Genomic DNA, 43,165 nt, shown 5'->3' with positions numbered 1-43,165 from the left:
GGCGGGAGCAGTGGTGGTGGCGGGGTTGGGCGGGGCGGGCTTGGCGGTAGGCCTGGGGTGGCTGGGGTTGTTCTGGCGGAGGTTCGCGGGGGTGGATGGAGGTTCCGCGGGTGGTCTAGTGAGTGCGGCCGAAAGGGGCACTGGCGGGGAGGGCCGGGGCTGGAGTCGCGGCGAGGTCCGAGCCGGTTGGCTGCGGGGATGGGGCGGCGGCTGTGGGTGTGGTGTCGGGGTGCCCGGGCGCGGGTTGGCTGCGGGGACGGGTCAGTGGCTGCGGGTGTGGCGTCACGGTGCGCGGGCGCGGGTTGGCTGAGGGGCGGGGCGCCGGCTGCGGGAGTGGCGTCGGGGTGGCCGGGCGCGGGTTGGCCCATGGAACGAGGCGGCGGCTGCGGGATTTGCGTGGAGATGGTGAAAGGGACGGCGGAAGTGCGGCGAGGCGGCCGCGAGCCGATGGCGAGGCGGTGAGCGGGTTGGCGAGGAGGGCAGCGTCGGGTGCTGTCCGGCGAGGAGGGAGCAGCGCCAACCGGCTCACCAGCGGCACAGCTGCACAGGAGGACGGCGGAGGCGTCGCGCGGGGCCCGCGGCGATGTGATGAGCGGGTTGATGAGCGGGACAGCGAAAAACCTGTGAGTCGCCCTCGTTGAGCGTCGGCTGCCTGCCCGGATAAGCCTGCCCGGACAACCCTGGGCCGCGGCTTGAGCTTGGGAGCCGATTCACCCGGGTAGCGAAGGGGTGAACCCGCGACAATCCGGTTCAGTCGTTCTCCAGGTCGCCTTCCAAAGTCAAATACACCTCACGCATCTGCGCCAGCAAGTCCGGATCCGGTTCTTCCCACAGGCCCCGGTCGGCGGCTTCCGTCAGGCGTTCGATGATTCCTCGCAGCGCCCACGGGTTGGCGTTCCGCAGGAACTGCTGGTTCTCCTCGTCCAGGACATACGACTGCGACAATTTTTCGTACATCCAGTCGCCCACGACGCCGGCGGTGGCGTCGAAGCCGAAGAGGTAATCGACCGTCGCCGCGAGTTCGAAGGCTCCCTTGTAGCCGTGGCGGCGCATGGCGGACAGCCAGCGCGGGTTCACGACTCGGGCGCGGAAGACGCGGGCCGTTTCTTCGCCCAGGGTGCGGGTGCGGACCGCGTCGGGAGTGGTGGAGTCGCCGACGTAGGACGCGGGGGCGGAGCCGGTCAGGGCGCGGACGGTGGCGATCATTCCGCCGTGGTACTGGAAATAGTCGTCGGAGTCGGCGATGTCGTGTTCGCGGGTGTCGGTGTTCTTCGCGGCTACGACAATGCGTTTGTACGACGATTCCATGTCCTCGCGCGCGGGACGGCCGTCCAGGTCTCGGCCGTACGCGAAGCCTCCCCAGACCGCGTAGACCTCGGCGAGATCCTTGTCGTCGCGCCAGTTCCCGGAGTCCATCAGGGGGAGCAGGCCGGCCCCGTAGGCACCGGGTTTCGAGCCGAAGATGCGGGTGGTGGCCCGGCGGTTGTCGCCGTGGGCGGCCAGGTCCGCGTTGACGTGGGCGCGGACGTAGTTGTCCGATTCCGGTTCGTCCAGGGACGCGGCCAGCCGCACGGCGTCGTCCAGCAGGGTGATGACGTGCGGGAAGGCGTCGCGGAAGAAGCCGCTGATGCGGATTGTGACGTCGATCCTCGGGCGGCCCAGTTCGGACAGCGGGATGGGTTCGATGCCGGTCACGCGCCGGGAGGCCTCGTCCCAGATCGGCTGGATTCCCAGCAGGGCAAGGACTTCCGCGGCGTCGTCGCCGGAGGTGCGCATCGCGGAGGTGCCCCACACCGAGAGGCCGACGGACCGCGGCCAGTCGCCGGTGTCTTCGCGGTAGCGGCGGAGCAGGGAGTCCGCCAGGGCCTGGCCGGTTTCCCACGCCAGGCGGCTCGGGATCGCCTTGGGATCCACCGTGTAGAAGTTGCGGCCGGTCGGCAGGACGTTGACCAAGCCGCGCAACGGAGAACCGCTGGGGCCTGCCGGAATGTAGCCGCCGTCCAGGGCGTGCAGTACCGCGTCTGCTTCGGACGAAGTGCCGGCCAGGCGGGGGACGATTTCGGTGGCGGCGAAGGTCAGGACGCGGGCGACTTCGGCATCGAAAGCCCCCAAGACCTCAGTGACGACGGAGGAAACCGATGAAGGCGACCACGAGTGGTTCTCCATGGCTGAAACCAGCGTGTGCGCGGTGGTCTCGATGGCGTCCACTTCGGACAGCGGCGCGTCCGAGTTTTCCTTCAGGCCCAGGGCGGAACGCAGACCCGGAACGGCGCCTTGCTTGCCGCCCCACATTTGCTGGGCCCGGAGCATCGCGAGGACCAGGTTGACGCGGGCCTCGCCGGCCGGGGCCTCGCCCAGGATGTGCAGGCCGTCGCGGATCTGGGCGTCCTTGACCTCGCACAGCCAGCCGTCGATGTGCAGCAGGAAGTCGTCGAACTCGGCGTCGTGCGGCCGTTCTTCCACGCCCAGGTCGTGGTCGAGCTTCGCGGCCTGGATGAGCGTCCAGATCTGGGCGCGGATCGCCGGGAGTTTCGCCGGGTCCATCGCGGCGATGTTGGCGTGTTCGTCCAGCAACTGCTCCAGCCGGGCCAGGTCGCCATACGATTCCGCGCGCGCCATGGGCGGGACCAGGTGGTCCACGATGGTCGCGTGCGCACGGCGTTTCGCTTGCGCGCCTTCGCCCGGGTCGTTGATCAGGAACGGGTACACCAGCGGCAGGTTGCCCAGCACGGCATCGGGGGCGCAGGCAGCGGACAGACCGGCGGTCTTGCCGGGCAGCCATTCCAGCGAACCGTGCTTTCCGAGGTGGACGACGGCGTGCGCGCCGAATTCCTCTTCCAGCCAGCGGTAGGCGGCGAGGTAGTGGTGGCTCGGCGGGAGGTCCGGGTTGTGGTAGATCGCGACCGGGTTCTCGCCGAATCCGCGCGGCGGCTGGATCATCAGGACGACGTTGCCGGACTGCAGCGACGCCAGGACGATGTCGCCCTCGGGGTTTGCCGACGTGTCGACATACAGCGAACCCGGTGCGGGGCCCCAGTGTTCTTCCATCGCTTCTCGCAATTCGACCGGCAGGGCGGCGAACCATTCGAGGTAGCGGGCGGCGGGGACGCGGATCGGATTGCCGGAGAGCTGTTCTTCGGTCAGCCATTCGGGATCCTGGCCGCCCGCGGCGATCAGCGCGTGGATCAACGCGTCGCCGTCCGGCTGGTCGGTTCCGGTCGGGTCGACGCCGGGGAAGGCGTCCGGGCCGAGGTCGTAGCCGCGTTCGCGCATCAGGCGCAGGAGTTTGATCGCCGAAGCGGGGGTGTCGAGGCCGACCGCGTTGCCGACGCGCGAGTGTTTCGTCGGGTACGCGGACAGCATCACCGCGATCCGGCGCGAAGCCGGCGGAGTGTGGCGCAGGCGCGCGTGCGCGAGCGCGATGCGGGCGACACGCGAGGCACGTTCCGGGTCGGCGACGTAGCGGGGAAGACCGTCGTCGTCGAATTCCTTGAAGGAGAACGGGACGGTGATGATCCGGCCGTCGAATTCCGGGACCGCCATCTGGTTGCCCGCGTCGAGCGGGGACAGGCCGTCGTCGCTCGCGGACCAGGTTTCGCGGTCGCTGGTCAGGCACAACGCCTGCAGCACCGGCACGTCCAGCGCGGCCATTTCCGCGACGTCCCAGGACTCGTCGTCCCCGCCGGCCCCGGCTTCCGACGGACGCGTGCCGCCCGCCGCCAGCACAGTGACGAGCAGCGTGTCGACCTTGGCCAGCTCGGCCATCATCTCCGGCGCGCGCGTGCGCAGGGACGCGGTGTGGATCGGCAACGCGCGGCCGCCCGCGGCCTCCACCGCGTCCGCCAACGCGTGCACGAAAGCGGTGTTCCCGGACAGGTGGTGCGCGCGGTAGTAGAGGATCCCGATGACCGGTCCGTCCCCCGCCGGAGCCGGCCGGGAAAGCACGCCCCACGAAGGCAGTTCGGCGGGCGGTTCGAAGCCTTCGCCGGTGAGCAGCAGGGTGTCGGACAGGAAGCGGTGCAGCTGCGTGAGGTTCTCCGGACCGCCCTGGGCGAGGTACAGATGCGCTTGCGCGGCGATTCCGGCGGGCGTGGTGGAGAGCTTCATCAGCTCCGCGTCCGGCGTCTGCTCGCCGCCCAGCACGACCACGTGCGCGCCGGACGCGCGCAGCGTGTCCAGGCCGTCCTGCCAGGTCCGCGGCGTGCCGAGAATCCGGACGACGACGATGGACGCGCCCTCCAGCAGGCCGGGCAGGTCCTCGAGGGGAAGCCGGGACGGGTTGCCGAGCCGGTAGTCCGCGCCGCTGGCCCGGGCGCTGAGCAGGTCGGTGTCCGAAGTGGACAGCAGCAGGATCACGGCGTTCCTCACTCGGGGTGTCCGCGCCCCGGGTCGTCGGGCACGCCGGCGGGAGTTCCTGGCTGCCGGCGGCCGCGGGGCCGCCGGTCACAGTGGCGGGACCGCCCCGGATTTCCACCGGGTTCCTCCGCGTGCCGACGCGTGTGCGCTCTTACTCTCGCCGGGCGCGCGGGCGCCGTCAAGGTGAGCAGACCCTCACGCGGGCTTGCTTTCGTCCCCGATCCGCGGGAAGGGCGCGGTGGAGAACAGCACCTCCACCGCGACCTCGAAGAACTCCGCGATCCGCAACGCCAGGTACAGGCTCGGGCTGTACTCGCCGCGCTCCAGGTACCCGATCGTCTGGTAGTGCACGCCGAGCGCGTCCGCGAGCTGCCGCCGCGAGATGCCGCGTTCGGCGCGCAGCACCGCGATGCGGTTGTAGACGTTCTCGCTCACCGCGCCTCACACACGCTGAAGTGCCCTTTCCCGTCGTGCCGCCACCGACGACCCCGATTCGCGCCGGGCCATCCGCTTCAGCAGGACCGGGGCCAGCGCCAATCCGATCACGGCCCACGCGAGCAGCACCCCCAGGGTCGCCCACGGCCGCCAGGACTGCCCGATTTCGACGACGACCGCCTGGTCGGGCAGCAGTGCCGAGCGCATGCCGAGACCGAGCCAGTACATCGGGAACACCTGCGCGACGTCCCGCAGCCACACCGGCAGCGCGGTGATCGGGTAGAAGATCCCGGAGATCGCGCCGAGCCCGAACGTCGGCAGCATGACCAGGGCCAGCATCCGGGAGTCCTGGATCAGCGAGCCGATCGCGGCGCCGATCGGCAGGGTCGCGGCCAGCCCGGCGACGAGCACCCACAGCAGGTTCAGGACCGAGAAGAACCCGTCCGGGGCCAGCCCGTCGAACAGGAACAGCGCCGGCGCCAGCAGCACGACGATGCCCGCGACCTGCACCAGCGAGAACGTCGTGACCTTGCCGACGAGATAGCCGAACATCCCGTTCGGCGTCGCCTTCGCGCGCAGCAGCGTGCCGTCCTCGCGGTCGATGACGAGCGATCCGGCGACGCTGGTCAGGCCGTTGAACACGATGCCCGCGCCGAGCACGCTCGGCACCGTCGCGGTGCCGAGCGAGAACGAAGTGCCCGGCAGGTGCGCGCCGCGCATGAAGAAGAGCGTGCCGAAGATCATCGCCAGCCACACGAGCTGGCCGATCAGATCGTCCCGGTTCGTCCATTGCTGGCGGAATTCGATGAACCCGCGGCGGAGTCCTGCCCGCGCCGCGGTCCCCTGCGCCGTCACCGCGCACCTGCCGAGGTCAGCCCGGACTCCGCGCGCTGCACGAGGGTCAGGTAGGTCTCCTCCAGCGACGCGCGCCGGACCTCCAGATCGGCGACCGCTTCGCCGTGCTGCTTGAACAGCTCGTACACGTACTTCGTCGCCTCGGTGGTCGAGTGCACGAACCGCTGCCCGTCGACGGTCCAGCGCACCTCGGCCTCGCCGGCGATTTGCCTGCTCAGCTGGTCCGGGGACCCGTTGGCGACGATGCGGCCGCCGCTCAGGGTCAGGATCCGGTCGGCGAGCTTTTCCGCCTCGTCGAGGTCGTGCGTGGTGAGCAGGATCGTGGTCTCGTCGTCGGCGAGCCGGTGCACGAGCTCGTGGAAATCGCGCCGCGCCCGCGGATCGAACCCGGCGGTCGGCTCGTCGAGGAACAGCAGCTCGGGACGGCCGACGATGCCGATCGCCACGTCCAGCCTGCGCCGCTGCCCGCCGGACAGCATCCGGATCTTCTTGCCCGCGTGCTCGGCGAGCCCGACCGCCTCGATCAGCTCGTCGGTGTCCCACGGGCGGCGGATCCGGTCGCTGGAGTACGGCGCGTAGTACGACCCGAGCAGGTCGAGCAGCTCGCGCACGCGCCATTTGCCGTGGTCGCGCCAGGACTGCAGGACGACCCCCAGCCGCGCCCGCCAGTCCTCGTCGCCGCGCGCCGGGTCGGTGCCCAGCACGGACACCTCGCCCGCGGACCGCATGCGGAACCCCTCGAGGATTTCGATCGTCGTGGTCTTGCCCGCCCCGTTCGGGCCGAGCAGGCACAGCACCTCGCCGCGGTGCGCGGTGAACGAGGTGCCGTGCAGCACGTCGTTCGCGCCGTAGCGCATGCGTAAGCCTTCGACGCGGAGCACGGTGTCCGCTTGATCTCTCATTGGATGACCCCCATCCTGCCTGTGCGATGGAATGTAGCAGAAGTACTACATATGATCGCAAGCCTGTTAAATCGGCCGCGGGTTACAGTGAGCGCCATGTCCAGCCCTGCCCGCGTGCGTGCCGACGCGTGTCCCGGAGTCTTCGCGACGCACGACGCGGCGGACGGGCCGCTCGCCCGGGTGCGGCTTCCTGGCGGCGGGGTGACCGCGGATCGCTTGCGGGCCTTGGCTTCCTGCGCGGAAGATCTCGGTGACGGAGACGTCCACCTGACCTCGCGGGCGAACCTCCAGCTGCGCGGCGTGCGCCGTCCGGGGCTGGCGGCGCGGCTGACCGAAGCCGGGTTGCTGCCGTCGCCCAGCCATGAACGCGTGCGGAACGTGCTGGCCTCGCCGTTGAGCGGGGTGCGCGGCGGGCTCGCGGACGTCCGGGGGCTTTCCGCGGAGCTGGATCGTGCGTTGTGCGCGCGGCCGGAACTCGCCGAGTTGCCGGGGCGGTTCCTGTTCGGCTTCGACGACGGACGCGGGGACGTCGCGGGCACGGACGTCTGCTGGCGCGCGATCGGTCCGACGACCGGAGTGGTGCTGCTGGCGGGAGCGGATTCCGGCTGGCTGGTCTCGCGAGACGAGGCGGTGTCCGCGCTGCTCACGGTGGCGGAAGCGTTTGCGCATACGCGCGGTTCGGCGTGGCGGATCGGGGAGCTGGCCGATGCCTCGACCCTGCTGCCGGACGGCCCGCGGGAAGCGCCGCAAACCCGCCCGAGCCGAATCGATCCGACGGTGGGGAGGATCCGGCGCGATGACGGCGGCGAAGCGGTCGGGGTCGCGCCTCGATTCGGCCAGTTGAGTGCCGCCCAGCTGCGCACGCTGGCCGACTTCGGCGACGTCGTGGTCACGCCGTGGCGTTCGATCCTGCTGCCGGGCGGCGCCGACGTCGAACGCCTGCACGCGGCGGGGCTTTCGACGGATCCGGCGACGGCGCAGCTTAGCGCCTGCATCGGCGCGCCGGGGTGTGCGAAGTCTCTCGCCGACGTCCGCGCCGACGCGGCGACACTGGTCCCGGACGGGGAGCGGGTGCACGTCTCGGGCTGTGCCCGGCGGTGCGGACGGCCGTCCGGCGCCCACCGCGACGTGGTCGCCGAACCCGGCGGCTACCGTGTCGACGGACGCTGGACGTCCGAGTTGGCGGATGCGTTGGCGAGAAAGGGACCTTCGTGATCGACTACCTGCGGGACGGGGCCGAGATCTACCGGCACTCGTTCGCCACGATCCGCGAAGAGGCGGACCTGGCGATCCTGCCCGACGACGTCGCGGGCGTCGCGGTCCGGATGATCCACTCCTGCGGCATGGTCGACCTGGTCGACGACCTGCGCTACTCGCTCGACGTGGTCGAGGCGGGCCGCGCCGCCCTGGAGGCGGGCGCGCCGATCCTGTGCGACGCGAAGATGATCGCCAGCGGCATCACGCGCAAACGCTTGCCCGCGGCCAACGACGTCGTGTGCACCCTGGACGACCCGAGCGTGCCCGGGCTGGCCGAACGGCTCGGCACCACGCGGTCGGCCGCCGCGCTGGAACTGTGGCGCGACCGGCTCCCCGGTTCGGTGGTGGCGATCGGCAACGCGCCGACCGCGTTGTTCCGGTTGCTGGAGCTGCTGGACGAGGGCGTCGGCGCACCGGCCGCGATCATCGGCGTGCCCGTCGGGTTCGTCGGCGCGGCGGAGTCCAAAGTGGAATTGGCGAAGCGCGCGCCCGCGCCGTACCTGGTCGTGCACGGGCGCCGGGGCGGCAGCGCGATGGCGGTCGGCGCAGTGAACGCGATCGCGAGCGCGGTCGAATGACGGGGCGGCTGTACGGCGTCGGGCTGGGTCCCGGCGATCCGGAACTGATGACGGTCAAGGCGGCGCGGCTGATCGGCGAGGCGGACGTGATCGCCTACCACAGCGCGCGGCACGGGCGGAGCATCGCGCGGTCGGTGGCCGAGCCGTACCTGCGCGAGGGGCAGCTGGAAGAACGCCTGGTCTATCCGGTCACCACCGAGACCACTGACCATCCCGGCGGATACGAAGGCGCGATTGCCGATTTCTACGAGCTGAGCGCGAAAAAGCTCGCCGAGCACCTCGACGCCGGGCGTGACGTGGTGCTGTTGTGCGAAGGGGATCCGTTCTTCTACGGGTCCTACATGTACATGCACGAACGGCTCGCCGGGCGGTTCGAGGCCGAGGTCGTGCCTGGGGTGACGTCGGTGAGCGCGGCGGCGTCGGTGCTCGGCCGGCCGTTGGTGCAGCGCGACGAAGTGCTGACGGTGTTGCCGGGAACGTTGCCAGCGCCCGAATTGGCGCGGCGGCTGGCGGACACCGAAGCGGCGGCGGTGCTGAAATTGGGCCGTACCTTCGGTTCCGTGCGGGAAGCGCTCGCGGAGTCGGGCAAGCTGGACGATGCCTGGTACGTCGAGCGCGCGACCTGGGGACAGCAGCGGGTGGAGCCGTTCGCGGACGTCGATCCGGAGTCGGTGCCGTATTTCTCCTTGGCCTTGCTGCCCAGTCCGGCATACAAGTCGCGAGTGGACGGTGAGCCCGCTCCTTCGGTTTCGGTGCAAGCGGAAGGCGGCGAGGTCGTGGTCGTCGGGCTCGGCCCGGCCGGGCCGGAGTGGCTGACGCCGGAAGCTTCGGCGGAGCTGGCGGCCGCGGACCACATCGTCGGCTACGGGCCGTATGTCGCGCGGGTGCCGCAGCGGGCGGGACAGCAGCGGCACGCGTCGGGGAACCGGGTCGAGGCGGACCGGGCGGTCGAGGCGCTGCAACTGGCCGCGACCGGCGCGCGGGTGGCCGTGGTGTCGTCCGGGGACCCGGGCGTGTTCGCGATGGCTTCCGCGGTGCTGGAACAGGTCTCGGCCGGGCACGGAGCCGGCGCGCGGGTGCGGATCGTGCCCGGGGTGACGGCGGCGCAGGCGGCCGCGTCGCGGGTCGGCGCGCCGTTGGGGCACGACTATTGCGTGCTGTCCCTTTCGGACCGGTTGAAGCCATGGGAGATCATCGAACGCCGCCTGGACGCGGCTGGTGCGGCGGATTTGGTGCTGGCGCTGTACAACCCGGCTTCGCGGACCCGGGTGACCCAACTGGCGAACGCGCGGGAAGTCCTGCTGCGGCACCGGGAGCCGGGGACGCCCGTGGTGGTGGCCCGGGACGTCGGCGGGGCGGAGGAAGACATCCGCATCACCACGCTGGGCGAGCTTGATCCGTCCACAGTGGACATGCGCTGCGTGCTCATTGTGGGCTCGTCGCGCACGGTGGTGGAGGAAGGGCCGGACGGGCGGTCGATCGTGTGGACCCCGCGCAGTTATTCCTGACCTTCTCGTAGCAGCCGTTCCGCCTCGGCGGGGTGGTGGGAGCCCGTCGTGAGCGGCGGCGCCGGTTAGAACCGGCGCCGCCGCTCACGAGGCCGCTAGCGTGTCGGGTCCTTGCCGTTCGGCTGCGACGGGCCTGGCCCAGGCGACCACCAGCCCCACACTGTTTTCTCGCCGTGCCGCACCGTCGGGGCCACGCCGGTCGTGTACGGCTCGATCTGCAGCAGCTGTCCCCACGACTGGTACGGCTGCCCGCTCAGATAGCTCGGCACCTCGGGCTCGTCTGCGATTTCCTCGAGCCAGCCGTTCGGGCCGCCGTTGGTGCTGGACGCCCATTTCGCCTCGTCGGCGAGCTGGCCGGGGGTGATCCGGTAGTCCGGCATCGCGGAGATGCCGTCGTGCGAGGTCACCGGGTTCGCGCACGGGTACACGAACGACGCGGGCCAGTCGATGTACACCGATTTGCCGGCGAGCTTGTCGGTGAGCGTGGTGAAGGTCGGCACGCGCGGCGCGGACGCGGCGATCCAGCCGTCCTCGGTGAGGTCGTTGTCGACCATCACGACCCGCACCGACGTGGTTTCCGGCGGCAGGTCGCGCAGGTTGATCCGGGTGTCGTTCCAGCCTCCGGTGCCCGCGCCCGGCGGGAGCGCGAACTGGCCGCGCAGCACGCGCACGCCCTCGGGAGTGGTGACGCCGTACTCCAGGCTCACCGACGTGGGACGGCGGGGCTGGCTCGCGGTGGCGACCACGATCTGGCCGTTCTCGGTCCGGTCGGTGAGCGCGTACCAGTCGCTGCGCAGCCGTCCGGCGCGGGTCTGGGTGTCGAGGTAGCTGCTCCACATCGGCACCTGGCCCTGCTTGAACCCGTGCGGCGGTTCGGCCAGCGGGTCCTTGTCGTCGACCGGGCTGGTGTGGAAGCCGGTCTGGACGCGGCCGTTGTCCTGGTCCGGGGTCGGCAGCGGGTTCGGCGGGTTCTGCGTCACCGGCTTCTCCGGCACGGTCCGCTGCTCGGCCTGCGGGTGCAGGATGCTCTTCGCCGCGTCGCGCTCGACCATCACGTGGTCGGACAGGTTGCAGCTCTTCCCGAACAGGTGGCCGATGTTGGCCGCGCCGAGGCTGTAGCTGTCGCGCTGGAAGTAGATCGCCGCGCCCATCGTGTAGACCTCGCCCGCCGCGACGAGGCCGCACACCACGACCAGCGACAGCGAACCGAGCCGCAGCGACCGGCTCTGGCCTTCCTGCGGGGGCGGCACCGGCCCCGGCCGGTGTGCCCGGATGTTCTCCACGAAGGCGTAGATCCCGGCGATCGCGGCGGCCCCGAGCAGGATCGTCGACAGCGGGATGCCGCCGACCGACGGCGCGCCGGTGGTCCACGGCACCCCGATCTTCGAGACGAACCAGTACGCGTTCGGCCCGGTCGCGGCGAGCGCGCCGACCACCAGCAGCACCGCGAGGAACGCCGCCCGGTTGCGGTTGGAACGGAGCACGGTCGAGCTGGTCGCCAGGGCGGTGAGCGCCGCCATCGACGCGCCGACCGCGGCGAACGCGCCGAAGTGGTGGGTCCATTTCGTCGGGGTCAGCGCGAGCAGCAGGAAGAACAACGCGGTGGTGCCGATCAGCCGCCGGCTCGGCCCGAGCGCCGCGCCGGGGATCCGGCCGCGGCGCAGCAGCACGACCAGGCAGGTGACCGTGCAGAGCAGCACGAGCAGCACCGGGAACCGGCGTGGCGCGGAGCCGTCCGGCAGGTTCTCGAACAGCAATTGGTACCGCGCGAGTTCCTGGAACCACGACAGGTTCGGGCCGACCGCGGTGCGGATGCGGGTGGCCTCCTGGACGGTCGCGAACGTCTGGTCGGCGAACATCACCACGAGCACCAGGAAGCCGGACGCGAGGATCGGCGCGAGCATCGGCAGCCATCCGCTCGCCGACCGCTGCCGGACCAGCTTGAACAGCGGTTTCCCGGCGACCAGGAACGGGGCGACCGCGATCAGCCCGGTCGGCGTCGCGGCGAGGGTGAACGCGGCCGCGGTCAGGCCGAGGCACAGCGGCAGCAGCCGGCGGGTGACCAGCGCGCGTTCGACGGCGCAGATCGCCAGCAGCGACCCGAGCGCGGCGACCGGTTCCGGCCGGACGCCGTTGTTGTAGGGCATCCACCACACCAGGAACACCGCCGCGGCGGCCCAGCCCGCGGCGCGGCTGCGGCGCACCTGGGTGCCCAGCCGCGGCATCACCTCGCGGCTGATCAGCAGCCAGCTGATCACGCCGAGCAGGTACGAGGGCAGCCGGATCCACGGCGGCACCGTGCTGACGTGCGTCATCAGCTCGTACAGGTGGTAGAACCAGCCGAACGGGGCCTCCGCGACGCCGAACCAGCGGTGGTAGTTCGTGAGGTACCCGGTCGCCTCGGTGACCCGGGCCATGGTGAGGATGTAGCCGTCGTCCGAGGTCACCGGCCCGATGAAGACCCACGCGCCGAGCACGCCGAACACCGTCGCGTCGCGGCCGGTCAGCCGCCACCAGCCGACCGGGGCCCAGCGCGGCGCGCGGCGGGCGAAGCCGGAGTCCATCCGCCACACCGCGATCAGGCAGCCGAGGAACGACAGCGCGGCGAGGATGCCGACGACGACCTTGAACGTGGTGGGCGAGGTCTGGTAGCGGGTGTCCGGGACGACCGAAACGTGCAGTCCCGCGATCGGGTCGCGCGCCGAGGTGATCGACGAGTAGATGCCGAGCACCCGCGGCCGGACGTCGCCGGTGGTGTGGAAGATCGGGGTCTTGCCGACCGCAAGCGTCATCTGGGTGGCGTCGGAGTCGAGCGTGACCGAGCAGCCGGTCTGCGGGAGCGGCTGCTGCGCGATCTGCTGGCCCTGGCTGGAAGCGAGCAGCACGCCGTTGTCGACGCGCAGCTGCATGCCGACGCCGTTGGCCGCGTGCTTGCCGGTGCGCCCGTCCGGGACGGTGGAGAACAGCAGCGCGGGGCCGTTCGTGCGCGCGTCGAGCGAGCGGATCGTCTCGCAAGGCAGTTCGGCCTTGAGATCCTGTGCCCAGTACCCGGTCAAGGGCGCGTTGACGGAACGCGTGTCGGAGGCGACGGGCCAGACGACTTCCGCGGTGTCCTGCACTACCGGCAGGAAGGGATAGGCCAGGGCGCACAGCGCCGAAAGCAACCCCAGCACTACGGCAATCGGACGCATTAGAAGGAATCTATTGGGTCACCCTGACCGGTTTACGCGGACCCCTCGTCGCGCGGGGTGAACCGCTCGTGGTGTACCGCGCTGGCCAGCGGCGCGCGGCTGCGCCAGCCGTGCCGTTCCAGGTCGGGGACCTCGGCCAGATTCGTTACCGGTCCTACACAAAGCCAGGCCACCGGACGGATCCCGGCGGGGATGCCGAGCAGTTCCGCGAGCACGGGTTCGCGGTAGAAACTCACCCATCCGACGCCGAGGCCTTCCGCGGTCGCGGCGAGCCACAGGTTCTGGATGGCCAGGCACACCGAGTACAGCCCGGCGTCGGCGATCGCGTGCCGCCCGAGCACCGCCGGGGCGCCGCGCTGCTCGTCGTAGGTGACGACGATGCCGAGGCTCGATTCGCGGATGCCCTCGACCTTGATCTTGGCGAACGTCTCCGCCCGCTCGCCGTCCAGCGACGCGGCGAAGACTTCGCGTTCCTCGTGCACGTGGCGGGCGAATTCCTCGCGCGTGCCGGGGTCGCGGACCAGCACGAAGTCCCACGGCTGGCTCATCCCGACGCTCGGCGCGGCGTGCGCGGCCTCGAGCACCCGGGCGAGGACCGCGTCGTCGATCGGCTCGCCGGTGAACTCGGCGCGCACGTCGCGGCGGCGGTGCAGGACTTCGTAGAACGACTCGTTCATTGCTTCAGTACCCATTCGACGGCGGCGGCGACGTCCGCGGTTTCCGTAGTGGACGGTCGGGGCGGGCGGCGCACGACGACCACCGGCAGCCCGAGTTCCCGCGCGGCGGTCAGCTTCGCGGCGGTCATCGCGCCGCCGCTGTCCTTGGTGACCAGGACGTCGATGTCGTGCTCGGTCATCAGCGCGCGCTCGCCGTCGAGCCGGAACGGGCCGCGGTCGAGCACCACCTCGTGCGCGCGGGGCAGCGGCTGGCCGGGCGGGTCGACGCAGCGGATCAGGAACCACAACGGGTCGAGGTCGGCGAACGCGGCCAGGCCCTGGCGGCCGCTGGTGAGGAAGACGCGGGTGCCGAGGCCGGGCAGGAGCGCGGCGGCTTCATCGAGGTCGTCGGCCCAGTGCCAGCGATCGTCGCCGGTCGGCTGCCAGCCGGGGCGGGCGAGCCGCAGCAGGGGTACGCTCGCCGCACGCGTGGCGTGGAAAGCGTTGGTGCCGATGCGTTCCGCGAACGGATGCGTGGCGTCGACGACTGCCCGGACACCGTTTTCGCGCAGCCAGGCGGTAAGGCCTTCGACGCCGCCGAATCCGCCGATCCGCACTTCGCCGACCGGCAGTCGCGGTCGCGTCACCCGCCCGGCCAGCGACGAGACCACCGGGACGGCGCGTTCGTGCAGCTGGGCGGCGAGGGCGCGGGCTTCGGCGGTGCCGCCCAGGATCAGGACGGTCATCGGCCGTACCCGACGGCCGCGCGCCACCGGTCGAGGGTGCGCATGTTGGCGAGGGTTTCGGCCCAGGTGAGCTCCGGGCCTTGCCGGTCCTCGACATGTGCGGCGACGTAGTCCGCTTCCCGGGCGTAAACCCCTTGCGTGGCTTCGATTTCGATGACCTCCGGCTCGCCGGTCGACGGAGTCAGCACGATCGTCGACACGCCCGGCGCGCGCAACTCGTGGATCCACGCGGGCTTCGGCACATACAGCTGGCCGCCGGTCCCGTAGATCCGGATGTGGTCGTCTTGGGTGAGCAGGTAGCCGCAGGACAGCTGGGCGATGATGTCGCCGGGCAGCCGCAGCAGGCCCATCGCGAACTCGTCGACGCCGCGTTCGGTGAGCCGCGCCATGCCGGCGACGCGCGTCGGCTCCACCGCTGGAATTCCGGTCGCGGCCTGGGAAACGAGCCGGGCCAGCGAGGTGCAGTAGCAGCCGACGTCGAGGATTCCGCCGCCGCCGAGCGCGGGGTCGCCGAGGCGGGCCGCGTCGTTTGCGTCGGAGTCGAAGCTGAACGTGACGTCCACGGCGCGGACCTCGCCGATCGCGCCGGATTCGATCAGCTCGACCAGCCGTCGCGTCTGCGGATGCATTCGGTACATGAACGCTTCCATCAGGAAAACGTCGTTGCGCCGCGCGGTATCGATGACCTTCTCCGCGTCGGCCGCGGTGAGCGTGAGCGGTTTCTCGCACAGCACGTGCTTGCCCGCTTCGGCGGCCCGGATCGCCCATTCCTCGTGCTGCGCGTGCGGAGTGGCGACGTAGACCGCGTCGACGTCCGGGTCGGCGAGGAGGGCTTCGTAGCTGCCGTACGCCTTCGGGATTTCGTACCTGGTCGCGAACTCCCGCGCCCGCTCGGCGGTGCGCGAGCCCACCGCGGCGAGCACGCCGTGGCGGCTTTGCTCGACGCCCGCGGCGAATTCGGCGGCGATGCTCCCGGTGGCCAGCAGGCCCCAGCGCAGATCGGTCACAACGACTCCGGTTGGCTCGCGCGGTCGCGGGTGCTCGAATACAGGAAACTGTCCGGGAATCCGCCCGCGGCGAGGACCCGGCCGACGAAAATCGTGGCCGCGCGGGTCATTCCGGCGGCCCGTGCTTGTCCGGCGATGTCGGCGAGCGTGCCGCGGACCACCGTTTCGCCGGGCTGGCTGGCCAGCGCGACGACGGCGGCCGGACAGTCGTCGCCGTAGTGCCCGGCGAGTTCTTCGGTGACGCGCTCGACGTGATTGATCGCCAGGTGCAGCGCGAGAGTCGTGCCGGTGCGGGCGAAATTCTCCAGCGTTTCGGCGTCCGGCATCGCGGTGGACCTCGCCTGCGCGCGGGTGATCACGAGGCTCTGGCCGATGCCCGGGACGGTCAGTTCGCGGCCGAGCACGGCGGCGGAGGCGGCGAACGCCGGTACCCCGGGCACCATCTCGTACGGCACGCCTTCCGGTTCCAGCCGCCGGACCTGCTCGGCGACCGCGCTGTACAGCGACGGATCTCCCGAACACAGCCGTGCGACGTCGTGCCCGGCTCGATGCGCTTCGACCAGTTTCGCGGTGATCTGGTCGAGACTGAGGTTCGCGGTGTCGACGCGTTCGGTGTCCGGCGCGCAGTAGGCGAGCAGGTCGGTCGGCGTCATGCTGCCCGGGTACAGGCACACCGGGCAGCGGGCGAGCAGGTCGCGGCCGCGCACGGTGATCAGGTCGGCCGCGCCCGGTCCGGCGCCGATGAAGTAAACGGTCATTTCCAGCTCCACTGCGTGACTGCCCGGGACGGCGTCCATCCGGTGAACCCGCCGAGCGGTTTCGCGTGCTCCACGGAGATGCGTTGCAGTTCCCCGCCGTGCCGGGCGTAGGCGGCGGCCAGGATCTGCTCGGCTTCGAGGGTGACACCGTGCGCGACGATCCGGGCGTCGGTTTCGACACACCGGTCGAGGACGCCGGGCGCGGTCAGGCCGCCGCCGACGAAAATCGCGTCCGGACGGGGGAGCCCCGCCAGCGCCTCGGGCGCCGGACCGGTGACCACCTGTAATTCCGGCACGCCAAGGGTATCGGCGTTGCGCTGGATGCGTTCGGCGCGCGCCGGGTCGCGTTCGATCGCGATGGCGCGGTTCAGCGGGTGCACGCGGGACCACTCGATGCCGATGCTGCCGGCGCCCGCGCCGACGTCCCACAGGAGTTCGCCCGGGGCTGGCGCGAGGCGGGCGAGGGCGGACGCGCGGAGGTCGCGTTTGGTGAGCTGGCCGTCGTGTTCGAAGGCGTCGTCGGGGAGTCCGGTGAGCGGGAGACCGGGGCCTTGGCAGCGCACGGCGAAGACGGTGAGCGGACCGGGGTCGCGGGTCCAGCCGTCGGTGATCCGTTCGTCGTCCGCGCCGAGGTTTTCCAAAGCGGTCAGGGCGGAATCGCCGTATCCGCGGGCTTTGAGCAGCTCGCGCAGTTCCGCCGCGGAGCCGCCCAGGACCAGCAGTTTCCGGTCGGGGGCCAGCGCTCGCGCGACGCGGTGGACGGCGCGGCCGACGACCGTCACCACCTCGGTTTCCTCGAACGACCAGCCGAGCCGCGCGCGGGCCAGCGTCGCCGAGGAGACCGCTGGGTGGACGTCGAGCGGATAGCCGCGGTCACGCAGGGTGGTGGCGATGCCGGACAGGTACGGATCGCCGCTGGCCAGCACGCACACGCGGCCGCTCTGCTCGGCCAGGAACTCGTCGAGCGCGGGCAGCAGCGGGCTCGGCCAGGGGCGGGTGCGGAGGTCTTCCGGCAGGGACTTCAGCTGCCGCTCCGAGCCGAGCACGACGTCCGCCCGCCGCACGGCGGCACGGGCCGCCGGGGTGAGCCCGGCCCACCCGTCGGCCCCGATCCCGACCACCGTCAGGCGTGATTCTTCGCGCACGATTTCCCACCCTAAGCGAAGGCTTCGCTGTGCGATGATCGGCCGGACGCCGACCCACGAGGGAGTGCTCTTGAAGCCCTATCCGTTCACCGCTGTCGTCGGGATGCCGGACCTGCGTCTGGCGCTCGTCCTGTCCTCGATCTCGCCCGCGGTCGGCGGGGTGCTGGTGCGGGGCGAGAAGGGCACCGCGAAGTCGACCATGGTGCGTGCGCTCGCCGGGTTGCTGCCGAGTGTGGACGTGGTGGACGGCTGCCGGTTCTCCTGCGACCCGGTGTCGCCGGACCCGGCGTGTCCGGACGGCCCGCACGCGGCGGGCGCTCCCGCGCACTGGCGGCCGGCGCGGCTGGTGGAACTGCCGGTCGGCGCGGCCGAGGACCGCGTCGTCGGCTCGCTGAACCTGGAGAAGGCGCTGTCCGAGGGCGTCACCGACTACCAGCCCGGCCTGCTGGCCGCCGCGCATCGCGGGCTGCTGTACGTCGACGAGGTCAACCTGCTGCACGACCACCTGGTGGACACGTTGCTCGACGCGGCGGCGATGGGCCGGGCGACGGTCGAGCGCGAGGGTGTTTCGGTTTCGCACGCGGCGCGGTTCGTGCTGATCGGGACGATGAACCCGGAGGAGGGCGAGCTGCGGCCGCAGCTGCTCGACCGGTTCGGGCTGACCGTCGAGGTGGCGTCGAGCCGGGATCCGGAGCAGCGCGTCGAGGTCGTCCGGCGGCGGCTGGCTTACGAGGCGGATCCGGACGGTTTCGCCGAGGGCTACGCCTCGTCGGACGCGGCGCTGGCGGCGGAGATCGAGGCGGCGCAACGGCTTTTGCCCTCGGTGAAGCTGCCGGACGAGGCGCTGCGGCAGATCGCCGAGGTGTGCGCGTCGTTCGAGGTCGACGGGATGCGCGCGGACATCGTGACGGCGCGGACGGCAGTCGCGCACGCGGCGTGGGCCGGGCGGAGCGAGGTCACCACCGAGGACATCCGGGTCGCGGCCCGGCTCGCGCTGCCGCACCGGCGGCGGCGGAATCCGTTCGACGCGCCGGGGATTTCCGAGGAGCAGCTGGAACAGGCGCTGGAGGACGCGCAGCCGCCGCCGGAGGGGCCGGACGACGACGGTCCCTCCGGCGGCGGTCCGGGCCCGGACGACAGCGGTCCTCCGCCGGAGGGCGGCCCGTCCGGTTCCGATGGCGCTTCGCCGCCTGGCGACAAGGGCGAAACCTCTTCGGGGAACGGGTCCTCGCCGCAGAAGACGGTGGGTGCCGGGGATACCTTTCGGGCGCGGGTCTTTCGGGTGAAGGGCACCGGCGAGGGCGAACGCGGTCGCCGGTCGCGTGCGATCACCGACACCGGCCGGACGATCGGCGTGCAACCGCCCAGCGTGCGCGACGGGCGGCCGCATCTGGTCGCCACGATTCGTGCTGCCGCACCGCATCAGCAGGCGCGGGGCCGGTCTGGGGCGGGCCTGGAAGTGCGGCCGGCGGATCTGCGGTTCGCGCTGCGCGAGGGGCGCGAAGGCAACCTCGTGTTGTTCTGTGTGGACGCTTCGGGCTCGATGGGCGCGCGGGCCCGGATGCGGGAAGTGAAGACCGCGGTGCTTTCCCTGCTGTTGGACGCTTACCAACGGCGGGACAAGGTCGGTCTGGTCACGTTCCGTGGCGCAGACGCCGAGCTGGCGCTTCCGCCGACAATCAGTGTCGAAGCCGCCGCGGCCCGGCTGGAAGGCTTGCCGACCGGCGGGCGCACGCCGCTCGCCGAGGGATTGCTGGAAGCCGCGCGGGTGCTGCGGGTCGAGGCGATCCGGGATCCGCGCCGCCGTCCGCTGCTGGTGCTGGTCACCGACGGCCGCGCCACGAGCGGTCCGGACGCGGTGGCCCGGGCCCGAGCCGCCGCGGGGTTGCTCGCCGGCGTGACGACGATCGTGATGGACTGCGAGACCGGCCGGATGCGGCTCGGCCTGGCCGCGGAATTGGCCGGGCACCTGGGAGCCGAGCACGTGCCACTGTCCACTGTGGCCGCTGAAGCGCTGGCTTCGGCGGTGCGCGAACGGACCGGGAGGGCTGCCTGATGCCGCAGGGAAAACCGGCTGTCGTGCCGAAGGACGGGCTCACCACGCGCCAGCGCCGCAACCGGCCGCTGCTCGCCGTGCACACCGGCGAGATGAAAGGGAAATCCACCGCGGCGTTCGGAATGGCGTTGCGCGCGTGGAACCAGGGCTGGTCGATCGGCGTGTTCCAGTTCGTGAAGTCGGCGAAATGGCGCGTCGGCGAGGAAGCCGCGTTCAAGGCGCTCGGGAAGCTGCACGACGACACCGGGCAGGGCGGTCCGGTCGAGTGGCACAAAATGGGCGAGGGCTGGAGCTGGTCGCGCAAGCCGGGGTCCGAAGAGGACCACGCGGCCAACGCGCGCGAAGGCTGGGCGGAAATCAAACGCCGGCTCGCCGCCGAAACGCACGATTTCTACGTGCTGGACGAATTCAGCTACCTGCTCAAGTGGGGCTGGCTGGAGGTGGACGACGTGGTGTCCGCGTTGACCTCCCGGCCCGGGCACCAGCACGTCGTGATCACCGGCCGCTACGCGCCGCCGGAATTGATCGAGGCCGCAGACCTGGTCGCGGAAATGACGAAGGTGAAGCACCCGATGGACGCCGGGCAGAAGGGCCAGCGGGGGATCGAGTGGTAGCGCGGGTCGTCATCGCCGCGCCCGGCTCCGGACACGGCAAAACCACCATCGCGGCCGGGCTGATGGCCGCGTTGCGCGCCGCCGGGCACGCCGTGTCCGGGCACAAGGTCGGCCCGGACTTCATCGACCCCGGCTACCATTCGCTCGCCACCGGCCGCCCGGCGCGGAACCTCGACCCCTTCCTGCAGGGCGAGGACACGCTGGTTCCGTTGCTGCGGCACGGTTCCGCGGGTGCGGACATCGCGGTCATCGAAGGCGTGATGGGCCTTTTCGACGGCGCGTTGGGGACCGAAGGCTACGCATCGACCGCCCATGTCGCGCGGCTGCTGGACGCACCGGTCGTGCTGGTGGTCGACGCGTCGGCGGCTTCGCGCAGCGTCGCGGCGACCGTGCTGGGGTTCGCACAGTACGACACCCGCGTCCGGCTTGCCGGCGTGATCCTGAACAAGCTGGGTTCGCAACGGCACGAGGACGAGATCGTCACCGCGCTGGAAGCGACCGGCGTCCCGTTGCTGGGTGCGTTGCGGCGCAACGAAAACGTGCACGCGCCGAGTCGGCACCTCGGCCTGGTCCCGGCGGCCGAGCGGGCCGCGGAGTCACAGCGGTTGCTGCCGGAGCTGGCGGACTGGGTTTCCGCGGGGGTCGATCTCGGAGCCGTCGTACGGGTGGCTCGGAGTGCCCCCGCGTTGACTGGTCCGGTGTGGAACGCCGGACCGGAGTGGGACGGTCCACGTGCGACGCTCGCTGCCGCCGGCGGTCCCGCGTTCACCTTCCGCTACGCCGAGAACATCGAACTTCTGACGGCTCGCGGGATCGATGTCGTGGACCTCGACCCCTTGCGGGACAAGGAGTTGCCACCGGGCTGTGCCGGGCTGTACTTCGGCGGCGGGTTCCCCGAAGTGCATGCCGCTGAGCTGTCGTCCAATGTGGAACTCCGAACCGCCGTCGGCGCGGCGATCGACGCCGGGATGCCGGTGAGTGCGGAATGCGCGGGCTTGCTGTACCTGTGCCGTTCCCTGGACGGATTGCCGATGGTTGGCGCCGTCGCCGCGGACGCGACCATGACCGCGCGGGGAAAGCTCGGCTACCGTCGGGCGGTCTCGGTCGCGGACAACGTGCTCGCCGCGGCCGGGCAACGGGTGACCGGGCACGAATTCCACCGCACCGAAATCGCTCCTGCCCACGGCGAAACCGCCGCGTGGGGCTGGGATCGCGGTCTGGACGGCTTCGCCTCGGCGTCGCTGCACGCGTCCTACCTGCATGTGCACTGGGCCGGGCATCCGGAACTGGCGGACCGGTTCGCCGCCCGGGTGCGTGCGCACTCCCTGGCGGCGGTCCATGGCTGATTACGACCTCCACCACCACGGCGATCGCGAAGTCGGCGACGGACTCGTCGATCTGGCCGTGAACGTCCGGCTCCCGGCTCCGCCGGCATGGCTGCGCGCGGAACTCGCGGCCGCCCTGGACGATCTCGCCGCGTACCCGGACCCGACTCGCGCCGCGGAAGCCGTCGCCGCCCGGCACGGCCGGGACTTCGACGACGTCCTGGTGACCGCCGGTGCCGCGGAAGCGTTCACGCTGCTGGCTTCGCTTCCGGCGAAGCACGCGGTGGTGGTCCACCCGCAATTCACCGAACCGGAAGCCGCTCTGCGCGCCGCCGGACGCTCGGTCGACCGGGTCATCCTGTCTGAAGCGGACGGTTACCGGCTGGATCCGGCGTTGGTCCCGGATTCGGCCGACCTGGTCTTCGTCGGCAACCCGACCAACCCGACGTCGGTCCTGCACTCAGCCGCGGCGCTGCGGTCGCTGGCGCGCCCCGGCCGGGTTCTGGTGGTGGACGAAGCGTTCCTGGACGCCGTACCCGGAGAGGTCGAAAGCCTTGCCGGAGAACGAATCCCGGGCGTCGTGGTGCTGCGGAGTCTCACCAAGACCTGGGGCTTGGCCGGCCTGCGAGCCGGGTACGTCCTCGGTGAACCGTCGCTGATCGCTCGCTTGCGCGCGGTGCAGCCGCCCTGGTCAGTGTCCACTTTGGCCGCCGTCGCCACGGTCGCCTGCTGTCGTCCGTCGGCTCTGGAAGAAGCCGAAAAACTGGCCGCCGCCGCGGAAGCCGATCGCGACTACCTGGAATCCGGCTTGGCCGCCCTGGGAATCCCGGTGCTCGGCACCCCGCGCGGCCCGTTCGTGCTGATCCGAGTCGCCGGCGGAGCGGACGTCCGCTCGCGACTGCGCGAAGCAGGCTATGCCGTTCGCCGCGGCGACACTTTCCCTGGCCTGGGACCAGATCACCTGCGCATCGCTGTCCGGGACCGCGCGACAACAGACGCCTTCTTGACCGCGTTGGCTAACGGTTCTGGAGCGCGGTGAATTCGTCCAGCCAGGCGTAATTCGGCGCTGCTGTTCCGTCGGGATTCCTCTGGACGGTCGCCCGCGCGAACACGCTGTTGAGCAGCCAGGGCGGGGTATCCGGCCCGAAGTCCGCACCCTTGAGCGCGGCGATGCCCTGGTCGATGCCGTAGGCGGCGACGGCGAGCTTGCCGGTCGTGCGGAACTTCGTCACCTGGTCGGTGAGGAAGTTCTTGTTGTTCTCGAACCACGGGCTGGTGCGGAGGAAATCGTCCCATCGCGGTTGGGGGAACGGCTGGCGCAGCGCGTTCCGGATGACTTGCCAGACCTTGGTTTCTTGCGGCACGTGGTATTTGCTCGCGTACTCGGCCGAGATCCGGTCGGAGAGATGCTTCTTCCACAGCTGGACCAGGGAGAACTCGGTGACGAGGAATCTCTTGCCGCCCAGCCTGGGCAGGACGTAATCCAGAAACGTCTGCACCTCGTCCACTGCCCCGACGTGCGGGTGGATGTCGGTGCCCTCGATTTCCGGGGTGTCGCGGACGTATTTCATCCAGCGTTCGGTGCCCGCGCCCGTCCACTTCGGATCGTCGAGATTGTTGAGCGCGCCCAGGTAGAGGGCGGTCTTTCCCCTGCGCTGTTTGATCACGTGGGTGGCGATGTTCTCGTAGAATGCGTTGAGCGCGCCGTTGTTCCAGTCGGACCGCGGGCATTCGATGAACGGCTCGTTCCCGATCACCAGGATGTCGACCTTGTCCAGGACCGCGGGCAGCACTTTGTCGACCCGCGCGAGATCGGCTTGCATCGCCGGGGTGCCAGGCCGCGGAATCTGCTGGTGGGATTCGGGAAAGTACGGGAACTTGAGGGACAATACGGTCCCGTACTGGCGATCGGCTGCTTCCCGGAGGGTCTTGATCGTCGGGTTCTCGGCGGCGTCCTGCTTGTCCAGATCGGGCATCGCGGTGAACCCGCGGACCCACTTCGCGCCGGACCGCTGAAGCTCGTCCCAGCCCATGGTGTCCGGATCGGCGTTGAAGTTCGCGCCGAGCGCCCCGTCCGGCTTGGGTATCGCGTTGTTCGGCGGCGAACTGCAGGCGGCCGTCGCGAGAACCGAAAGCCCGGCGGACAACTGCAACAGCTGACGCCGGGTGAGGCGTGCGGGCGAACTGGATGCCACGAGGTCCTCTCGGTCATTCGTCGCGGACGGTTCCCTTGGTAACACGGGTCCGGCTCTTGTCGCAGTCTGGGAGCCGAATGATGCTGCGAGCAGCGTCCGCCGGTTCGCGGTTCAGGCAGTTGCCAGCAACGCAGCGGCCACCGCCACCTCGACGCAGCCGCCAAGAACATCACCGGTTACTCCGCCGATGCGCTGGACACATCGGGCGAGCAGCACTGCCGCCGCCGCGTAACCGAGCACCACCGCGAGAACCCCGCGCCACCACGGCAATCCCGGCGTCAACGCGGCACCTCCCGCCGCGAGCGCGAACACCGCCGCGGCCACCAGAACCGGAACCGATCCGGCGACCGTCGCGCCCAGCCCCTCCGGGCGGGCCGACGGGACCCCTCGCGCGCAGCACAGCGACAGCACGCATCGTCCACACAGGACGGACAGGGTCGCGGCGGCGATCCCGTATCCGTGCGAGATCGCGCCGGCCAGCGCACCGGTTTGGACGAGCAGGACGAAGAGCAGCGTCGCGACCCCAGTCGGTCCGGAATCGCCGCGGCGCATGACGTCGAGGGCTTTCGCGCGGTCGTAGGAGGCGCCGAGGCCGTCGGCGGTGTCGGCGAGCCCGTCGAGGTGCAATCCTCGGCTGCCCAGGGCTACCGCTCCCAGCGCCAGCGCGGCGACGGCCAGCGCGGGGAGTCCGAGCGCGACCCCGCCCGCCACGATGAGCCCGGCCACCGCCGCGAGGGGGAGCGCGGCGAGCGGGCCGAGCGTCATCGCCACGCCCGCGACCTGCCGATCGATCGTGCGCGGGGCGGGGACGGGGACGGTGGTCAGGGTTCCTGCGGCGAGCCGGATGCCGTCGCTCAGCGGGATCACGGGCGATCCTCGGCGAAACGGGTCCCGCGCCGGCCTGCTGGCAGTGCCCGGGACCGAGCCCCGTGCAGAAGCCGCGGCCCCATGGCTAGAGACCCGAGCCGATCTTCCGGCCGCGCCCCGCACCGAACCGCGGCCCCACGCCTGAACCAGGGCAACGCCCGCCCTTCCCGCAACCAGCTCACCCGAGGTCCGCCAGCAAGCCCATCTCCGCGATCACCGCGCGCGCCGCCCGCAGGGTCGGCACCGCCTGGACCGCCCCGCTGCCCTCGCCGAGGCGCAGGCCCAGATCCAGAATCGGGGTCAACCCCAACGCCTTCAACGCAAACGCTTGCGCCGGTTCGGTCGAGCGATGGCCGGCCAGCCACCACTGCTCGGCTCCCGGCGCGATGTCCCGGGCCACCAGCGCCGCCGTCGCGGAGAAGATTCCGTCCAGCACCACCGGAATTCCCCGGACGGCCGCTTCCACCAGGAATCCGGCCGTCGCGGCGAGGCAGGCGCTGCCGAGGGCGGTCAGCCGGTCGAACGGGTCGCTCACCGGGCGGCGCGCCAGTGCCGCGGCGACCACCGAGGTCTTGCGTTCCAAAGCCGCCCCGGACACGCCGGTTCCGGTTCCCACCACTTCCGCCGCGGGAAGGCCGAGGGCGGAAGCCACCACCGCGGCACACACCGTCGTGTTGCCGATGCCCATGTCGCCCGGGATGAGAAGGTCCGCAGTGGACTCCGAGGCCGCGATGGCCCGTCCGGCCTCAAAAGCGGCAAGTGCCTCGCCGGGAGCCAACGCGTCCTCGACGTCGATCGCACCCGAGCCGCGCCGGATCTTGTGGGCGGTGACTTCGTCGGGAACGTCCGCGGCGTCCCAGTCGACCGCGATGTCGGCTACCCGCACGCTTGCCCCGACCTGCGCCGCGAGCACGGTCACCCCGCTGCGCCCGGCCAGGAACACGCGCACCATCGCCGCGGTAACCTCGCGCGGGTAGGCCGACTGCGCCGACACCCCGTGGTCGCCGGCGAAGACGACCACGCGGACGTCGTCCAGCGGGCGCGGCGGAACCACGCCGTGCGCCGCGCTCAGCCAAGCCGCGAGCTCTTCCAGCCTTCCGAGCGAGCCGACCGGCTTGACCAGGCCGTCGAGCCGCTCCAAGGCGGCGGCGCGGGCGGCGGCGTCCGGGGCGGGAATGGCGAAACGCGGCACGGCTAGCTCCTCACGGAAGATTGAGCGCCCGCCCGGCGACGATGAGCGACACCCGGTCGCTGTCGGCGGACACCCGGCTGTTGAGTGCGCCCAGCACATCACGGAAAAGCCGTCCGGACACCGTTGCGGGCACCACACCGCTGCCGACCTCGTTGCTGACCGCGACGATCGGCACCCGGGCCTGGCTCCACGCGGCGAGGAAATCCTCGAGCCGGTCGTCCAGCCTGCGCTCCCAGCCCGGTTTGCCCGACCACGCGCCGACCTCGTCGAGCACCCGCGACAGCCAGGTGCCGAGGCAGTCGATCAGCAACGGGCTCGTCGCGGTGCGCAGCACGGTCGCCAGGTCGGTGGTCTCGACCGTCGTCCAGTGCCGCGGCCGGCGGGCCCGGTGCGCCTCGACGCGGGCGGCCCATTCCGGGTCCTCCGCCGAAGGGGGCAGGCCGGGAGCGACGTAGGTGAGGTGGGGGTGGTGCGCGACGAGCCGCTCCGCGTGCCTCGACTTGCCCGAGCGGACCCCGCCGAGAACGAGCACCTTGCCGTCGTCGCGTCCGTACCGGCGGAGGGCCTGCGCCAGGGTTTCGAGAGACCCGGCGAGCCGGTGCGTCAGCTTGGTCATACCCGGCATTCTCTCCCGCGCGCTACGGTTCGCCACGTGCCACTCCGACAAGCCGCCGCGGCGGCCGGGCTGATCGCCGGATACGCCGCCGACGCGTGGTGGGGCGACCCGCGGCGAGGGCATCCGGTCGCCGCCTTCGGCACCGCCGCTGGCCAGCTGGAACGCTGGTGGTGGGCGGATTCCAAGCCGCGCGGGGCGGCGTACGCGGCGGTCTGCGCGGGGTCCGCCGCCGGCCTCGGGCTGCTTGCCGAGCGGGCGGCCCGGAACCGGCCGGGTGTCCGGTTTGTCCTGACCGCCGCGGCGACGTGGACCGTCCTGGGCGGCCGCGGGCTCGCCGCGGAGGGCCGCGAAATGGCGCGATTGCTCGAATCGGGTGAATTGCCCCCCGCCCGGCAGCGGCTCAGCCACCTCTGCGCGCGCGACGCGACCGGTCTCGACGCGGCCGAGCTGGCCCGGGCGGCCACCGAATCGATCGCCGAGAACACCTCGGACGCGGTCGTCGCGCCGCTGCTGTGGGGCGCGGTCGCGGGGGTGCCGGGGCTGCTCGGCTACCGCGCGGTGAACACCCTCGACGCGATGATCGGCTACCGCTCGCCGCGGCACCGCAACTTCGGCTGGTTCGCCGCGCGGGCCGACGACTGGGCCAATCTGGTGCCGGCCCGCGTCGGCGCGGTGCTGACGGCGGCGACCGCGCCGTTGGCCGGCGGGCATGCCCGGTCGGCTTGGCGGGCTTGGCGGCGCGACGGAAGCGCGCATCCGAGCCCGAACGCGGGACAGGTCGAGGCCGCGTTCGCCGGGGCGCTGGACCTCCGGCTCGGCGGCACGAACACGTATCACGGCGAGGTCGAGCGCCGGAGCGCGCTGGGGAACGGGCGGCCGCCCGGGGCGAGCGATCTGCGCCGGGCCGTGCGCTTGTCGCGGTTGGTCGGGGCGGCGGCGCTGGCGGTCGCGGCCGGGATCGCGGTGGCTCGGTGAGCGGGCAGCGACGGACGGGGCGGCTGGCCGGAGCGGCCGCGGGGCGGGTTACGGTGGCGCGATGAGCGGGCTGCTGATCGCCGGTACCACGTCGGACGCGGGGAAAAGCCTGGTCACCGCCGGAATCTGCCGCTGGTTCGCGCGCCGGGGCGTGCGGGTCGCCCCGTTCAAGGCGCAGAACATGTCGAACAACTCGATGGTCTGCGCGGACGGCGCGGAGATCGGCCGCGCGCAGTGGCTGCAGGCGCGAGCCGCGGGGGCGGAGCCGGAAGCGGCGATGAATCCGGTGCTGCTCAAGCCGGGCAGCGACCGGCGCAGTCACGTCATCGCGCTCGGCAAGCCGTACGGCACCCTCGAAGCCGGCGAGTACGCCACCGGCCGGGCGGGGCTCGCCGAGATCGCCTTCGGCGCGTATGCCGAGCTGCAGCAACGGTTCGACCTCGTCGTCTGCGAGGGCGCGGGCAGTCCCGCGGAGATCAACCTGCGCTCCGGCGATTACGTCAACATGGGCCTGGCACGGCGGTTTTCCCTGCCGGTGCTGGTCGTCGGCGACATCGACCGCGGCGGGGTGCTGGCGGCGATGTTCGGCACGCTCGCGTTGCTGTCGGCCGAGGACCAGGCACTGGTCGCGGGCTGGCTGGTGAACAAATTCCGCGGGGACGTCGGATTGCTGCGGCCGGGGTTGAACAGCCTGGAGAAGGCGACCGGACGGCCGGTGCTCGGCGTGCTGCCGTGGCTGGACCGGGTGTGGATCGACTCCGAGGACGCCCTCGCTGCGGCCGGCTGGCGGCACGAAGCCGCCCAACGCGGGTTGCGGGTCGCCGTCGTCCGGTTCCCGCGCGCGTCCAACGCTACCGACGTGGACGCGCTCGCGGCGGAGCCCGGGGTGACGGTGAGCCTGACGGCCGATCCGGACACCGTCGCCGCGGCGGATCTGGTCGTGCTGCCGGGCTCGCGGGCCACTGTGGACGATCTGAAATGGTTGCGTACCAGGGGGTTGGCGGACGCGGTGCTGGCCCGGGCCGCGGCTGGACGTCCGGTGCTGGGCATTTGCGGCGGGTACCAGATGCTCGCGGAGTCCATTGAGGACGATGTCGAATCCGGCGCGGGCTTCGTCGACGGGCTCGGGCTCTTGCCGACCCGCGTGAAGTTCGCCGGGGAGAAGGTGCTCGGCCGCCCGTCCGGGGAATGGCGCGGGCACCGGGTGGACGCGTACGAGATCCACCACGGCAGTGCCGGCCCGGCGGACGCGGAGTCGTTTTTGGACGGTTACCGCGTCGGCTCGGTCTGGGGCACCACGTGGCACGGCGCGTTCGAGAACGACGGGTTCCGGCGCGCTTGGCTTGCCGAAGCGGCGGCGCAGGCGGGGATCGAATGGCGGGCCGCCGAGGGGGCGCCGGGATTCGCGGAGCTGCGCGAGGACATGCTGGACCGGCTGGCCGACGCGATCCAGTCCGAAGTGGACACCGGAATGCTGACGGCGCTGGCGGAGGCGGGCGCGCCGGGCGGGTTGCCGTTCGTGCCGCCGGGAGCCCTCTGACCGGTCAGTGCACGACCCGGCCGGTGGTGGGGAAGTCGGTTTCCAGGGTGCACACTGCGTGCTGCCCCGGAGAATCCGATTCGGACGGTTGCCGGCCGCCCAGATGCACGTATTCCGGCGGGACGCTGCTGGCGAGGTACTGCTTGGCTGCGGCCGCGCAGGCACCGCGGAGCGAATCGCCGCCGGCCAGCGGGACCACCCGGAACACCTCGGTGTCGTGGGCGTCCGCGCAGGAAACGGGGCTGCCGGAGCGGAAGCAGTCGCCGGCGCGGGCGTGCGCGAGCGGGTCCGGGCTCGTTGCGGGATCGTGCGCGGCGAGCCCGATCAAAAGCACAGCCAGCCAGACGCCGCTGATCGACAGCCCGGCGAGCGCGAGCCCGCGTCCCGGGTTGCCGAACACCCGGGTCTGGCGAAGCGCGATGATGCCGAACACGATGCTCAGCGGCAGGCTGAACGCCGGGATCGCCAGGACCAGCGACGCGATCGCGAAGCCGTTGGCGCCGCGTGGCCGCATCTGTGGCGGCGGCGTGTCTTCGTAACTCGGCCCGGCCGGTTTCGGCGGCGGCATGGGATCCCCTCGAAGCGGCCCCCCGACCCGGCGTCGAGCATAGGACCTGGCCACTTCGCGCGGGACAACGATTCAGGCGAGCCCGGCGTCGTGCACCAGAATCGCGACCTGCGTGCGGTTCGCGGCTTCGGTCTTGGCCATGATCCGTCCCAAGTGGACCTTCACGGTCGCTTCGCTCAGCCCGAGACCGCGGGCGATCTCGGCGTTGCTCGAGCCCTGTCCGACGGCCACCGCGACCTCGCTTTCGCGCGGCGTCAGCGGTTCGAGCCGGGCGCGGGCGGACGTCGGGGTGGCGGCGGTGGCGAAATGCGTCAGCAGCCGGCGCGTGACGGACGGGGACAGCATGGCCTCGCCGCTGCCGACCACGTGCATTGCTTTGACCAGCTCGCGCGGCGGCGTGTCCTTCAGCAGGAACCCCGTGGCGCCGTGGCGCAGCGCTTCGTGGACGTATTCGTCGAGGTCGAACGTCGTCAGCACGACCACCGCGGGCGGATCCGGTTCGGCGGTCACCTGGCGGGTCACCTCCAGGCCGTCGACGTCCGGCATCTGCACGTCGGTGAGCACCAGGTCCGGCCGGTGTTCGCGGACCAGGGCGAGCGCTTCGCGGCCGTCACCGGCTTCCGCGACCACCTCGATTCCCGGATCGGACTCCAGGATCATCCGGATGCCGCTGCGCACCAGCACCTCGTCGTCGATCAGCAGGATCTTCAGCACTTTTCCTCCGCTCGCACCGGGAACCCGGCCCGCACCCGGTAGCCGCCCGCACCGTCCGGGCCAGCGTGGAAGGTGCCGCCGGTCAGCGTGACGCGTTCGCGCATGCCGAGCACTCCGTAGCCCGCGCCGGGCAGCCCGGCCGAAGCGGCGAGCGGGTTGGCCACCTCGACGATCAGATCCTCGTCGGACGCGGACAGTCGCACGTCGATCTCCGTTCCCGGCGCGTGTTTCGCGGCGTTCGTGAGAGCCTCCTGCACCACGCGGTACGCCGCGCGCCCGATCGGAGCGGGCACGTCCGGCATCGGATCCGGCAGGCTGGCGCGCACCCGCGAGCCGGCGGCTGCGAGGTCGTCGACGAGCTGGCGGATCCCGGCCAGCGACGGGGCCGGCAGCGAGCGCGGCTCCGGACCGTCGTCGCGGAGCACCCGCAGGATGTCCCGCAATTCGTTGAGCGCGGCGGAACTCGACTCGCGGATCACCTCGGCGAGCTGTGCGGTCTCGTCGTCCTTGGCCCGCACGGAAAGCGCGCCGGCCTGCAGCGCGACGATGCTGACCCGATGCGCGACCACGTCGTGCATCTCGCGCGCGATCCGCCGCCGCTCGGCCGTCACGGCCCGCTCGCCGAGGAGATCCCGCTCGCGTTCGGCCTGCTCCGCGCGGTCGCGCAGGGCGGCGAGCAGGGCCGCGCGCTGGTGCATCCACAGCCCGGCCAGCGCCGGAACGACGACCATCAGCGCGACGGCGAACCCGAAGGTCTTCCAGTCCGACAGGTTCGACGGCCGGCTGAACGACACGAGCAGTCCGGTTTCCGCGAGCACGGCGACCGCGGTCGGCCAGCGGAGCCCGCGCAGCGAAGCGACTGTGTAGAGGGTGACCGAGGTGCCCCACAGCGGCGGCGTGGCCAGCGCGACGCCGACCGAGACCAGCATCGCGGGCAGCGGGAACCGGCGGCGCAGCAGCACCGCCAGGACTGTCGCCGCGACCGCGATCGGCCAGAACCACGGCCGTCCCGCGTCCGGCGGTTCGCCGGCCAGCGTCAGGCCGAGCACGCCGAGCGCCACGGCCAGGTCGATCAGGTGGTTGCGCACCCGGCCACGGTAAGCCCTGCACGAAATTCCCCCACCGGGCGTCCGGGAGGGAAATCCGGGTCGGCAATCGGACTGGACCGGCGAGGGCGGGAGGCGAGCACCGAGCCGGCCGCTAGTCCGGCAGGCCCGCCGAACGAGTCGCGAGCGGTCGCGAGCCCGGGGTACTCTCCGGAAGTCGCGACCAGACCCAGCCCGGGAGTGCGGATCATGTCCTACGCCGTCGATTTCACCACCGTGTCGACTGTCGGCCTGGAGTCGTCTCCGGTCGCGGACGCGCTCGCCGGGCTGCGGGCGAACGAGGCGCGCTACTTCAAGAACAAGTACGACCACGTCTTCACCGTCGAGCCCGCCGCCGAGGCGCCGGAGACCGTCGACTGGGTGCACCGGATCCTGAAGGAAGAACGCGATCTCGTCATTTCCTCCCGGCCGCTCGAGGCGACCGAATTCGAGGTCGACGGCATCCGGATGGCTTACGTGTTCTACGAGAGCGGCCTGTCGATCAACGTCATGTACACGCTGGAGGACAGCGGCAAGCGCGCCGTCGGGTTCAAGCTTTCCGACGGGATGGACGTGCCGGAGGAACTCGCCGACAAGTTCAAGTTCGCGCGCCAGAAGTCGAAGCTCGCCGGGACCATCCGCGGGTCCTACTTCGTCATCAAGAACGAGTACTGACCCGCAGCGCGGCGCTGCGCAGGCACAGCAGCAGCGGGAGGGAACTGTCGTCGCGCAGCCGGGGCGGCAGTGCGTCCGCTTCGAGCAGCGGCATTCCTAGCACAGTTTGCGTTCCATTTCGGCAGACCGCAGCGTGCAGGTTCCAGCGGACTCTTCCTTGCGGCGTAAGGAGATCTCGCGGTTCCATGTATCGGCGTCGCAGTTGCTGAGCATCCACGACATGGTCAACCGGCGGACCGCGACCGGGCAGCCGATCGCGCCGGACGAGGCGCGACCGTGGTGGCGGCGAGGTCGCCTACCGCGACGGTGTCGCGGAGTAAAAAGGGGCGGGTGCGACGCCGTTGTCGCACCCGCCCGACAGCCGGGACCGGCGCGGCGCCAGTGACGCGTCAGCCCCGAAGCTGAACGGAGCGAAGCGCGGCGCCGTTGCCGCGCTTGGCCCCGAGACTGAACGGAGCAGGCGCGGCGACGGTGACGCGCCTGCTCCGAGTCCTCAGGAGATCGGCCGGTCCGTCGGCGCGATCGGGGCCGGGAGCACGTCCCGGCCGGTCAGGAAGGCGTCCACGCCGGCCGCGCACGAGCGGCCCTCCGCGATCGCCCACACGATCAGGGACTGGCCGCGGCCCATGTCGCCGGCCACGAACACGTTGTCCACAGTGGTCTGGAAGTTCTTGTCCCGCACGACGTTGCCGCGCTGGTCCAGTTCCACGCCCAGTTCGGTCAGCAGGCCCTCGCGCTGCGGGCCGAGGAAGCCCATCGCCAGCAGCACCAGCTGCGCGGGCAGCTCGGTTTCGGTGCCCTCGACCGGCACGAACTTGCCGTCCTCGTTGCGCACCTCGACCAGCTTCAGCGCCCGCACCCGGCCGTTCTCGTCGGCCAGGAATTCCTGCGTGTTGACCGAGTACAGCCGTTCGCCGCCCTCCTCGTGCGCGGACGAGACGCGGTAGATCATCGGGTACATCGGCCACGGGTGCGCTTCCGAGCGCGTCTCCGGCGGCTTCGGCATGATCTCCAGCTGGGTCACCGACTTCGCGCCCTGCCGGTGCGACGTGCCGACGCAGTCCGCGCCGGTGTCGCCGCCGCCGATGACCACGACGTCGAGGCCCTTGGCCGAGTACGGCGACTCCGCCAGCTCGCCCGAGGCGACCCGGTTGGCCGGCGGCAGGAACTCCATCGCCTGGTAGATGCCCTCGGCGGACCGGCCCTCGATCGGCAGATCGCGCCACGCCGTCGCGCCGCCCGCCAGCACCACCGCGTCGTGCTCGGATTGAAGCTGCTCGACGGTGATGTCCACGCCGACATTCACCGACGTCCGGAATTCCGTGCCCTCGGCCCGCATCTGGTCGAGACGGCGGTCGAGGCGGAACTTCTCCATCTTGAACTCGGGGATGCCGTACCGCAGCAGGCCGCCGATCTTGTCCGCCCGCTCGTAGACCACGACGGTGTGGCCCGCGCGGGTCAGCTGCTGCGCCGCGGCCAGCCCGGACGGGCCGGACCCGACGACGGCGACCTTCTTGCCCGTCTTCGCGACCGGGACCTGCGGCGTGACCCAGCCTTCCTCGAAGGCCCGGTCGATGATCGAGATCTCGACCCGCTTGATCGACACCGGGTCGTCGTTGATGCCGAGCACGCACGCGGTCTCGCACGGCGCCGGGCACAGCGTGCCGGTGAACTCCGGGAAGTTGTTCGTGGCGTGCAGCCGTTCCGCGGCCAGCTGCCAGTCCTCCCGCCACACCAGCGTGTTCCACTCCGGGATCAGGTTCCCGAGCGGACAGCCCTGGTGACAGAACGGGATGCCGCAGTCCATGCAGCGCCCGGCCTGCTTTTCCAGCTTGGTCGTCGCGAAGTCCTCGTAGACCTCTCGCCAGTCCAGCAGCCGCAGGTCCACCGGACGCCGCTTCGGCTCCTCGCGCGTGGTGGTCAGAAAGCCCTTGGGGTCAGCCATGTGCGGCCTCCATGATCGCCTCGTTCACGTCCCGCCCGTCGCGTTCCGCGGCCACCTGAGCGGCGAGCACGCGCTTGTAGTCCTTCGGCATGACCTTGCCGAACCGGTCGACCGCACTGTCCCAGTCCGCCAGCAAGGTCCGCGCGACGGCGGATTCGGTTTCGTTGTAGTGCTTTTCGACGGTTTCGCGGAGGAAGTCCGCGTCCGCGGCGTCCAGCGGGTCGATGTCGACCATCTCCGGGTTGACCCGGTGCGCGGGCAGGTCCAGCACGTACGCCACGCCGCCGGACATGCCGGCCGCGAAGTTGCGGCCGATCCGGCCCAGCACGACCATCCGGCCGCCGGTCATGTACTCGCCGCCGTGGTCGCCCACGCCCTCGACGACCGCCAGCGCGCCGGAGTTGCGCACGCAGAACCGCTCGCCGACCTGACCGCGGATGAAGATCTCGCCGCTCGTCGCCCCGTAACCGATCACGTTGCCCGCGATGATGTGGTCCTCGGCGACGATCGGCGATTCCTTCGGCGGCCGCACGATGATCCGGCCGCCGGACAGGCCCTTGCCGACGTAGTCGTTGCCGTCGCCGTAGAGCCGCAGCGTGATGCCCTTCGGCACGAACGCGCCGAACGACTGGCCCGCGGTGCCGGTGAAGGTGACGTCGATGGTGTCGTCGGGAAGCCCTTCGCCGCCCCACTTCTTCGTCAGCTCCGAGCCGAGCATGGTGCCGACGGTGCGGTTCACGTTGCGCACCGGCAGTTCCAGCCGCACCTTGTCGCCCGCGGCCAGCGCGCCCTCGGCGAGCTGGATCAGCGTGTTGTCGAGCGCCTTGTCCAGCCCGTGGTCCTGCTTGACGGTCTGGTGCCGGGCCGCGCGCGGCGGCAGCTCGGGCACGTGGAAGATCGGCGACAGGTCGAGCCCGGCGGCCTTCCAGTGGTCCACCGCCTTGCGCTTGTCGAGCAGCTCGGCGTGGCCCACGGCCTCCTCGACGGACCGGAAACCCAGCTCCGCCAGGTACTCCCGGACCTCCTGGGCGATGAACTCGAAGAAGTTCACCACGTAGTCCGCCTTGCCGCTGAACTTCGCGCGCAGCTTCGGGTTCTGCGTCGCGACGCCGACCGGACAGTTGTCGAGGTGGCATACGCGCATCATGATGCAGCCCGAAACCACCAGCGGAGCGGTCGCGAAACCGAACTCCTCGGCGCCGAGCAGCGCCGCGATGATGACGTCGCGGCCGGTCTTGAGCTGGCCGTCGGTCTGCACCACGATCCGGTCGCGCAGGCGGTTGGCCAGCAGCGTCTGCTGCGTCTCGGCCAGGCCCAGCTCCCACGGTCCGCCCGCGTGCTTGATCGACGACAGCGGCGAGGCGCCGGTGCCGCCGTCGTGGCCGGAAATCAGCACGACGTCCGCGTGCGCCTTGGACACGCCCGCGGCGACGGTGCCGACGCCGACCTCGGACACGAGCTTCACGTGGATGCGCGCGTCCGGGTTGGCGTTCTTGAGGTCGTGGATCAGCTGCGCCAGGTCCTCGATGGAGTAGATGTCGTGGTGCGGCGGCGGGGAAATCAGCCCGACGCCCGGCGTGGAGTGCCGCGTCTTCGCGATCCACGGGTACACCTTGCCGCCGGGCAGCTGCCCGCCCTCGCCGGGCTTCGCGCCCTGCGCCATCTTGATCTGGATGTCGTCGGAGTTCACCAGGTACTCGCTGGTGACGCCGAACCGGCCGGACGCGACCTGCTTGACCGCGCTGCGCCGCTCCGGGTCGTACAGCCGCTCCGGGTCCTCGCCGCCCTCGCCGGTGTTCGACTTGCCGCCGAGGCGGTTCATCGCGATCGCCAGCGTCTGGTGCATTTCCATCGAGATCGAGCCGTAGGAGATGGCCCCGGTGGCGAACCGCTTCACGATCTCCGAAACCGGCTCGACCTCTTCGATCGGCACCGGCGGGCGTTCGCCGTACTTGAAGTCGAACAGCCCGCGCAGCGTCAGCAGCTTCTCGGCCTGGTCGTTGACCGCCTTCGTGTACTCCTTGAAGATCTCGTACTTCCCGGACCTCGTGGAGTGCTGCAGCTTGAACACCGTCTGCGGGTTGAACAGGTGCGGCTCGCCCTCGCGCCGCCACTGGTAGTCCGCGCCGGTTTCCAGCTCGCGGTGGCTCGCCCGGACGCCGTCGACCGGGAAGGCCCGCACGTGCCGCTGCGCGACCTCCTCGGCGAGCGTGTCGAAGCCGACGCCGCCGAGCCGCGAAGTGGTTCCGGTGAAACAGGTGTCGATCACCTCGGCGCCGAGGCCGACCGCCTCGAAGATCTGCGCGCCGGTGTAAGAGGCCACCGTGGACACGCCCATCTTGGACATGGTCTTGCGGACGCCCTTGCCGAGGGCCTTGATCAGGTTCGCGGTGGCCTGCTTGGGAGTCACGCCCGGGATGAGGCCCCGGTGCGCCATCTCCTCGACCGTCGCCATCGCCAGGTACGGGTTCACCGCGGCCACGCCGTAGCCGATCAGCAGCGCGATGTGGTGCACCTCGCGCGCGTCGCCCGCCTCGACGATGAGGCCGACCTGCGTGCGCGTCTTCTCCCGGACCAGGTGGTGGTGCACCGCGCCGGTGAGCAGCAGCGACGGGATCGGCGCGTGGTCGGCGTCGACCCCGCGGTCGGACAGCACGATCAGCCGCGCGCCGTCCTCGATCGCCTCGGACACCTCGGCCCGGATCTCGTCGAGCCGCTGCACCAGCGCCTCGCCGCCGCCGGCCACCTTGTACCGGCCCATCACGGTGACCGCCTGGAACTCCGGCAGGTCGCCGTCGTCGTTGACGTGCACCAGTTTCGCGAGCTGGTCGTTGTCCAGCACCGGGAACGGCAGCACGATCCGGCGGCACGACGACGCGTCCGCGGCCAGCAGGTTCGGCTCCGCGCCGATCTGCGTGCCCAGCGCGGTCACCAGCTCCTCGCGGATCGCGTCCAGCGGCGGGTTGGTCACCTGGGCGAACAGCTGGATGAAGTAGTCGAACAACGGGCGCGAACCCGACGAAAGGGACGCGATCGGCGAATCGTTGCCCATCGACCCGATCGGCTCCGCGCCGGTGCGGGCCATCGGCTCGAGGATGGTCTCCAGCTCTTCCTCGGTGTAGCCGAACGCCTGCTGCCGGCGCACGAGCGCGGCGTGCAGCGGGACCTCGCGGTCGCGCTCGGGCAGTTCCTCCAGGCGGAGCAGCCCGGCCTCGACCCATTCGTCGTACGGGTGCTCGGACGCGAGCTGGCCCTTGATCTCCTCGTCCTCGACGATCCGGCCGGCGACGGTGTCCACGAGGAACATCCGGCCCGGCTCCAGCCGTCCCTTGCGGACGATCTTCGCCTGGTCCAGCTCCAGCACGCCGACCTCGCTGGCGAGCACCACGAGGCCGTCGTCGGTGACCCAGTAGCGGCCGGGGCGCAGGCCGTTGCGGTCCAGCACCGCGCCGATCTGCGCGCCGTCGGTGAACGCGACCAGCGCCGGGCCGTCCCACGGCTCCATGAGCGTGGAGTGGAATTCGTAGAAGGCGCGGCGCGCGGGGTCCATTTCCTGATGGTTCTCCCACGCCTCCGGGATCATCATCAGCACCGAATGCGGCAGCGACCGGCCGCCGAGGTGGAGCAGCTCCAGCACCTCGTCGAAGGACGCCGAGTCGCTCGCGCCGCGCGTGATGACCGGGTAGATCCGCTTGAGGTCGCCCGGGATCAGGTCGGTCTCCAGCAGCGCCTCGCGGGCGTCCATCCAGTTGCGGTTGCCCTTGAGCGTGTTGATCTCGCCGTTGTGCGCCACGTAGCGGTACGGGTGGGCGAGCGGCCACGACGGGAAAGTGTTGGTGGAGAAGCGGGAGTGCACCAGGCCGATCGCGCTCGTCACGCGCTCGTCGGTCAGGTCGAGGAAGAACTTCTCGACCTGCGGCTCGGTCAGCATTCCCTTGTAGACGATCGTGCGCGAGGACAGCGACGGGAAGTAAACGTCGTCCTCGGCCAGTTCGTGCTCGGCGCGCTTGCGCACGCAGAAGGCGGCGCGCTCGAGCGCGAGACCGTCGAGATTGTTCTTGCGCCCGGCCAGGAACAGCTGGGTGAAATGCGGCATGCTCTGCGCCGCGGTCGGGCCGCAGTGCGCGGTGTCGACCGGCAGCTCGCGCCAGCCCACCACGCGCATGTCCTCCTCGGCGGCGATCCGCTCGATGGTGGTCATGGCGCGGCCGCGGCGCTTCTCGTCCTTCGGCAGGAAGGCGGTGCCCACGGCGTAGCTGCCTTCCGGCGGGAGCTCGAACCCGGCGACCTCGCGGTAGAACGCGTCCGGAACCTGGATCAGCAGGCCCGCGCCGTCCCCGGTGTCCGGTTCGGCCCCGCGTGCCCCGCGATGTTCCAGGTTCTTCAGCGCGACAAGGGCTTTCGCCACGATCTGATGGTCTCGGCGACCGGTCAGGTCCGCGACGAACGCCACCCCGCAGGCATCGTGCTCGTAGGCGGGGTCGTAAAGGCCGTCGGTGGCCGGGGTGCTCGAACGGTGGGTCACGGCTGGCCGCCTCCCAAGGCGTTGGCGCGGTTTCTTTCACTCCGAAGGAGGGTTCAGTACTGAACCGGTTAACGAAGTGGTCCGGAACCGCGATGGTCAGTCGAGAAGGGAAACCATCCGGTGCCTCCGCCGTCGCGGGGCGCGGCACTGCGTCGCGATGCGTGGCTGACCGCGGCCGGTCGACGACCGGGCCGGGTGCCGGATGGTTTGTCACCGCACGGCGATGGGCGGCGGAAATTGTTCTGCACGTCGCTGTACAGACGCACGCGCCGGGGTCGGTCAGCCTGTGTGGTGGGGGCCGGCCGGGGCGCGTGGTGGTGACTCCCGGGTTCGCCGGGTCTTATGACGATAGTGTGAATTCGCTGTGATCGACATACGTCATCGCGCTCTCGTGGGAAAGACCACGCATACGTTGACGCCCTCCGGGGTACTCCCATATGTCGGGCCGTCTCTCCCGCCACGCGGTCAGCGAAGCCGCTGACCTGCGTAAACCTGCCTGCCCTCCCGGTGTCAACCCCGTGCTTGCGGCTGGTTGACTGGGGGTCGTGAGGGGGAGCGCCGATGACTGATCGTTATCTGTCCGTGGCGGTCGCCGGGCTGCACGAGATTGAAATACGGCGTTCACGGTTCCGGTGCGCGCTCGCTCCGGCGGCCGACGAAGCGGCCGCGCGGGAGATCATCGCGGCCCGCCGCCGGGCCGAGCCCGCGGCGCGCCACCACTGCCACGCGTTCGTCCTGGGCCCGGACGGCCGCACCCAGCGGTCGAGCGACGACGGCGAGCCCGCCGGGACGGCCGGGGTGCCGATGCTGGAGGTGTTGCGCCGCCGCGAGGTCACCGACACGGTCGCGGTGGTGTCGCGGCATTTCGGCGGGGTGCTGCTGGGCGCGGGCGGCTTGATCCGCGCGTACGGGCAAGCGGTGTCGGACGCGCTGGACGCGGTCGGCCTGGTGGAGTACCGGCGATTGCGGCTGTTCGACGTGACGATGGACTACGCCCGGGCGGGTCGCTTCGAGAACGACCTCCGAGCCTCGCCGTACGTGCTGCACGAGACGCGCTTCGAGGCAGCGGCGCACTTCGAGGTCGGGCTGGCTCCCGGCGAGGAGGACCGGTTCACCGGCTGGCTGGCCGACCTCACCGGCGGCGAGGCGGTCGCGGTCGAGCTGGGGGAGGAGTGGGTGCGCGGGCAGTCGCGCCCCTAGCAGATCAAGCCGCGACCGGCTTTTCGCCCAGGGCCTGCACTCCGGCGTCGGTGAGCACCGCGCGCACCCGCTCGCCGCACGCTCCGTCTTCGGCGGGCTCGATCAGCCCCTTGCGCACGAGGTCGCGGACGGTGCCTTGGTCGCAGCAGCTCAAGCCGTCGACGAACAGGTCCGGTTCGCAGCTGCAGCTGATTTCCGCGTGCCCTTCGGCCACGGCACGCAGGGTGGCCCGCTCCCGATAGTTCAACTCGGCAGTCACGGCGGTCCTCCTTCTGTCCCGGTCCCCTGTGTACCCGGGATTCGGTGCCAGTGTCCGTCGCGATTGCCGGGTTGTCGCGTATTTCACTCCTTTTTACGGGGTATGTCGCGGCGTAGTCCGGGGGTACCCCTCATCCGCCCCACCATGCCTCCGCCAGGGAGGCGAAAGTAGGTTTTTCCGGGGCCGGGAGCACCTCCAGGTACCAGTGGAAGTTGCTGTAGACGTGCAGAAGCGCGTACGCGAGGCAGCGGCGGGAGAAGTCCGGCCCGAGGTCGGCCGGACGGTAACCGTAAGCGAGCAGAAGACTCCGCAGGAATGCCGAGTCGCCGCTCGAAACGAACAGACCGACCGCGGCGAACTCGTATTCCGGTGCACCGCGCATCGCCGGTTCGAAATCGAACAGGCCGGACAGCCGCCAGCCGTCTCCGTCGCGGGTGACCATGAGATGGTCGCGCATGACTTCGGTGTGCAGCGGCGCGGTTTCCGGCGTTCCCAGGTCGACCGCGTCGACGAACTCCGGAAGCTGGGCCAGCCAGTGTTCGTCCAGGGTGGTCTTGCGATGGTGCTCGACCAGCTTTTCCCGTTGCCCGGCGAGGAACGCGGCCCAGTCCGGCGGACCGAGCACGGACAACGCCGGGTCGCGCACGGAGTGCAAAGCGGACAACGCCTCGCCGATCCGCGGGGCGAGGCCGAGTTTGTCCGCTGTGGACAGTTCCGGCCAGACCTGCTTGAGCGGACGCCCGCGCAGCCGTTCCATCACGACGTACCCCCAGCCGTCGCGGGTTCCGGCGTGCACCACGCCCGGGGTGGGGACGGGGAGCTTGCCGTGCAGGACTTCCAGCATGGCGCGCTCGGTAGCCAGCTCGTCGCGGTAGACCGGCGGGTAGAGCTTCAGGACGAGCTCGTCGCCGACGGCGTACACCGGCAGGGAACCGTCGGCGAACGGCACGGGTTCGGCGGGTTCGCCGAGCGTCCGGAGGAGGTCTCGTACCGCGGGCAGCAGAGCCTCGCGGGTCAGCTGGTCGAACTCGGCCGCGGTGGCGGCGGGCGGAAACATGCGGTGACCGTATCGGCGGGCAGTGCTCGGCCGTAGCGAATTACTTGCTGCGTTCGAGCAGGGTGCGCACGGCCGGCCTGATGAGCCGCTCGATCTCGTCGGCAGGCGCGGTGGCGAGCGGTTCCTTGCGGGTGACCGAGCGGACCAGCCCGATGCCGAGCAGCCACGCCATCGCGAGGTCGGCGCGGAGTTCGGCGTCCGGCTGGTCGGTGAGCCCGGACAGCGCGCGGGTGTACTCGGCGTCGAGCTGCGCGCGGAGAGCCTCGTCGGCGCGATCCGTGCCGGAGGACCGCAGGTAGGTCTCGATCGAACGGGATGCCGCGTCGTCGCCGTCGAGGAGGCTCCGCAGCGCAGCGGAGAACAGCCGCTCCGGCGGGGTCGTCTCGACCTGTGCCAGGCCGCCGCGCGCCATCACGTGCTCGAACAACGCGTCTTTGCTGCCGAAGTACCGGAACAGCAACGCCTGGTTGACGCCCGCGCGGTTCGCGATGTCGCGCACCGTGGTGCGGTCGAAGCCGCGGTCGGCGAACAGGTCGGCCGCGGCGTCCAGCAGCGCGGCCTTGGTCGCCGTCGCGTCGCGTTTGCGCGAAGGCTGGTCCGCGTCCATCGGTTCCCCCTGCGGTGCGCTGGTGTGCGCGACGAGGTTAACCCGGCGGGTCGCGGACCGGCCGGGCGAACTACGCGGACCAGGCGACCGGCAGCTCCTCCGGGCCGTAGACGAGCGCGTTGTGCTTGTAGGCCAGAGATTCCTTCGGCACCGCCAGCCGGAGGTCCGGCACGCGGCGGAACAACGCAGTGAGCGCCTCCTGCAGTTCGACGCGCGCGAGCTGCTGGCCGATGCACTGGTGCGCGCCGAACCCGAAGGCGACGTGCGTGCGCGGCGATTCGCGGGCGAAGTCCAGCTGGTCGGCGTGCGGATAACGGTCCTCGTCGCGGTTCGCCGAGTTCAGCGCGGCGATCAGCCAGTCACCCGCGGCGATCGTCTGGTCGCCGACCTTGACCTCTTCGGTCGCGTACCGCAGCACGCCGAACTGCACGACCGACAGGTAGCGCAGCAGTTCCTCGACCGCGCGCGGCGGGTCGGCGAGGGCTTGCGCGCGCTGCTCCGGGTGTTCCAGCAGCACGAGCGTGCTGAGCGCGATCATGTTGGCGGTGGTTTCGTGCCCGGCCACGAGGAGGCTGAGGCCGAGCATGGCCAGCTCGTCCAGGTCGAGCGCTTCCCCGGCGGCCTCGGCGCGGACGATGAGCTTGCTGAACAGGTCGTCCTTCGGGGACTGCTGCTTGCCGGCGAACAGGGTGCCCAGGTAGCCGGCCAGTTCGTGGTACGCCCGCTGGATCGCCTCGCCGTCCTGGTCGGTGCTGACCAGGACGCCGCTCTGGCGCTGGAACAGCTCGCGGTCGGCGTAGGGGACGCCGAGCAGCTCGCAGATCGCCAGCGAGGGGATCGGCAGCGCGAAGTCCTGCACCAGGTCGGCGCGGCCGGGCTTGGCGAGCAGGGCGTCGAGGTGTCTCTCGACCTGCTCGCGGACGTATTCGCGCAGCCGCTCGACCCGCCGGACGGTGAACTCGGCGACCACCGTCTTGCGCAGCCGGGCGTGCTCCGCGCCGTCGAGCTGGATGATCGAACCGGGATCGACCTCGGCATCCGGGTCCAGATCGGCTTTGACGTGCACCGACGAGGCTCCGCGCGAGCTGAGCGCCGGGTCGGCGAGCACCGCGCGGACGTCGTCGTAGCGGGTGACCAGCCACGTGTCGAACCCGGCCGGGCAGCGGATCCGCGTCACCGGCGCGGTCTCCCGCAACGCGGCGTACTCGGCGGGCGGATCGAACGGGCAGCCGTCCGGGCGGGCGGTCGGAAGGGCCGGGGTCTCGGGCGAGGTGGACATGCGGCTGGTGCCTTTCCTCCGACGGTGCGGGCGTCTTCCACTCTGGAGACGCCCGCGCCGCCGCGGGGCGATTGAACGCGAGAGGCGACGGAAGGACCACAGCTCTGCCCGATTCACCCCGGCTCGGTTAGGCCGGTTCGGCGCTCGGTTCGTCGGCGAATCGGCGGGCGACCCGCGCGGCTCCCGCTTGCGCCCGGCCGGTGGTGGCGAGGATGGCGAGCGCGATGATCAGCGTGGTCCCGCCGGCGACGGTCCACCAGGCGGCGGCGTATCCGGTGAGCGGGGTGGCCGCGGCGGCGAGGACGGTGCCAGCGACGGCGACGCCGAGGGTTTGCCCGACCTGCCGGGAGGTGGACGCGACCGCAGCGGCGACTCCGGCCTGCGAACGGGGCATACCGCTGACCGCGGCGTTGGTGATCGGCGGGTTCAGGAGGCCGAAGCCCAGGCCGAACCCGCCGTACGCGACCGCGAGCAGCC

The 43,165-nt window shown here is 71.1% G+C and carries 34 protein-coding genes, 1 pseudogene and 1 riboswitch; of the genes and pseudogenes, 11 read left to right on the top strand and 24 right to left on the bottom strand.

The features are described from left to right. Positions 1 to 750: 750 nt before the first annotated feature. The 4 genes from cobN to L942_RS02895 all read right to left on the bottom strand — a co-directional run bounded on the left by cobN (position 751) and on the right by L942_RS02895 (position 6,548). Positions 751 to 4,356: a cobaltochelatase subunit CobN gene (gene cobN / locus L942_RS02910; protein WP_037354506.1), complete on the bottom strand. Its 3,606-nt coding sequence runs from the start codon at positions 4,354 to 4,356 to the stop codon at positions 751 to 753. Between the two features lie 52 nt (positions 4,357 to 4,408). Continuing rightward, positions 4,409 to 4,484, bottom strand: a riboswitch (cobalamin riboswitch). A gap of 67 nt (positions 4,485 to 4,551) precedes the next feature. After that, a complete protein-coding gene (locus L942_RS02905) occupies positions 4,552 to 4,791 on the bottom strand; it encodes a helix-turn-helix transcriptional regulator (protein ID WP_037354504.1) in 240 nt (79 codons plus the stop codon). Positions 4,792 to 4,797: 6 nt separating this feature from the next. Beyond that, positions 4,798 to 5,646, bottom strand: coding sequence for an ABC transporter permease (locus L942_RS02900; RefSeq protein ID WP_037354502.1), 849 nt, complete (start codon positions 5,644 to 5,646; stop codon positions 4,798 to 4,800). Next, on the bottom strand, positions 5,643 to 6,548 hold the full coding sequence (locus L942_RS02895) for an ABC transporter ATP-binding protein (RefSeq protein WP_037354499.1): 906 nt from the start codon (positions 6,546 to 6,548) through the stop codon (positions 5,643 to 5,645). The genes L942_RS02900 and L942_RS02895 overlap by 4 nt, the downstream gene beginning before the upstream one ends. Positions 6,549 to 6,644: 96 nt before the next feature. Here L942_RS02895 and L942_RS02890 point away from each other — a divergent pair, with 96 nt between their 5' ends. From L942_RS02890 to L942_RS02880, 3 genes are read left to right on the top strand one after another with little or no spacing between them, the layout of a single operon-like run. Then, entirely contained in the window at positions 6,645 to 7,763 is a 1,119-nt protein-coding gene (locus L942_RS02890; RefSeq protein WP_037354496.1) for a nitrite/sulfite reductase, read from the top strand. Further along, complete coding sequence (locus L942_RS02885) at positions 7,760 to 8,383, top strand: precorrin-8X methylmutase (protein WP_037354494.1); 624 nt, start codon at positions 7,760 to 7,762, stop codon at positions 8,381 to 8,383. The genes L942_RS02890 and L942_RS02885 overlap by 4 nt, the downstream gene beginning before the upstream one ends. Continuing rightward, entirely contained in the window at positions 8,380 to 9,891 is a 1,512-nt protein-coding gene (locus L942_RS02880) for a precorrin-2 C(20)-methyltransferase (RefSeq protein WP_037354491.1), read from the top strand. Before L942_RS02885 ends, L942_RS02880 begins: the two co-directional genes overlap by 4 nt. Before the next feature lie 95 nt (positions 9,892 to 9,986). On the opposite strand, the gene L942_RS02875 is transcribed toward L942_RS02880, so the two are convergent. The 6 genes from L942_RS02875 to L942_RS02850 are packed head-to-tail and all read right to left on the bottom strand — an operon-like array spanning position 9,987 to position 17,394. Further along, positions 9,987 to 13,082, bottom strand: coding sequence for an arabinosyltransferase domain-containing protein (locus tag L942_RS02875; protein ID WP_081654916.1), 3,096 nt, complete (start codon positions 13,080 to 13,082; stop codon positions 9,987 to 9,989). Between the two features lie 32 nt (positions 13,083 to 13,114). Further along, positions 13,115 to 13,759, bottom strand: a complete 645-nt coding sequence (gene bluB, locus L942_RS02870; RefSeq protein WP_037354487.1) for a 5,6-dimethylbenzimidazole synthase — start codon at positions 13,757 to 13,759, stop codon at positions 13,115 to 13,117. Then, positions 13,756 to 14,484 carry a cobalt-precorrin-6A reductase gene (locus tag L942_RS02865; RefSeq protein WP_037354523.1) on the bottom strand — a complete coding sequence of 243 codons (729 nt, stop codon included), beginning with the start codon at positions 14,482 to 14,484 and terminating at the stop codon, positions 13,756 to 13,758. The genes bluB and L942_RS02865 overlap by 4 nt, the downstream gene beginning before the upstream one ends. After that, positions 14,481 to 15,491 (bottom strand): Gfo/Idh/MocA family protein, encoded by a 1,011-nt coding sequence (locus tag L942_RS02860; RefSeq protein ID WP_037354485.1) that lies wholly within the window; start codon positions 15,489 to 15,491, stop codon positions 14,481 to 14,483. Before L942_RS02860 ends, L942_RS02865 begins: the two co-directional genes overlap by 4 nt. Further along, positions 15,488 to 16,249 (bottom strand): precorrin-4 C(11)-methyltransferase, encoded by a 762-nt coding sequence (cobM, locus tag L942_RS02855; RefSeq protein ID WP_037354482.1) that lies wholly within the window; start codon positions 16,247 to 16,249, stop codon positions 15,488 to 15,490. Before cobM ends, L942_RS02860 begins: the two co-directional genes overlap by 4 nt. Continuing rightward, positions 16,246 to 17,394 carry a bifunctional cobalt-precorrin-7 (C(5))-methyltransferase/cobalt-precorrin-6B (C(15))-methyltransferase gene (locus L942_RS02850; protein ID WP_037354480.1) on the bottom strand — a complete coding sequence of 383 codons (1,149 nt, stop codon included), beginning with the start codon at positions 17,392 to 17,394 and terminating at the stop codon, positions 16,246 to 16,248. The genes cobM and L942_RS02850 overlap by 4 nt, the downstream gene beginning before the upstream one ends. Positions 17,395 to 17,464: 70 nt before the next feature. Here L942_RS02850 and L942_RS02845 point away from each other — a divergent pair, with 70 nt between their 5' ends. Genes L942_RS02845 through cobC form a run of 4 tightly spaced genes read left to right on the top strand, consistent with a single transcriptional unit; the run spans position 17,465 to position 22,428 of the window. Next, positions 17,465 to 19,450: a putative cobaltochelatase gene (locus tag L942_RS02845; protein WP_037354522.1), complete on the top strand. Its 1,986-nt coding sequence runs from the start codon at positions 17,465 to 17,467 to the stop codon at positions 19,448 to 19,450. Next, positions 19,450 to 20,064 (top strand): cob(I)yrinic acid a,c-diamide adenosyltransferase, encoded by a 615-nt coding sequence (cobO, locus tag L942_RS02840; RefSeq protein ID WP_037354479.1) that lies wholly within the window; start codon positions 19,450 to 19,452, stop codon positions 20,062 to 20,064. Before L942_RS02845 ends, cobO begins: the two co-directional genes overlap by 1 nt. Further along, positions 20,058 to 21,410, top strand: a complete 1,353-nt coding sequence (locus L942_RS02835) for a cobyrinate a,c-diamide synthase (RefSeq protein ID WP_037354477.1) — start codon at positions 20,058 to 20,060, stop codon at positions 21,408 to 21,410. The genes cobO and L942_RS02835 overlap by 7 nt, the downstream gene beginning before the upstream one ends. Next, positions 21,403 to 22,428, top strand: coding sequence for an Rv2231c family pyridoxal phosphate-dependent protein CobC (gene cobC, locus L942_RS02830; protein WP_037354520.1), 1,026 nt, complete (start codon positions 21,403 to 21,405; stop codon positions 22,426 to 22,428). Before L942_RS02835 ends, cobC begins: the two co-directional genes overlap by 8 nt. Here the strand turns inward: cobC and L942_RS02825 are convergent. The 4 genes from L942_RS02825 to L942_RS02810 form a co-directional block, all read right to left on the bottom strand. Continuing rightward, on the bottom strand, positions 22,406 to 23,584 hold the full coding sequence (locus L942_RS02825; RefSeq protein ID WP_200862686.1) for a hypothetical protein: 1,179 nt from the start codon (positions 23,582 to 23,584) through the stop codon (positions 22,406 to 22,408). The genes cobC and L942_RS02825 overlap by 23 nt on opposite strands. Positions 23,585 to 23,695: 111 nt before the next feature. After that, positions 23,696 to 24,451 (bottom strand): adenosylcobinamide-GDP ribazoletransferase, encoded by a 756-nt coding sequence (locus tag L942_RS02820; protein ID WP_081654915.1) that lies wholly within the window; start codon positions 24,449 to 24,451, stop codon positions 23,696 to 23,698. A gap of 178 nt (positions 24,452 to 24,629) precedes the next feature. After that, positions 24,630 to 25,643, bottom strand: a complete 1,014-nt coding sequence (gene cobT, locus L942_RS02815; protein ID WP_037354475.1) for a nicotinate-nucleotide--dimethylbenzimidazole phosphoribosyltransferase — start codon at positions 25,641 to 25,643, stop codon at positions 24,630 to 24,632. A 10-nt stretch (positions 25,644 to 25,653) separates the two neighbouring features. Then, positions 25,654 to 26,259, bottom strand: coding sequence for a bifunctional adenosylcobinamide kinase/adenosylcobinamide-phosphate guanylyltransferase (locus tag L942_RS02810; protein ID WP_037354473.1), 606 nt, complete (start codon positions 26,257 to 26,259; stop codon positions 25,654 to 25,656). 36 nt (positions 26,260 to 26,295) lie between these two features. Here L942_RS02810 and L942_RS02805 point away from each other — a divergent pair, with 36 nt between their 5' ends. Together L942_RS02805 and L942_RS02800 are read left to right on the top strand one after the other, a co-directional pair. Continuing rightward, positions 26,296 to 27,234, top strand: a complete 939-nt coding sequence (locus L942_RS02805) for a cobalamin biosynthesis protein (protein WP_037354472.1) — start codon at positions 26,296 to 26,298, stop codon at positions 27,232 to 27,234. Between the two features lie 61 nt (positions 27,235 to 27,295). Next, on the top strand, positions 27,296 to 28,774 hold the full coding sequence (locus L942_RS02800; RefSeq protein ID WP_037354471.1) for a cobyric acid synthase: 1,479 nt from the start codon (positions 27,296 to 27,298) through the stop codon (positions 28,772 to 28,774). Positions 28,775 to 28,778: 4 nt separating this feature from the next. On the opposite strand, the gene L942_RS41860 is transcribed toward L942_RS02800, so the two are convergent. From L942_RS41860 to L942_RS02785, 3 genes are all read right to left on the bottom strand, one after another. Continuing rightward, a complete protein-coding gene (locus tag L942_RS41860; protein ID WP_051165675.1) occupies positions 28,779 to 29,342 on the bottom strand; it encodes a DUF4190 domain-containing protein in 564 nt (187 codons plus the stop codon). 72 nt (positions 29,343 to 29,414) lie between these two features. Beyond that, a complete protein-coding gene (locus L942_RS02790) occupies positions 29,415 to 30,056 on the bottom strand; it encodes a response regulator (RefSeq protein WP_037354469.1) in 642 nt (213 codons plus the stop codon). Next, positions 30,050 to 31,144, bottom strand: a complete 1,095-nt coding sequence (locus tag L942_RS02785; protein WP_051165674.1) for a sensor histidine kinase — start codon at positions 31,142 to 31,144, stop codon at positions 30,050 to 30,052. Before L942_RS02785 ends, L942_RS02790 begins: the two co-directional genes overlap by 7 nt. Positions 31,145 to 31,351: 207 nt before the next feature. On the opposite strand from L942_RS02785, the gene L942_RS02780 reads away from it, so the two are divergent. Next, positions 31,352 to 31,816, top strand: a complete 465-nt coding sequence (locus L942_RS02780; RefSeq protein WP_037354511.1) for a hypothetical protein — start codon at positions 31,352 to 31,354, stop codon at positions 31,814 to 31,816. Positions 31,817 to 32,309: 493 nt separating this feature from the next. On the opposite strand, the gene L942_RS02775 is transcribed toward L942_RS02780, so the two are convergent. Then, entirely contained in the window at positions 32,310 to 33,761 is a 1,452-nt protein-coding gene (locus tag L942_RS02775) for a glutamate synthase subunit beta (protein WP_037354467.1), read from the bottom strand. Beyond that, positions 33,754 to 38,286: a glutamate synthase large subunit gene (gltB, locus tag L942_RS02770; RefSeq protein WP_037354465.1), complete on the bottom strand. Its 4,533-nt coding sequence runs from the start codon at positions 38,284 to 38,286 to the stop codon at positions 33,754 to 33,756. Before gltB ends, L942_RS02775 begins: the two co-directional genes overlap by 8 nt. 561 nt (positions 38,287 to 38,847) lie before the next feature. Between gltB and L942_RS02765 the strand changes: the two genes are divergently transcribed. After that, positions 38,848 to 39,486, top strand: a complete 639-nt coding sequence (locus L942_RS02765) for a YigZ family protein (RefSeq protein WP_037354464.1) — start codon at positions 38,848 to 38,850, stop codon at positions 39,484 to 39,486. A 4-nt stretch (positions 39,487 to 39,490) separates the two neighbouring features. On the opposite strand, the gene L942_RS02760 is transcribed toward L942_RS02765, so the two are convergent. The 5 genes and pseudogenes from L942_RS02760 to L942_RS02740 all read right to left on the bottom strand — a co-directional run. Then, a complete protein-coding gene (locus L942_RS02760) occupies positions 39,491 to 39,745 on the bottom strand; it encodes a hypothetical protein (RefSeq protein WP_051165673.1) in 255 nt (84 codons plus the stop codon). A gap of 130 nt (positions 39,746 to 39,875) precedes the next feature. Beyond that, positions 39,876 to 40,802: an aminoglycoside phosphotransferase family protein gene (locus tag L942_RS02755; protein WP_037354461.1), complete on the bottom strand. Its 927-nt coding sequence runs from the start codon at positions 40,800 to 40,802 to the stop codon at positions 39,876 to 39,878. Positions 40,803 to 40,842: 40 nt separating this feature from the next. Next, positions 40,843 to 41,409, bottom strand: a complete 567-nt coding sequence (locus tag L942_RS02750; protein ID WP_037354459.1) for a TetR family transcriptional regulator — start codon at positions 41,407 to 41,409, stop codon at positions 40,843 to 40,845. 70 nt (positions 41,410 to 41,479) lie between these two features. After that, entirely contained in the window at positions 41,480 to 42,688 is a 1,209-nt protein-coding gene (locus L942_RS02745) for a cytochrome P450 (RefSeq protein WP_037354457.1), read from the bottom strand. Positions 42,689 to 42,815: 127 nt separating this feature from the next. Next, a pseudogene (locus L942_RS02740) lies at positions 42,816 to 43,165 on the bottom strand (MFS transporter); the annotation flags it as partial.

The organism is Amycolatopsis orientalis DSM 43388 (genome assembly GCF_000411975.1).
Lineage (GTDB): Bacteria > Actinomycetota > Actinomycetes > Mycobacteriales > Pseudonocardiaceae > Amycolatopsis > Amycolatopsis orientalis_D.
This window is presented reverse-complemented; position numbering and strand designations above follow the sequence as displayed.

What these genes read in the sequence shown, in the direction of transcription:
- L942_RS02745 (WP_037354457.1), bottom strand. Translation starts at nt 42,688, where the DNA reads ATGTCCACCTCGCCCGAGACCCCGGCCCTTCCGACCGCCCGCCCGGAC.
- L942_RS02780 (WP_037354511.1), top strand. Translation starts at nt 31,352, where the DNA reads ATGTCCTACGCCGTCGATTTCACCACCGTGTCGACTGTCGGCCTGGAG.
- L942_RS02810 (WP_037354473.1), bottom strand. Translation starts at nt 26,259, where the DNA reads ATGACCAAGCTGACGCACCGGCTCGCCGGGTCTCTCGAAACCCTGGCG.
- L942_RS02875 (WP_081654916.1), bottom strand. Translation starts at nt 13,082, where the DNA reads ATGCGTCCGATTGCCGTAGTGCTGGGGTTGCTTTCGGCGCTGTGCGCC.
- cobC (WP_037354520.1), top strand. Translation starts at nt 21,403, where the DNA reads ATGGCTGATTACGACCTCCACCACCACGGCGATCGCGAAGTCGGCGAC.
- cobO (WP_037354479.1), top strand. Translation starts at nt 19,450, where the DNA reads ATGCCGCAGGGAAAACCGGCTGTCGTGCCGAAGGACGGGCTCACCACG.
- L942_RS02800 (WP_037354471.1), top strand. Translation starts at nt 27,296, where the DNA reads ATGAGCGGGCTGCTGATCGCCGGTACCACGTCGGACGCGGGGAAAAGC.
- L942_RS02890 (WP_037354496.1), top strand. Translation starts at nt 6,645, where the DNA reads ATGTCCAGCCCTGCCCGCGTGCGTGCCGACGCGTGTCCCGGAGTCTTC.
- L942_RS02865 (WP_037354523.1), bottom strand. Translation starts at nt 14,484, where the DNA reads ATGACCGTCCTGATCCTGGGCGGCACCGCCGAAGCCCGCGCCCTCGCC.
- L942_RS02895 (WP_037354499.1), bottom strand. Translation starts at nt 6,548, where the DNA reads ATGAGAGATCAAGCGGACACCGTGCTCCGCGTCGAAGGCTTACGCATG.
- L942_RS02755 (WP_037354461.1), bottom strand. Translation starts at nt 40,802, where the DNA reads ATGTTTCCGCCCGCCGCCACCGCGGCCGAGTTCGACCAGCTGACCCGC.
- L942_RS41860 (WP_051165675.1), bottom strand. Translation starts at nt 29,342, where the DNA reads ATGCCGCCGCCGAAACCGGCCGGGCCGAGTTACGAAGACACGCCGCCG.
- bluB (WP_037354487.1), bottom strand. Translation starts at nt 13,759, where the DNA reads ATGAACGAGTCGTTCTACGAAGTCCTGCACCGCCGCCGCGACGTGCGC.
- L942_RS02880 (WP_037354491.1), top strand. Translation starts at nt 8,380, where the DNA reads ATGACGGGGCGGCTGTACGGCGTCGGGCTGGGTCCCGGCGATCCGGAA.
- L942_RS02750 (WP_037354459.1), bottom strand. Translation starts at nt 41,409, where the DNA reads ATGGACGCGGACCAGCCTTCGCGCAAACGCGACGCGACGGCGACCAAG.
- cobM (WP_037354482.1), bottom strand. Translation starts at nt 16,249, where the DNA reads ATGACCGTTTACTTCATCGGCGCCGGACCGGGCGCGGCCGACCTGATC.
- L942_RS02775 (WP_037354467.1), bottom strand. Translation starts at nt 33,761, where the DNA reads ATGGCTGACCCCAAGGGCTTTCTGACCACCACGCGCGAGGAGCCGAAG.
- L942_RS02765 (WP_037354464.1), top strand. Translation starts at nt 38,848, where the DNA reads ATGACTGATCGTTATCTGTCCGTGGCGGTCGCCGGGCTGCACGAGATT.